At 65.3% G+C, this 57,671-nt stretch carries 23 protein-coding genes and 1 tRNA gene (2 of these 24 cut by a window edge); 11 read left to right on the forward strand and 13 right to left on the reverse strand.

All coding sequences use genetic code 11. The features are described from left to right. From CR152_RS24790 to udk, 4 genes are all read right to left on the reverse strand, one after another. Positions 1-16,023: the 5' portion of a non-ribosomal peptide synthetase gene (locus CR152_RS24790; protein ID WP_099879431.1), read on the reverse strand. The gene continues 5,007 nt to the left of window position 1, outside the view; 16,023 of the gene's 21,030 nt are visible here — the first part of the coding sequence; it begins with the start codon at positions 16,021-16,023; its stop codon lies beyond the left edge, outside the window. Between the two features lie 3 nt (positions 16,024-16,026). Next, a complete protein-coding gene (locus tag CR152_RS24795) occupies positions 16,027-28,803 on the reverse strand; it encodes a non-ribosomal peptide synthetase (protein ID WP_099879433.1) in 12,777 nt (4,258 codons plus the stop codon). A 1,047-nt stretch (positions 28,804-29,850) separates the two neighbouring features. Further along, the gene (locus tag CR152_RS24800) at positions 29,851-31,488 is read right to left on the reverse strand and encodes a WD40/YVTN/BNR-like repeat-containing protein (RefSeq protein ID WP_157778720.1); all 1,638 of its coding nucleotides are present in this window, start codon (positions 31,486-31,488) and stop codon (positions 29,851-29,853) included. 683 nt (positions 31,489-32,171) lie between these two features. Further along, the gene (gene udk, locus CR152_RS24805; protein ID WP_099879437.1) at positions 32,172-32,813 is read right to left on the reverse strand and encodes a uridine kinase; all 642 of its coding nucleotides are present in this window, start codon (positions 32,811-32,813) and stop codon (positions 32,172-32,174) included. Between the two features lie 374 nt (positions 32,814-33,187). On the opposite strand from udk, the gene CR152_RS24810 reads away from it, so the two are divergent. From CR152_RS24810 to CR152_RS24820, 3 genes are all read left to right on the forward strand, one after another. After that, the gene (locus CR152_RS24810) at positions 33,188-33,556 is read left to right on the forward strand and encodes a hypothetical protein (RefSeq protein ID WP_099879439.1); all 369 of its coding nucleotides are present in this window, start codon (positions 33,188-33,190) and stop codon (positions 33,554-33,556) included. A gap of 75 nt (positions 33,557-33,631) precedes the next feature. Further along, positions 33,632-34,186 carry a TetR/AcrR family transcriptional regulator gene (locus CR152_RS24815; protein WP_157778721.1) on the forward strand — a complete coding sequence of 185 codons (555 nt, stop codon included), beginning with the start codon at positions 33,632-33,634 and terminating at the stop codon, positions 34,184-34,186. Between the two features lie 112 nt (positions 34,187-34,298). After that, the gene (locus CR152_RS24820) at positions 34,299-35,642 is read left to right on the forward strand and encodes a glycosyltransferase (protein ID WP_229413572.1); all 1,344 of its coding nucleotides are present in this window, start codon (positions 34,299-34,301) and stop codon (positions 35,640-35,642) included. A gap of 221 nt (positions 35,643-35,863) precedes the next feature. Here the strand turns inward: CR152_RS24820 and CR152_RS24825 are convergent. The 4 genes from CR152_RS24825 to CR152_RS24840 form a co-directional block, all read right to left on the reverse strand. Continuing rightward, positions 35,864-35,938 (reverse strand) — tRNA-Val (locus CR152_RS24825). Between the two features lie 37 nt (positions 35,939-35,975). Then, complete coding sequence (dnaQ, locus tag CR152_RS24830) at positions 35,976-36,680, reverse strand: DNA polymerase III subunit epsilon (RefSeq protein WP_099879443.1); 705 nt, start codon at positions 36,678-36,680, stop codon at positions 35,976-35,978. Positions 36,681-36,750: 70 nt separating this feature from the next. Further along, positions 36,751-37,188 (reverse strand): ribonuclease HI, encoded by a 438-nt coding sequence (gene rnhA / locus CR152_RS24835; protein ID WP_099879445.1) that lies wholly within the window; start codon positions 37,186-37,188, stop codon positions 36,751-36,753. Positions 37,189-37,214: 26 nt separating this feature from the next. Continuing rightward, a complete protein-coding gene (locus CR152_RS24840; protein WP_099879446.1) occupies positions 37,215-37,988 on the reverse strand; it encodes a class I SAM-dependent methyltransferase in 774 nt (257 codons plus the stop codon). A 27-nt stretch (positions 37,989-38,015) separates the two neighbouring features. Here CR152_RS24840 and gloB point away from each other — a divergent pair, with 27 nt between their 5' ends. The 4 genes from gloB (at position 38,016) to CR152_RS24860 (ending at position 45,690) form a co-directional block, all read left to right on the forward strand. Beyond that, positions 38,016-38,813: a hydroxyacylglutathione hydrolase gene (gloB, locus tag CR152_RS24845; protein ID WP_099879448.1), complete on the forward strand. Its 798-nt coding sequence runs from the start codon at positions 38,016-38,018 to the stop codon at positions 38,811-38,813. Between the two features lie 151 nt (positions 38,814-38,964). Next, positions 38,965-39,996 (forward strand): ABC transporter substrate-binding protein, encoded by a 1,032-nt coding sequence (locus tag CR152_RS24850; RefSeq protein WP_229413573.1) that lies wholly within the window; start codon positions 38,965-38,967, stop codon positions 39,994-39,996. 131 nt (positions 39,997-40,127) lie between these two features. Next, on the forward strand, positions 40,128-41,249 hold the full coding sequence (locus CR152_RS24855) for an ABC transporter substrate binding protein (protein WP_099879450.1): 1,122 nt from the start codon (positions 40,128-40,130) through the stop codon (positions 41,247-41,249). 4 nt (positions 41,250-41,253) lie between these two features. Continuing rightward, a complete protein-coding gene (locus tag CR152_RS24860) occupies positions 41,254-45,690 on the forward strand; it encodes an EAL domain-containing protein (protein WP_099879452.1) in 4,437 nt (1,478 codons plus the stop codon). 138 nt (positions 45,691-45,828) lie between these two features. Here the strand turns inward: CR152_RS24860 and aceB are convergent, their stop codons facing one another. Further along, complete coding sequence (gene aceB / locus CR152_RS24865) at positions 45,829-47,418, reverse strand: malate synthase A (RefSeq protein ID WP_099879454.1); 1,590 nt, start codon at positions 47,416-47,418, stop codon at positions 45,829-45,831. 163 nt (positions 47,419-47,581) lie between these two features. Here aceB and CR152_RS24870 point away from each other — a divergent pair, with 163 nt between their 5' ends. Continuing rightward, entirely contained in the window at positions 47,582-48,484 is a 903-nt protein-coding gene (locus CR152_RS24870; protein WP_099879456.1) for a LysR family transcriptional regulator, read from the forward strand. A 101-nt stretch (positions 48,485-48,585) separates the two neighbouring features. On the opposite strand, the gene CR152_RS24875 is transcribed toward CR152_RS24870, so the two are convergent. The 4 genes from CR152_RS24875 to CR152_RS24890 all read right to left on the reverse strand — a co-directional run bounded on the left by CR152_RS24875 (position 48,586) and on the right by CR152_RS24890 (position 52,062). Beyond that, on the reverse strand, positions 48,586-48,789 hold the full coding sequence (locus CR152_RS24875) for a cold-shock protein (protein ID WP_010398811.1): 204 nt from the start codon (positions 48,787-48,789) through the stop codon (positions 48,586-48,588). 462 nt (positions 48,790-49,251) lie between these two features. Then, positions 49,252-49,623: an Hpt domain-containing protein gene (locus tag CR152_RS24880; protein ID WP_099879457.1), complete on the reverse strand. Its 372-nt coding sequence runs from the start codon at positions 49,621-49,623 to the stop codon at positions 49,252-49,254. A gap of 10 nt (positions 49,624-49,633) precedes the next feature. After that, the gene (gene upp / locus CR152_RS24885; protein WP_054267939.1) at positions 49,634-50,284 is read right to left on the reverse strand and encodes a uracil phosphoribosyltransferase; all 651 of its coding nucleotides are present in this window, start codon (positions 50,282-50,284) and stop codon (positions 49,634-49,636) included. Positions 50,285-50,382: 98 nt separating this feature from the next. Then, the gene (locus tag CR152_RS24890) at positions 50,383-52,062 is read right to left on the reverse strand and encodes an isovaleryl-CoA dehydrogenase (RefSeq protein ID WP_099879459.1); all 1,680 of its coding nucleotides are present in this window, start codon (positions 52,060-52,062) and stop codon (positions 50,383-50,385) included. A gap of 358 nt (positions 52,063-52,420) precedes the next feature. Here CR152_RS24890 and CR152_RS24895 point away from each other — a divergent pair, with 358 nt between their 5' ends. The 3 genes from CR152_RS24895 to CR152_RS33885 all read left to right on the forward strand — a co-directional run. Next, a complete protein-coding gene (locus CR152_RS24895) occupies positions 52,421-54,145 on the forward strand; it encodes a putative bifunctional diguanylate cyclase/phosphodiesterase (RefSeq protein ID WP_229413574.1) in 1,725 nt (574 codons plus the stop codon). Beyond that, the gene (locus CR152_RS24900; protein ID WP_229413576.1) at positions 54,142-55,656 is read left to right on the forward strand and encodes an HDOD domain-containing protein; all 1,515 of its coding nucleotides are present in this window, start codon (positions 54,142-54,144) and stop codon (positions 55,654-55,656) included. The genes CR152_RS24895 and CR152_RS24900 overlap by 4 nt, the downstream gene beginning before the upstream one ends. 263 nt (positions 55,657-55,919) lie before the next feature. Further along, positions 55,920-57,671: the 5' portion of a right-handed parallel beta-helix repeat-containing protein gene (locus tag CR152_RS33885; protein ID WP_208640196.1), read on the forward strand. 141 nt of this gene lie beyond the right edge of the window; 1,752 of the gene's 1,893 nt are visible here — the first part of the coding sequence; the start codon lies at positions 55,920-55,922; its stop codon lies beyond the right edge, outside the window.

Here is a 57,671-nt window from a genome sequence, read left to right on the forward strand (position 1 = left end):
GGTGCGGATGTCGACCGGCATCTGGCTGCGGCGCATGCGTTCCATCAGCTGCACGGCCAGCAGCGAGTGGCCGCCGAGTTCAAAGAAATTGTCGTCGCGGCCGACGCGCTCGACGTGCAGCAGTTCGGCCCAGATCCGCGCGAGCGCGTTTTCCGCCTCTCCCTGCGGTGCGCAATAGGCACGCTGCGCATAAGCCGATCCTTCCGGCGCGGGCAAGGCATGGCGATCGAGCTTGCCGTTCGGCGTGAGCGGCAAGGCATCGAGCGTGACGAAGGCGGCCGGCACCATGTAGTCGGGCAGTACCTGCGCCAGGGCAGCGCGCAGCGCCCCGGCATCGGCCGCGCCAACGACGTAGGCCACCAGGCGCTTGTCGCCGGGATTATCCTCGCGTGCCAGCACCACGGCTTGGCGCACGCCGCTCTGCCTGGCCAGTTGCGCCTCGATTTCGCCCAGCTCGATGCGAAAGCCCCTCAGTTTCACCTGATGGTCGTTGCGCCCGAGGTATTCGAGCGATCCGTCGGACAGCCAGCGCCCCAGGTCGCCGCTCTTGTACATACGCGCCCCGGCGTCGGATGCGAACGGATCGGGCACGAAGCGCTCCTGCGTCAGCTGCGGCAGGTTCAGGTAACCGCGCGCCACGCCCACACCGCCGATGTGGATTTCGCCGGCGACGCCAGGGGGCACCGCTTGGCCATGGCGGTCCAGCAGGTAGACCGGCGTGTTTGCCACCGGGCTGCCGATCGAACGCGGATTGGTGCCGCGTTGGCAGGTCAGTATGCTGGCGTTGATGGTCGCTTCGGTCGGACCGTACGCATTGACCAGCACCGGACGGTGGCCGGGCCGGGCCCACCATGCGTCGAGCGCGGCGGCGGCTACGCCTTCGCCGCCGATGCTGATCTGGCGTAGCGATGCCGGCAGCGCCACGTGCGGCGCCTGGGCGATCTGCTGCCAGAACATGGTCGGCAGGTTGGCAACCGTCAGCGCATTCGCCTCAGCCAGTTCGCACCAGCGCTGGGCGTCGGCAATCCACGCTGGCGAGCCCAGTACCAGGGTAGCGCCGCTCACCAGGGCGCCGAAGATCTCCTCGACCGACATGTCGAAGCTCGGCGCGGCAAATTGCAGCACGCGGTCGGCGGGTCCGAGCGCGTACAGGCGTTGGAGCGCCGTGATCTGGTTGCACAGGCCACGGTGCTCGATCATCACGCCTTTCGGCGCACCGGTGGAGCCGGAGGTGTAGATCACGTACGCCAGGTGCGACGCAGTCAGGCCGATTGCCGCCGGTTCCGGATTACCGGTCGGCTGGTGAAGCCAGGATGGCGCTTCCAGCTCGCTCTGCGTGAGCAGCGCCACCGGTGCGCTGTCGCGCAGCATGTAATCGATCCGCTCCTGCGGATAGGCCGGGTCCAGCGGTACATACGCGGCGCCGGCTTTCAGGACGCCCAGAATGGCGACCAGCATGTCCAGGCTGCGCGGCGCGCAGATGGCCACGCGCTGGTCCGGCTGCACGCCGAGCTGGCGCAAGTGATGCGCCAGCTGATTGGCACGCGCATTGAGTTCGCCGTAGCTCAGTGCCCTGCCCTCCTGCTCGGCCGCGGTCGCGTGCGGGGTGCGCTCCACTTGCTGTTCGAACAGCTGGTGGATGCAGGCGTTGTCCGGATACGGCTGGCGCACATGCCGCCATGCCGCCTCCAGTTGCTGGCGTTCGCCCGCGTCCAGCAGGTCGATGCGGTCGAACGCCTGGCTGTCGTCGCGCACCATGCCTTCCAGGACCGTGCGCAGGCGCGCCAGGTGCCGTTCGATGGTGGCGCGGTCGTACAGCGCGGCCGCATATTCCATCGTGCCGACAATGTGCTCGCCGCTTTCCTGCAGGGTCAGCGACAGGTCGAAAGCGGTGCTGCGGTCACTGCGCTCCGGCAGTTCTTCCAGGCGCAGGTCGCCCAGTTGCACGGCGTCGTGCGGCATGTTCTGCCACGCGAACATCAACTGGAAGATGCTGCTGTAGTTCAGCGCCCGCTCCGGATTGAGAACCTCGACCACCTGCTCGAACGGCACGTCCTGGTTGCTTTGCGCTTCCAGCACGCGCTGCTTGGCCTGGGCCAGCAGGTCGGCCACCGTGGGGCTGTCGCTGACATCGAGCCGCAGCGCCACAGTGTTGACGAAGAAGCCGATCATGGGTTCGAGTTCGACCCGGCCGCGATTGGCGACGGGCGAGCCGATGACGACTTCGTCCTGGCCCGCCAGGCGCGCGGCCAGCGCGGCCCATGCCGCCAGCAAGGTCATATACAAGGTGGTGCCGTGCTTGCGCGACAATGCCTTCAGACCGGCGCACAGGGCGGGATCGATGGTGAAGGACAGGCTCTGGCCCGTATAGTCCTGCATCGCGGGCCGCGGGCGGTCGCTCGGCAGGGTAATCAAGGCAGGAGCGCCCGCCAGTTGCCGCTTCCAGTAGGCCAGCTGCTCCTGGGCCGGCGCCGCGCCCAGCCAGCCACGCTGCCACAGGGCGTAGTCGGCATATTGCACCGGCAACGGCGGCAGAGGGTCAAGATCATGCGCCGGCCCATCGGCCGCGTAGGCGTTGTACAAGGCGGTCAGTTCACGCGCCAGCACACCCATGGACCAGCCGTCCGACACCACATGGTGCACCGTCAGCAGCAAAATGTGTTCCTGCTCGCCCAGGCGCAGCAGGCGGGCACGGATCAGCGGACCTTGGCCCAGGTCGAGCGGGGTACTCGCTTCCACCCGGCTCCAATGTTCAACACCCGCCTGCGGCTGCGCGTCGGCGCTCAGGTCATGGCGCACCAGGGTCAGGCCGGTGCTGGCGGCGATGCGCTGCACCGGAGCGCCGTCGACCAGCTCGAAATGGGTGCGCAGCGCTTCGTGGCGGTGCACGATGCGGTCCAGGGCGCAGCGCAGCGCGCGCTCGTCGAGCCGGCCATGCAGGCGCATGCCGCCGCTGATATGGTAGGCGGCGCTGGCGGCCTCGCCCATCTGGGCGATGAACCACAGGCGCTGCTGCGCGAACGAGACCGGAATGTCAAGCGGGCGCGGGCCGGCCACCAATGGCGGCAAGCCTTGCGCCGGCGCCTTGTGCGCCAGGGTTGCTAATGCATGCAGCACCGGCTGGGCAAACAGGTCCGACAGCGCTACCTCAAGGCCGAGACGCTGGTGCAGGCGCGAGATCATCTGCACCGCCAGCAGCGAATGGCCACCGAGTTCAAAGAAGTGGTCGCGCCGGCCGACCTGCTCCACCTGCAGCAGTTCGCTCCAGAGCGCGGCCAGAGCCGATTCCACCGGGCCTTGCGGCGCCTCGTAGACGCGGGTGCTGAAAGCGCCATCCTCTGGCGCCGGCAAGGCGCGCCGATCAAGTTTGCCGTTCGGTGTGAGCGGCAAGGCGTCCAGGCAGACGTAGGCCGCCGGCACCATGTACTCCGGCAGACGGCCGGCCAGGTGCAGGCGCAGCGACTCCGGCGTGCACAGTTCCGGTTCCGGGGTGCTGAAGTACGCCACCAGCCGCCGCTGGCCGGGCTGGTCCTCGCGCGCCAGCACCACGCAATCGCGCACGCCGGGAGCGGCCAGCAGCACCGTTTCGATTTCGCCCAGTTCGATGCGGAAGCCCCGCACCTTGACCTGCTTGTCGACCCGGCCGACGAATTCGATGTTGCCGTCCGCGCGCCGCCGTCCGAGGTCGCCGCTGCGGTACATGCGCGCCCCCGGGGTACCGGCAAACGGATCGGGGATGAAGCGTTCCTCGCTCAATTCGCGGCGGTTCAGGTAGCCGCGCGCAATCCCGGCGCCGCCGATATGGATTTCGCCGGCCACGCCCAGCGGCACCGGCGCATCGTGGGCGTCGAGCAGGTAAATACGCTTGTTGGCGATCGGCTGGCCAATCGGCGGGTCGCCAGCCTGCTGTGCATCACAACGGAAAACCGTGGCGCACACCGCGGTTTCGGTCGGACCGTAACCGTTGATCAGGGTGCGGCCGGCAGCCCAGCGCCGCACCAGTGCCTGGCCCGACGCTTCGCCAGCCATGACCAGGGTCGTGATCGAATCCATGCGCGCGCTGTCGGGCAAGGCCGCCAGCACGGCCGGCGGCAGGATCGCGTGGCTGATGCCATGCTTGTCGGCGACGGCGAGCAGGCTGTCGCCGGCCAGCGGCACATCGGACGCCACCATGTACAAGGCCGCGCCATGGCACAGCGCCAGGACAACCTCGAAAATGCAGCCGTCGAAACTGAACGAGGAAAACTGCAGGATGCGGCTGCGGGAGGTAACGCCGAAACTGTCGATCTGCGCCTGCGCCAGGTTGCACAGGGCGGCGTGCTCCATCATCACGCCCTTCGGCGTGCCGGTCGAACCGGAGGTGTAGATCACGTAGGCCAGATGCGCGTCGGTGAGGCCCAGCGAGGCCGGATCGGGATTGGTGGCCGGTTTATCCTGCCATGGCGCGGCCAGGTCGTCCAGTTCCAGCACGGTGGCGGTGAGCAGCGCGCGGCTGGCCGGCAGCCGTTCCTGCAGGTCGGCGTGGGTCAGCACGACGCGCGGGCGGCTGTCGTCGAGCATGAAGGCCAGGCGCTCGGCGGGATACCCTGGGTCGAGCGGAACGTAGGCCGCGCCGGCCTTGAGCGTGGCCAGCAAGGCGACGATCATGTCGGCCCCGCGCGGCAGCGCAATAGCGACGCGCATGTCGGGCCGCAGGCCCAGCTTGATCAGGTGATGCGCAAGCTGGTTGGCGCGCGCATTGAGTTCGGCGTAGCTGAGCGGTGCGCTGCCGTCCACCACCAGCGCGGCGGCATCGGGCGAACTGGCCGCGTGCAGCTCGAACAGTTGATGGATGCAGCGGCCAGCGTCGATCGCTGCAAAGGTATCGTTCCAGCCCTCGAGCAGTTGGCTGCGTTCGTCGGCGGGCAGGATTTCCAGATCCCGGCTGGTGGTGGCCGGCGCATTGTCGAGCGCATCGGCCAGATGGTCGAGCGCCGCGTGCATGTAGCGGCACACGCGCATCGGGTCGATCGGACGCTGGGCGTTGGCTGTGAGCGAAAATGCTTCCCCATGGTCGTCCACCTTCAACACCAGCGGGAAGTTACTCAATTCCTCGCCGTGCAGCACCTCCATCCCTTCCCATACCTGCTGCGCCGGTGGGCTGTGACGGTAATTGAATCCTGCCGAGAACAGCGGCACCGAGGCCGCCATGCCGCTGCAGCGCTGGGCCAGCGACAGTGGCGCGTGCTCGTGATGCAGCAGTTGCGCCAGGCGTTCATGGGTATCGCGCACGGCCGCTTCGACCGGAGTGTCGTCAAGGCGAATGCGCACCGGCAGCGTGTTCATGAACAGGCCCAGGACCCGGTCGGCGCCGCTGCCGCCATGCATGCGCCCGAACAGCGCGGTACCGAAGACGACATCATCGCGCCCGCTGGTGCGCGCCAGTACCTGCGCCCATGCGAGGTGAAACAGGCTGGTGGCACTGACGCCAAGGCGGCGCGCATGCTGGCGCAGGCGGAGGGCCAGCGCCGCGTCGAGCGGCAGACGCGCCTCGTCGACGTTGGAACCGTCGCCCTGCATGTCCAGCAGGCCAAATGGCGCGGTCGGTTCGTCGACGTCGCCCAGCATCTGGCGGAAGAACTGCTCGTGTTCCTGCACGCTCACGCCGAGGCGCGCCTGCGCCACGAAATTGCGGAAAGGGACAGGCAGCGGCAATTCCTGCGCGCGGCCGGCCTGGATCAGCGCCATTTCCTCGAACAGCACGTCGAGCGTGGTGTGGTCTGTCACCACGTGGTGCAGCAGCAGTTGCAGCAGCCAGCAGCCGGTCTTGTCGTCGAAAGCGGCAAAGCCGTGCATCAGCGGCGCGCGCCGCAGGTCGATGCGGAAGTGGCGCGGGTCGGCATGGGCGCGCAGCTCGGCCGGTGTATCCACGCCGGGCAGGGCCAGTGTTTCGACGTTGAACGTCGCTTCGCGCCAGACCACTTGCACCGGCTCCGGCAAGCCTTCCCACAGCAGCGCGGTACGCAGCGCATCGTGACGCATGACCACCTGCTGCAAGGCGCCTGTAAAAGCATCGAGCCGCTCGCGCGAGTCGAACGACAAGGTGGCCGACAGCAGGTAGGCATCGCCCTTGTTCTGCAGCAGGTGATGGAACAGGATGCCTTCCTGCAGGGGCGCGAGCGGATAGATGTCCTGCACATTGGCGGCGCCGCCGGGGACGGTGGCGACAATGCGTGCGATCTGTTCGGCGTCCAATGCGACCAGCGGCAGCATGGCCGGCGTGATCGTGGTGCAGCCGGCCGGAATGCTGTTGGGCGGCACCACCACGTCGCGCCGGCCGGCTTGCCCGGCCTGGTCCACCGCTTGTGCCAACGCGGCCAGGGTCGGTTGCGAGAACAGGGTGCGGATGTCGGCGAACAGCTCCTGGCGGCGCATGCGCTCCATCAGCTGCACGGCCAGCAGCGAGTGGCCGCCCAGTTCGAAGAAGTGGTCGTTGCGCCCTACCCGCTCCACTTGCAGCAGGGCGGCCCAGATGGCGGCCAACGCGGTTTCGGTCGGGCCTTGCGGCGCCTCCCAGGTGCGCTGCGCATACGCCGAGCCTTCCGGCGCCGGCAGTGCCTTGCGATCGAGCTTGCCGTTCGCGCTCAGGGGCAAGGAATCGAGCACGACGCAGGCGGCGGGCACCATGTACTCGAGCAGCTCGCGCGCCAGCGCCGCGCGCACTAACTGCGTGTCGACCTGGCCAACCAGATAGGCGACCAGGCGCTTGTCGCCCGGACTGTCCTCGCGTGCCAGTACCACGGCTTCGCGCACGCCCTCCTGGCGCACGAGGTGCGCTTCGATTTCGCCAAGTTCGATGCGCAGGCCGCGGATCTTGACCTGGTGATCGTTCCGGCCGAGGAATTCGACGCTGCCGTCGGCCAGCCATTGGCCCAGGTCACCGGTCTTGTACATGCGCGCGCCCGGCTTGCCGGCGAACGGATCGGCCACGAAGCGCTGGCGCGTCAGTTCGTCGCGGTTCTGGTAACCGCGCGCCACCTGCACGCCGCCGATGTGGATTTCGCCAGGCACGCCGACCGGCGCCGGCTGGCCGTGTCGATCGAGCAGGTAGATGGCGGTGTTGGCAACCGGCCGGCCGAGCGGGATATTGTCAGGCAAATCGACGCCGGCGCAGTGCCAGGCGGTGACATCGACGGCAGCTTCGGTCGGGCCGTACAGGTTGTACAGCTGCGCGTCTGGCGCGCATTGCCGGAAGCGCCGGGCCAGGGCGCCGGGCAAGGCTTCGCCGCTGCACATGACCCGTTTCAGGCCGGTGCAGCGCTCGGCCGCGCCGCCATCGATGAACGCCTGGAGCATCGACGGCACGAAGTGCACGGTGGTGATGCCGTGTCGCTCGATGGTATCGGCCAGATAGGCCGGGTCTTTATGTCCATCCGGGCGTGCCATCACCAGGCGCGCGCCATTCATCAGCGGCCAGAAAAACTCCCATACCGACACGTCGAAGCTGAACGGCGTCTTTTGCAGCACCGCGTCGCCCGCATCCAGGCAGTAAGCTTCCTGCATCCACAGCAGGCGGTTGACCACGCCCAGATGCTCGTTCATCACACCCTTGGGCTGGCCAGTGGAGCCGGAGGTGTAGATCACGTACGCCAGGTTCGATGGGCTCAGGCCCAGTGCCGCAGCGTCGGGATTCTTGCCCGGGAGCGCATGCCATGGCGGATTGGTGGCGTCGAGCTGCAGCACGGGCAGGTCCGACGGTACGGTGAGGTGGCGCGCCAGACCGGCCTGAGTCAGCAGGACGAGCGGAGCGCTGTCCTTGAGCATGAAGGCCAGGCGTTCCTCCGGATAGGCCGGGTCGAGCGGCACATAGGCGCCGCCGGCCTTGAGCACGGCCAGCAGCCCGACCACCATTGCGACGCCGCGCTCAAGGCACAGCGCGACGCGCTGGTCCGGCCCCACGCCGAGCATGCGCAGATAGGCGGCCAGGCGGTTGGCCTGCTCGTTCAATTCGCCGTAGGTCAGGCGCGTGTCGTCGACCTCCAGCGCGACGGCGAGCGGGTTACTCCGCACCTGCGCTTCGATCAGTTCGTGGATGCACAGGTCCTGGCGGTAGTCGCGTGCGGTGTCGTTCCAACCGCGCAGGACCTGCTCGCGCTCGGCCGCGTCGAGCAAGCCGGCGAACAGATGCGCGCCGTCCGGCTCGCGCGCCATCGTCACCAGGGCCGCCTGGTAGGCCGCGGCGATGCGTGCCGCCTGGCGCGCCGATAGCCGCGCCGGGTCGCGTTGCAGCGACAAGGTCAGCTTGTTTCCTTCCTGGGCCGCGTTGAAGGTCAGCGCGTGGTTGGTGGCTTCAAACGCCTGGCCTTCCAGGAATTGGAGTGACTCCACATTGCGCAAGCCGTCGTAGACATAGAAATTGACGAAGTTGAAGGCCGACTCGAACAGCGCGCGGCGCCCGTTTTCCTGCATGATGCGGGCGTACGGGTAGGCGCGGTACGGCATCACCGCCAGTTCCGACTTGAAGGTGGCCACGATCAGGTCCTTCCAGCTGCCTGGTTCGATCGCCTGGCGCAGGGGCAGCGTGTTCAGGTACAGGCCAAGCACCTTGTCGCCATCCTGTTCGGCCGGACGCGAATGCGAGACCATCCCTGTCAGTACGTCACTCTCGCCCGAGAACAGTGCCATCACGCGCACGTGCGCGGCCAGTAGCAGTGTACGCAAAGGCACGTGCAGCTCGCGCGCCAGGGCTTCCAGCTGCGCTGTCACGCCTTCCGGCAGCGTGATGGCGGCTGTGCGCGACGCGTCGACGTCGTTGTCCGCATCGCGCGGCGGCAGGCTGGCGACCGTGTGGCCAGCCAGGTAACCGGTCCAGAACGCGGTGGCTGACGATGAGGCGAGGATAACCTGTTCGGCGGCGACGGCCTGCCTGAAGCTGCACGCAAGCGCCGGGGCGTCGATACGCTCGCCTGCCCGCAAGGCTTGATATACCTGGAACAGTTCGGTGACGAACGATGCCACGCTCCAGCCGTCCAGGATCGCATGGTGGAAGCTGAGCGTGAGCTGGAAGCTGTCGTGGCCACGTTGATGGATGAAGATCCGGAACATCGGCGCTTCGCCCGGCGCAAAGCCGTTGCCGCGCTCCTGGCGCAGAAAGTCGCTGATCAGGTGTTCCTGCCGCGCCGCGTCGAACGCGCTGATGTCGCTGATGTCGACGGCGATGCGTGCGCCCCTGTGCACCAGTTGCAGGGCGACGCTGTAGGTACGCAGGTCGAACGACGTACGCAGGACCGGGTGGCGCGCCACGACCGTGTCCAGCGCCTGTTGAAACACCTCGGCATTCCAACCCTCGATGCGCAGGTGATGGCTGAAGACATCGTGATACACGCTGCCGTCGGCCGACATCTGGTTGTGGAATACCATGCCCAGTTGCAGGCAGGTCAGTTCGTAGGCGTCTTCGACGTCGCCTGGCAGCAGCGCGGCGTCGGCGGGCGAGAGCGCCATCGCGGTTGCGGCGGGCGCGCTGGCGGCGGCGTCGGGCTGGGCGCGCGCCAGTGCGGCGGCGACACCGGCTACCGTCAGGTGGCTGAAAATGTGCTCGATGGCGAGCGCTAGCCCTCGCTCGCGCGCTTTCGAAACGATTGAAATGGTGCGCATCGAGTCGCCGCCCAGGGCGAAGAAGTTATCGTGCACGCCGACCCGGTCGATCCCGAGCACGTCGGCCCAGATCGACGCGATGCATTCTTCGGCAGGGTTGCGCGGCGCGCAATAACCCGCGTCGCTGCGCGCCACATCCGCCGCCGGAAGCGCCGCATGGTCGAGTTTCCCGTGCACGGTCAGCGGCAGGCTGTCCAGGCAGACGATGTAGGCCGGTACCATATAGTCCGGCAGGATCTGCGCCAGCTCCTCGCGGATTGCCATGCCGTCGCCATGGGCCGCTCCGTCGCGCGGCACGACGTAGGCGGCCAGGCGCTTTTCGCCCTGGGCGTCGTCGATTGCCAGCACCACCGCCTCGCGCACGGCGGGCAGGTGCAGCAGGCGCGCCTCGATTTCGCCCAGCTCGATGCGAAAGCCTCGCACCTTGACCTGGGCATCGTTACGGCCCATGAATTCGATCGATCCGTCGCGCAGACGCCGGCCAAGGTCGCCGGTGCGGTACAGGCGCTGGCCGCCGCCGGGCTGGAACGGGTCGTCGATGAAGCGTTCGGCGGTCAGCTCTAGCCGGTTCAGGTAGCCGCGCGCCACGCCCGCGCCGCCGACATGCATTTCGCCGACCATGCCGATTGGCGCGGGGCGGCCCTGCGTATCGAGGATGTGCACGGCCAGGTCGGGAATCGGCATGCCGATCGGGCTGCCGCTGCCCTGCGCGTCCGCCGGGGTGAGCTCGCGGTAAGTCACGTGCACGGTCGTTTCGGTGATGCCATACATATTGATCAGGCGCGTGCGTTCGCCATTGCGGGCGTACCACGGCTTGAGCATGGCCGGTTGCAGCGCCTCGCCGCCGAAGACGACGTAGCGCAGGCTGTGGGCGGCGTCGCTCGCCCCCTGGCTGGCGATGAAGCGGCGAAAGGCGCCGGGTGTCTGGTTCAGAACTGTCACGCCCTCCGCGCACACCAGCTGGTAAAAGTCGTCCGGCGAGCGCGCGGTGGCCTGCGGCACCACGACCACGCGGCCGCCATGGAGCAAGGCGCCCCACATCTCCCATACCGAAAAGTCGAAGGCGTAGGAGTGAAACATGGTCCAGACATCGTTCGGGCCGAAGCCGAACCAGTGGGCGGTGGCGGCAAACAGGCGCCCGACGTTGGCGTGTTCCACCATCACGCCTTTCGGCAGGCCGGTCGAACCCGAGGTGTAGATGATGTAGGCCATGTGGTGCGGCAGCAGCCCGACGGCGTCCGCGCGCGGGTTGGTCGTGGCGTTGTGCGCCCAGGCAGGCTGGCTTTGCGAGAGGTCGAGCACCGGCACGGCGTGTTCCACTCCCTGCAGCGCGCCCTCATGGGTAATGAGCACCTTCGGTGCGCTGTCGTGCAGCATGTGCGTCAGGCGCGCGGCCGGATAGGCCGGGTCGAGCGGCACATACGCGCCGCCGGCCTTGAGCACGGCCAGGATGGCGACCAGCATGGTGTGGTCGCGCTGCACGCAGATGGCGACCCGGTCGTCCGGCCCCACGCCCAGCGTACGCAGGTGATGCGCGAGCTGGTTGGCCAGCGCGTTCAGGTCACGGTAACTCAGGTCCGTATCGCCATGGCGCACGGCGATGGCATCCGGCGTACGCTCGACCTGCTGTTCGAACTGTTCGTGAACGCAGAATGGCTGCGCGAAGCTGCACACGGCATCGCTCCACGGCGCCGCGCCGTTTGCGGCGGCGACAGGGGTGCGTTCGCCCTTTTCGAGCGCGCCGGCCAGTGCTTCCAGTTCGCGCAATACGTCGTCGCAGATCTGGCGCGCTTCGACCGGCAATGCCACCTGTACGGTCAGCAGGAAATCCTGGCCCAGGTCATCGACCGACAGGCCGAATGGGTAGTTGGTGCGCTCCTGGGAGGACAGCACCTCGATGCCTTCGTCCCAGCCGCCTTCGGCCTGTTCGTCGCGGCCGGCGCTGTGGCGGAAGTTCAGCAGCGCCGAGAACAGCGGTTTGCCGGCCGGCAGAGCGCTGCAGCGCTGCGCCAGCGACAGTGGCGCGTGCTCGTGGCGCACCAGTTGCAGCAAGGTCTCGTGAATGGCGCGCAGTTCTTCCTGCACGCTGGCTGCGCCTAGGCGCACTCGCAGTGGCAAGGTGTTGATGAACAGGCCCATGGCGCGGTCGGCGCCGGCGCCGCCCTGCATGCGGCCGAACAGCACCGTGCCGAAGATGACATCGTCAACCCCGCTGCCCTGGGAGACGACCCTGGCCCAGGCCCAGTGAAACAGAGTGGCCGCACTGACGCCGGCGGCGCGCGCCTGGCGGCGGATGCGCTGCGACAGCACGGGCGTGAGGCGGCGCTGGACTTCCTCGACGTTGCTGCCATCGCCCTTGACGTCGGCAAGGCCGTAGGGCACGGTCGCTTCGTCGACGTCGCCCAGCATCTGGCGGAAGAACGCTTCGTGCTCCTGCGCCCTGCCCTCCAGGCGCGCCTGGGCCACGAAATTGCGGAACGGGACCGGCTCGGGCAGTTCGTCGGCCCGGCCGCCCTGGATCGCTGCGATCTCCTGGAACATGACGTCCAGGGTCGTGTGGTCGAGGATCATATGGTGCAGCAGCAGTTGCAGCAGCCAGCGCCCGCTCTTGTCGTCAAACGCGCTGAAGCCGTGCAGCAGCGGCGCCGTGCGCACGTCCAGGCGCACGTGGCGCGGATCGGCCAGGGCGCACAGTTGGGCGACCGTATCCCCCGCTGGCAGTGCCGGGGTGTCGACCGTAAAGCGCGCCTGGCGCCAGACCACTTGCACCGGTTCGCTCAAGCCTTCCCACAGGATGGCGCTGCGAAGCACGTCATGGCGGTCGATCACCTGCTGCAGCGCCGCGACAAAACCATCCATGCGCGCGCGCGAGTCGAAGGCCAGGGTAGCCGACGACAGGTAAGGGTCACCCTCGGCCTGCAGCAGATGGTGGAACAGGATGCCTTCCTGGAGCGGCGCGACCGGGTAGATATCCTGGATCGCTTGCATCCCTCCCGGCACGGTGCTGGCGATGCGCGCGATCTGGCGCTCGTCCAGCGTCACCAGCGGCAGCATGGCGGGGGTAATCTCGGCGCAGCCGGCGGGAATGGCATTGGGCGGCGCGGCCACTTCGCCGCCGCCAGTGCCGGCGGCCTGGTCCACCGCATGCGCCAGCGCGGCCAGCGTCGGTTGCGAGAACAGGGTGCGGATGTCGGCGCCCAGGTGCACGCGGCGCATGCGTTCCATCAGCTGCACGGCCAGCAGCGAGTGGCCACCGAGTTCGAAGAAGTGGTCGTGGCGGCCGACTTGATCGAGTTGAAGCAGCTCGGCCCAGATGGCGGCCAGCGCCGTTTCGGTGGCGCCTTGCGGCGCCTCGTACGAACGCTGGGCGTAGGCCGAACCTTCCGGCGCCGGCAGCGCCGTGCGGTCCAGCTTTCCATTGGCGGTGAGCGGCATGGCACCGAGCACAACGCAGGCGGCGGGCACCATGTAGTCGGGCAGTTCGCGCGCAAGGGCCTCGCGCACGGCGCCGGTGTCGACGTCGCCAACCAGGTAGGCGACCAGGCGCTGATCGCCGGGACTGTCCTCGCGCGCCAGCACGACCGCTTCGCGCACGCCGTTCTGGCGGCTCAGATGCGCTTCGATCTCGCCCAGCTCGATGCGCAGGCCTCGGATCTTGACCTGGTGATCGTTTCGGCCCAAGAACTCGATGGTGCCGTCGGCCAGCCAGCGCGCCAGGTCGCCGCTCCTGTACATGCGCGCGTCCGGGAGCTGCGAAAACGGATCCGGAAGGAAGCGTTCCTGCGTCAATTGCGGCTGGTTCAGGTAGCCGCGCGCCACGCTGGCGCCGCCGATGTGGATTTCGCCCGCCACGCCCACCGGGACCGGCTGGCCGTATCGATCGAGCAGATAGATGCTGGTGTTGGCAATCGGACGGCCGATGTGGACCACGGCGTCGCCGGCACCAATGCGTCCCGATGTCGCCACCACCGTCGCTTCGGTCGGTCCGTAGTTGTTGACAACCTCGAACCCAAGGCCGGCCGCTGGTGGTTTGCCCAGGCGGTCGCCGCCGACCAGCAGGGTCCTGAGAGGCTTTTTGGCGCCGGCCTCGCGCTGGAAGGCGATGTCGGCAAGCGCCGTCACCAGGAAGCTGCTGTGCAGCTCCTGCTTCTCCCACCAGTCCAGTAGTGCCACCGGATCGCCCGCGGCGTCGGCCGGCGCCAGGGCCAGCGCAGCGCCCATGCACAGCGGCGGCCAGACTTCCCAGGTGCAGGCGTCAAAGGCGATCCCCGCGGTGCTCGATGCGCGTTCGCCCGCGATCAGCGGAAAGGCGTCGGCGTGCCAGCCGACCAGGTTGGCCAGATTGCGGTGTTCGACCATCACGCCCTTCGGCTTGCCGGTCGATCCGGAGGTGTAGATCACATACGCCAGGTTCGATGGCGCCAGGCCGGTCGACGCGCGTTCCGGATTGCTGGCCGGCTGATTGGTCCATGGCGCGAACGGGGCATCGAGTTCCAGCACCGCGGCCGTCATCAGTGCGCGGCAGGCCGGCAGGCGCTCCTGCACCGACGCTTGCGTGAGCACCACCTTCGGACGGCTGTCGTCGAGCATGAAGGCAAGGCGGTCGGACGGGTATTGCGGGTCGAGCGGCACGTAGGCGCCGCCGGCCTTCAGCGTGGCGAGCATGGCCAGTACCAGTGGCGTACCGCGTTCGAGCGCGATGGCCACGCGCGTATCGGGGCGTACGCCGAGTGAGATCAGATGGTGCGCCAGCTGGTTGGCGCGCTCGTTGAGAGCCTGGTAGGTGAGCGATTCGCCGTCCGCTTCCAGGGCGGTCGCGCCGGGCGCCTGCGCGGCCCGCCGCTCGAACAGTTCATGGGCGAAGGCGTCGCTGTACTCGCGCGGGGTATCGTTCCAGTCCACCAGCACCTGGCGCCGCTCGGCCTGGCCGAGGATGGCGATCGACGCCACCGGCTGGCTGTCGTCACGTACCATGCCTTCGAGCAGGGCCTTGAAGTACGCGGCGTGGCGTTCCATCGTGGCGCGCTCGAACAGCGCGGTGGCAAAGCCCAGGCGGCCCATGATGCGTCCGCCCGCTTCCTGCATGTCCAGCGCGAGGTCGAACTTGGCGCTGTGATGGTCGAATTCGAGTTCGCGCAACTCGATCTGGCCAAGCTCCAGCGCTTCGCGCGGCGTGTTCTGCCAGGCGAACATCAATTGAAAGATCGGGCTGTGCGCGAGTGTACGCTGCGGATTGACCGCTTCGACCACCTGCTCGAACGGTACATCCTGGTGGCTTTGCGCCTGAAGCACGCATTCGCGCACCTGGGCCAGCAAGTCGCTCACGCTCGGATTGGCGCTCACGTCGATGCGCAGCGACAGTGTATTGACAAAGAAGCCGATCAGCGGTTCCAGCTCGACCCGGGTGCGGTTGGCAACCGGCGAGCCGATGACCACCTCGTCCTGGCCGGCCAGGCGCGCGCACAGGGCGCTCCATGCCGCCAGCAAGGTCATGTACAAGGTGGTGCCGTGTTTGTGTGATAGCGCTTTGAGCCCGGTGCTCAGATTCGCATCGAGCTCGAAGCCGATGCTTTGGCCGGTGTAATCCTGCACCGCGGGGCGCGGCCGATCGGTCGGCAGCGTGAGCAGTTCGGGGGCCCCGGCCAGTTGCCCGCGCCAGTAGCCCAGTTGCTGCTTCTGCACGGCGCCATCGAGCCACTGGCGCTGCCACAGGGTGTAGTCGGCGTACTGCACGGGCAGCGGCGGCAGCGGGTCGTCCCAATGCGCCACGCCTTCGTCGGCATAGGCGCGATACAGCTCGCCCAGTTCGCGCATCAACACGCCCATCGACCAGCCATCGGAGACGATGTGGTGCAAGGTAAGCAGAAGGATGTGTTCCCGCTCGCCGAGGCGAAGCAGGCGGGCGCGGATCAGCGGCGCGCGTCCCAGGTCGAACGGTTCGGCCGCTTCGTGGCGGCTCCAGTGGGCAATGGCCGCCTGGCGCGCATGCGGGTCGTCCGCGCTGATGTCGTGCCGCACCACGGCGAAGCGTCCGTGCGGCTCGATGCATTGCTGCGCGCGGCCATCGACCAGCGCGAAGCGGGTGCGCAGCGCTTCGTGGCGCTGCACGATGCGGTCCAGCGCGGCATTGAGCGCGTCTTCGTCGAGGTGCCCGTCGAGCGCCAGGGCACCCGGAATATGGTAAGCCACGCTGGCTTCCTGCCCCATCTGGGCGATGAACCACAGGCGCTGCTGGGCAAACGACAGCGGCCACGAGCCGCCAGGCGTTGCGCGCACGTCGATCGGCTCGCGCTGGGTGGAACCCTTGCGCTGGAGTTTGGCGGCCCGCGCGCGGGCCAGCAAAGCTTCCCTCTCGGATGGATCCAGGTTTTCCAATGATGCGTTAGTCATTTTTCAAGCCTTATGTTGAGAGATCACAAATTCAAGTTCATCGGCGTCGAATGCCAGCAACTCGTAATCGAGGATGACGCTGGCGAGCGCGCACAGGGTTGGGTTGGCAAAAACGTCCATGAGCGGCACGTCGACATCCCAGGTTTGCCGGATGCGGGCGATCAGCTGCATCACCAGCAGGGAATGGCCACCGAGTTCGAAGAAGTGGTCATGCCGCCCTACCCGCTCCAGCCGCAACAGATCGACCCAGATGCGGGCCAATGCCGCTTCGGTCTCGCCCTTGGGCGCGGCGTAGGCGCGTTGGGCGAAGGCCGCGCCTTCCGGCGCCGGCAGCGCCTTGCGATCGAGCTTGCCGTTCGCGCTCAGGGGCAAGGCGTCGAGCACGACGCAGGCCGCCGGCACCATGTAGTCGGGCAGTTCGCGCGCCAGCGCCGCGCGCAGCGCCTGCGGATCGGCTGCGCCAACCACGTAGGCCACCAGGCGCTGGTCGCCCGGACTGTCTTCGCGCGCCAGAACCACCACTTCGCGCACGCCGTCCTGGCGCGCAAGGTGCGCTTCGATTTCGCCCAGTTCGATGCGCTGGCCACGGATCTTGACCTGATGGTCGGTGCGGCCCAGGAATTCGACAGTGCCGTCGGCCAGCCAGCGTCCCAGGTCGCCGGTCTTGTACATGCGCGCCCCCGGCTTGCCCGCAAACGGGTCGGCCACGAAACGCTGGGCGGTCAGTTCGTCGCGATTGAGGTAGCCGCGCGCCACCTGAACGCCGCCGATATGGATTTCGCCCGCCACCCCGGCCGGCACCGGCTTTCCATGGCGGTCAAGCAGGTAGATCGTGGTGTTGGCGATCGGCCGGCCGATAGGAATGATATCGGGCAGGTCGCTCCCCTTGCAGTGCCAGGCGGTGACGTCGACCGCCGCTTCGGTCGGGCCGTACAGGTTATGCAGTTCCGTCCGCGGCAGGCATTGCACGAAGCGCCGCGCCAGGGCGCCGGGCAAGGCTTCTCCGCTGCACATGACGCGCCGAAGCTGCGCGCAGCCTTCGGCGGCGCCGCTGTCGACGAACGCCTGCAGCATCGACGGCACGAAGTGCGCCGTGGTGATGGCGTGACGCCTGATGGTGTCGGCCAGGTAGGCCGGATCCTTGTGACCGCCGGGACGGGCCATCACCAGGCGCGCGCCCTGCATCAGCGGCCAGAAAAACTCCCAGACCGACACATCGAAACTGAACGGGGTCTTTTGCAGCACCGCGTCGGCGGCATCGATGCGGTAGGCGTCCTGCATCCAGAGCAGCCGGTTGACCACCGCGGCATGCTCGTTCATGACGCCCTTGGGCTGGCCGGTGGAACCGGAGGTGTAGATCACATAAGCCAGGTGCGCGGGTGTGGGGCCCAACTGGGCCGGGGCCAGGTCCGTCGTCGGCATCGATTGCCACGGGCGCTCGGCGCAATCGAGCAGCACGGTCGGTACCTCGGCAGGCAGATCGATGCCGGCCTGCGTCAGCAGCACGCACGGTGCGCTGTCGGCCAGCATGAAGGCCAGGCGCGCGGCTGGGTACGCCGGGTCGAGCGGCACGTAGGCGGCGCCCGCCTTGAGCACCGCCAGGATGGCAACGACCATCTCCAGGCTGCGTTCCAGGCACAGGGCCACGCGCTGCTCAGGACCGGCGCCGTGCGTGCTCAGGTAATGCGCCAGCTGGTTGGCCTGTTCGTTCAGTTCACGGTACGTCAGGCGGCTCTCGTCCAGTTCCACGGCAACCGCGTGCGGCGTTGCCTGCGCTTGTTCTTCGATGATCTCGTGGATGCACAGGTCTTGCCGGTAGTCGCGCCGGGTGCGGTTCCAGCCGCGCAGTACCTGTGCGCGTTCCGTGTCCGACAGGATGTCGATGCGGTCGATGGCGCAGGTGTCGTCGTTCGCCATCCCGGCGAGCAGCAGGCTGAAACAGCCCAGGTGGCGCTCGATGGTGGCACGGTCGAACAGCGCGCTGGCAAACGTCATCCAGCCAACGATGGCACCATCGCACTCTTCCAGGTCGAGCGACAGGTCGACCGTGGCGCTAGGGTGCTCCAAGATGATTTCCTCCGTATCCACGCCATCGAGCGACGCTGCCGCCTGCGGCGTGTTCTGCCACGCGAACATCAGCTGGAAAATCGGGCTGTGCGACAGGGTGCGCTGCGGTTTTAGCGCTTCGACCACCTGCTCGAACGGCACGTCCTGGTGGCTTTGCCCCTCCAGGACGCACTCGCGCGCCTGGGCCAGCAAGGCGCCGACACTTGGGCCGCCGCTCAGGTCCAGGCGCAGCGCCAGGGTGTTGGCGAAAAAGCCGATCAGCGGCTCTAGTTCGACGCGGCCGCGATTGGCGACCGGTGAGCCGATCACCACCTCGTCCTGCCCCGCCAGGCGGGCGCTCAGGGCGCCCCATGCCGCCAGCAGGGTCATGAACAGAGTGGTACCGTGCTTTTGCGACAAGGCTTTAAGGGCGCTGGCCAGCTCGCGCTCGATCCGTACGGGCACGCTCTGGCCCGCATAGTCTTGTACGGTGGGGCGCGGCCGGTCGGTCGGCAGGGTGATGAGACCTGGCGCACCAGCCAGTTGCTGCTGCCAGTAGGCCAGCTGGATGCGTTGCACCGCCCCGTCCAGCCACTGGCGCTGCCAGAGCGCGTAGTCGGCATACTGCAGCGACAGTGCAGGCAACTCATCGCCGCAGTACAGCGCACGCAATTCGGCGGCCAGCACGCCCATTGACCAGCCGTCGGCGGCCATGTGGTGCATGGTCAGCAGCAGACAGTGGTCGTGTTCCCCCAGCCGCAGCAGGCGGCCGCGGATCGGGGAACCATGGGCCAGGTCGAACGGCGCCTGCGCTTCGTGCCGGCTCCAGCGCGCGATCGCTTCGTCACCGGATTCCCCGGCTTCGCGCAGGTCGTGGCAAACGAGCGCGAAGGCGGCGGCGGGCGCGATGTCCTGCACCGGGTGGCCGTCGACCATGCCGACACGGGTGCGCAGCACTTCGTGGCGCCGGATGATGGCGTCGAGCGCAGCCTGCAAGGCAGCCGTGTCGAGCGCGCCGCGCAGGCGCAGGCCGCGCAGCATGTGGTAGGCGGCAGCGGCGCGCTCGCTCATCTGCGAGATGAACCACAGGCGCTGCTGCGCAAACGACAGCGGCGCCACGGCAGGCCGCTGGCCGGCCACGATGGCCGGCAAGGTACTGGCGGCCGATGCGCTGACCAGCATGGCGAAGGAGCGCAGCACAGGTTTGGCGAACAGCGCGGCCAGCGGCACCTCGAGGCCGAGGCGCTGGCGCAGGCGCGACGTCATCTGCACGGCCAGCAGCGAGTGCCCTCCCAGGTCGAAAAAGTGATCGTTGCGCCCCACCCGTTCGACCTGCAGCAGTTCGGACCACAGTTCGGCGAGCGCGCCCTCGACCGGTCCTTGCGGCGCGGCGTACTCGCTGTGCGCGAACGCGGCGCCCTGCGGTGCCGGCAGGGCCTTGCGATCGAGTTTGCCGTTGGGCGTGAGCGGCAGGGACGCGAGCGGTACGTACGCCGCCGGTACCATGTGCTCGGGCAGAACGCCGGCGAGCGCGTGATGCAGGGCGCCCGCGTCGAACCCCACGCCAGTGGCGACCACATAGGCGACCAGGCGCTTGTCGCCGCGCCCGTCATCGCGTGCCAGTACCACAGCCTCGCGCACGCCGGGAAGACGCCCGAGCTGCGCTTCGATTTCGCCCAGCTCGATGCGAAAGCCACGGATTTTCACTTGCTGGTCGTTGCGGCCCAAGAATTCCATTGCGCCGTCGGGCAGCCGACAGCCCATGTCGCCGGTCTTGTACAGGCGCGCGCCGGGACCGCCGCCGAAGGGGTCCGGCACGAAACGCTGCGCGGTCAGGTCGGGGCGATTGAGGTAGCCGCGTGCCACGCCAGCGCCGCCGACGTGAATTTCGCCGGGCACGCCGGCAATCACTGGCTCGCCATGAGCGTCGAGCAGATACAGTTGCAGGTCGGGGATTGCGTGTCCGATCGGGCTGGCCTCGCGCCGGCCGGCCAGATCGGCCGCCACGATGGGCCGGTACGTCACGTGGACCGTGGTTTCGGTGATGTCGTACATATTGACCAGCTGCGTGGCGGCGGCATCGCTGCGCGCGAACCAGCGCGCCAGGCTTCCCACTTCCAGCGCTTCGCCGCCGAAGATGACGTGGCGCAGGCGGTGCGGTTGCGCTCCCTGCTGGTCCATCACTTGCAGGAAAGCGCTCGGGGTCTGGTTGAGGACCGTGACGCCGCGTTCGCACAGCAAGGCGTAAAACGCTTGCGGGTTACGCGTGGTGAGGTAGGGCACGACCACCAGGTGGCCGCCATGCAGCAGCGCGCCCCACAGCTCCCACACCGAAAAATCGAAAGCAAAGGAGTGAAACAGGGTCCACACGTCGGATGGGCCGAAGCCGAACCACGGCTGGGTGGCGCTGAACAGGCGCGCGACGTTGCCGTGTTCGACCATCACGCCCTTGGGCTGGCCGGTGGAGCCGGACGTGTAGATGACGTAGGCCAGGCTGCGCGTCGTGGCGCCCGTGTGCTCCGGATTGAGCGGGGAAAGCGACTGCCATGGCTGCGCGTCGCCATCGATGGCGAGCACGCTGACCCCGTCCGGAGCGGGAGCGGCGCCGCCGGCTTGGGTCAGCATCAGCAGGGGCGCGCTGTCACGCAGCATGTAGGCCAGCCGCTCGGCCGGATAGGCCGGGTCCATCGGAACGTAGGCGGCACCGGCCTTGAGCACGGCGAGAATGGCGACAACCATGTCCAGGCCGCGCTCCATGCAGATGGCGATGCGCTGCTCCGGGCCAGCTCCCAGGGTACGAAGATGGTGCGCCAGGCGGTTGGCCTGTTCGTTCAAGGCCGCGTAGGTGAGACAGTGATCCTCGTACGTCACCGCCACCGACTGCGGCGTGCGCGCGGCCTGCCGCTCGAACAGGTGGTCGATGCAGTGCTCCTGGGCGGGCGCCAGCGTGATCTGGCCATGCTCCTGGCGGCGCTCTTCGCGGTCGGCGATGGCGATGCGCCATGCAGGCGTTTGCGGCGCCTGTTCGAGGGCGTCGACCATGCCTTCGAGCGCGCGCTGGAGGTAGCGGCAGATGCGGGCGGCATCGACCGGGCGCGCGATCTGCACGCTCAGGTCGAAGTTTTCGCCAAGGTCGTCCACCGACAAGCCAAACGGATAGTTGGTGCGCTCGTGCGCCGACAGCATTTCGATGCCGCTGCGCCAGCCGGAATCGTCGTTGCGGTCGATCCGCTCGTTGGCGCTGTGGCGGTAGTTGAGCAAGGCGGTAAACAGGGGCACGCTATTGGGCAGCGCGCTGCATCGCTGGGCCAGGGCCAGGGGCGCGTGCTCGTGCTCCATCAATCCGGCCAGCAGCGCGTGGGTCTGGCGTACGCCATCGTGCACGCTCACCTCGCCCAGCATGACGCGCAGGGGCAGCGTGTTGATGAACAGGCCCATGGCGCGGTCGGCGCCGGCGCCACCTTGCATGCGGCCGAACAGCACAGTGCCGAAAACCGCCTCGTCGCGCCCCGTGATCTTGGCCAGCACCTGGGCCCAGGCCCAGTGAAACAGGCTGGCCGCGCTGACGCCGGCCGCCCTGGCCTGGCGGCGCAAGCGCTGCGCCAGGGCCGGGGGCAGCTGCGCCCGGACTTCCTCGATGTTGCCACCGTCGCCCTTGATGTCGGTCAGGCCGAACGGCGCGGTCGGCTCGTCCACATCGCCGAGCATCTTGCGGAAGAACGCTTCGTGGTCGCGCGCCCTGCCCTCACGGCGCGCCTCGGCGACGAAATCGCGGAACGGGACCGGTTCGGACAGCGCGTCCGCGCGCCCGGCCTGGATCAGTCCCATTTCCTGGAACATGATGTCGAGGGTGGTGTGATCGAGGATCATGTGATGCATCAGCAGTTGCAGCATCCAGCTTTGCGATGCCTCGTCGAAGGCGGCAAAGCCGTGCAGCAGCGGTGCCTGGCGCACGTCGAGGCGGAAATGCAGCGGATCGGCGACGGCGCGCAGTTGCGCGGCGGTGTCGCCCGGCCCCAGGGCCGGCGTATCGACGGTGAAGCGCGCATGGCGCCACACCACCTGTACCGGTTCGTCCAGCCCTTCCCACAGCACGGCGGTACGCAGCACGTCGTGGCGCTCGATGACCTGCTCAAGCGCGGCCACGAAGCCGTCCATGCGCGCGCGCGAGTCGAACGCCATCGTCGCCGACGACAGATAAGGATCGCCCTCGGTCTGCAGCAGATGGTGGAACAGGATGCCTTCCTGCAGTGGCGCGACCGGATAGATGTCCTGGATATTGGCCATTCCGCCCGGTACCGTGCGGGCGATGCGCTCGACCTGGCCGGCGTCGAGCTTCACCAGCGGCAGCATGGCGGGCGTGATCGCGGTGCAGCCGGCCGGAATGGCATTCGCAGGCACCGCGGCGATGACGCTCCCATGGCCGGCAGCATCGACCGCGCGCGCCAGCGCGGCCAGCGTCGGCTGCGAGAACAGGGTACGGATGTCGGCGGCCAGGTCCTGGCGGCGCATGCGCTCCATCAGCTGCACGGCCAGCAGCGAGTGGCCGCCGAGTTCGAAGAAATGGTCGTGGCGGCCGACCCGGTCGAGCTGCAGCAGCTCGGCCCAGATCGCGGCGAGCGCCGTTTCGGTCGCCCCTTGCGGCGCCTCATAGGCACGCTGGGCATACGCCGAGCCTTCCGGCGCGGGCAGCGCCTTGCGGTCCAGTTTTCCGTTAGGGGTGAGCGGCATGGCTACCAGCAGCACATAGGCTGCCGGCACCATATAGATGGGCAGCTGGCGCGCCAGGGCGTCGCGCACGGCCTGCGGGTCGACATCGCCGACCAGGTAGGCGACCAGGCGCTGCTCGCCCGGGCTGTCTTCGCGCGCCAGCACCACCGCTTCGCGCACGCCGTCGTGGCGACTGATGTGCGTTTCGATTTCACCCAGTTCGATGCGCAGGCCGCGAATCTTGACCTGGTGGTCGTTACGGCCCAAGAATTCGATGGTGCCGCCGTCGAGCCAGCGCGCCATGTCGCCGGTCCGGTACATGCGCGCATCGGGCGTCCCCGCGAACGGGTCGGCCAGGAAGCGTTCTTCGGTCAGCTGCGGCTGGTTCAGATAGCCACGCGCCACGCTGGCGCCGCCGACGTACATTTCGCCGGCCACGCCCGGCGGCACCGGCCGTCCATGCCGGTCGAGCAGATAGATGCTGGTGTTGGCGATCGGACGGCCGATATGGATCACCGGGTCCCCCGGAACAAGGCGGCCCGACGTGGCCACCACGGTCGATTCGGTCGGACCGTAATTGTTGACGACCTCGAAAGGCAGATCGGCAGCGGGGGCCTTGAGCAGGCGGTCGCCGCCGATCAGCAGGGTTCTCAAGCGCTCGTTGCCCTTGCGCTCGCGGCGCAATGCCACATCGGCCAGCGCGGTGACGAGGAAGCTGTTGTGCAGGTCCTGCCGCTCCCACCAGTCGAGCAGCGCGACCGGATCGCCTGCGGCGTCGGCCGGCGCCAAGGTCAGCACGGCGCCCATGCACAGGGGCGGCCAGACTTCCCAGGTGCAGGCGTCGAAGGCGATGCCCGCACTGCTCGAGGCCCGCTCGCCGGCGGCCAGCGGAAAGCTGTCGGTATGCCAGCCAACCAGGTTTGCCACGTTGCGGTGTTCGACCATGACGCCTTTCGGCTTGCCGGTCGAGCCGGACGTATAGATCACGTAAGCGAGATGCGTCGATGCCAGGCCGTTCGCGGCGCGCCCGGGATTGGCCGCGTCAGCGTCGGCCCACGGCACGAACGCCGCATCGAGTTCGAGTACCGTGGCCGTCATGAGAGCGCGGCAGGCCGGCAGCCGTTCCTGCACCGATGCCTGGGTGAGCACCACCTTCGGACGGCAATCGTCGAGCATGAAAGCAAGGCGCTCGGATGGATAGTGCGGGTCGAGCGGCACGTAGGCGCCGCCCGCCTTGAGCGTGGCGAGCATGCCGACCACCAGCGCCACGCCGCGCTCCAGGGCCAGCGCAACGCGCGTGTCCGGCCGCACGCCGAGGCGCAGTAGGTGATGGGCCAGGCGGTTGGCACGCTCGTTCAGGTCGCGGTAGCTGAGCGTTTCTCCGTCCGCCTCCAGGGCGATCGCCGCGGGCGATTGCGCCGCGCGCAGCTCGAGCAGTTCATGCACGAACGACGCGCCGACTTCGCGCCGGGTGTCGTTCCAGGTGCGCAGCACTTCATGGCGCTGGGCGGCGTTCATTACATCGATGCGCGATGCCGGCGTTTGCGGTGCGTGTTCCAGCGCTTCGGCGATCTGCTCGAGCGCCGTATGCATATAGTCGCAAATCCGGTCCGCCGGCACCGGCAGCGCGATCAGGGTACTGAGCCGGAAATCGTGTTCCAGGTCGTCGACGCGCAAGCTGAATGGGTAGTTGCTCAGCTCCTGCACCGGCTCCATTGCAATGCCCTCGCCCCAGCGAACCGTGTCGAGCCCGACGCCGTGGCGGTAATTCAGCAGCGAAGAGAACAAGGGCGTGCCGTTCGGAAGCGCGCTGCAGCGCTGGGCCAGTGCCAGCGACGCATCTTCATGCATGACCAGACGGGCCAGGGCCGCGTGGGTGTCGCGCACGCTCTCCACAACGCTGGTGTCGCCCAGGCGGATGCGCAGCGGCAGCGTATTGACGAACAGGCCCATGGCGCGGCCGGCGTCGGCCCCGCCTTGCATGCGCCCATACAGGACCGTGCCGAAGACGATGTCGTCGCGCCCCGTTCCGCGCGCCAGTACCTGTGCCCATGCCGCGTGAAACAGGCTGGCCGGGCTGACACCGAGCGCCCTGGCTTGCCGCCGCAAGCGTTGCGACAGGCTTGCGCCGAGCATGCGTTCGGCTTCGCGGATGGTGCTGCCGTCGCCGCGTACGTCGGCCAGGCCGAAAGGCGTGGTCGGCTCGTCGACGTCGCCGAGCATGTCGCGGTAAAAGGCTTCGTGCGCGGCCGCCCTACCCGTCTGGCGCGAACGCGCGATGAAATCGCGGAACGGGACCGGCGGCGGCAGGGATTGCGCGCCGCCAGCCTGGATGGTGGCCACCTCGCGCAACAGGAGGGCCAGCGTGGCGTGATCGACCACCATGTGATGCAGCAGCAGCTGCAGCAGCCAGCACTGCCGGTCGGCGTCGAAGGCGGCAAAGGCCCGCATCAGCGGCGCCTGGCGCAGGTCGAGGCGCAAGCGCCGCGGGTCGGTATGTTCGGCCAGGCCGGCTGCCGCCTCGCCATGCGCAAACGTGAGTACCTGCACGTCGAGCGGTGCGCTGCGCCAGACCACCTGCACCGGTTCCTTCAAGCCTTCCCACACGACGGCGGTGCGCAGCGCGTCATGGCGATCGATGACCTGCTGCAGCGCCTGCACGAAACCGTCCATGCGCTGGCGCGAATCGAAGGACCAGGCGGCAAGCAGCAGATAGGGATCGCCTTCGGTCTGCATCAGGTGGTGAAACAGGATCCCTTCCTGCAGCGGCGCCAGCGGGTAGATATCCTGGATGTTGGCCGCGCCGCCGGGTACTACCGCGGCGATCCGATCGATCTGTAGCGCGTCAAGTTCGATCAGCGGGAGCATGGCGGGGGTGATGCTGGCGCAGCCAGTGGGAATAGCGTTCGGCGCGACCGGAGCGTCGGCGCGGCACGGTTCCCCATGTTCCACCGCCAGGGCCAGGGCGGCGATGGTCGGCTGGGCGAACAAGGTGCGGATATCGGCGGCGAGCGATGCGCCACGCATGCGTTCCATCAGTTCGACCGCCAGCAGCGAGTGGCCACCGAGTTCGAAGAAGTGGTCGTCACGTCCCACCGGCCCGCATTGCAGCAGGTCGGCCCAGATGGCGGCCAGTGCCTGTTCGAGCGGGCCTTGCGGCGCCGCGTACGGGCGCTGCGCAAAGGCGGACGCCCCGGGAGCCGGCAGCAGCTTGCGGTCGATTTTCCCGTTGGGGGTGAGCGGCAGCGCGTCGAGCGGCACGCACGCGGCGGGAACCATGTAGGCCGGCAGAGAGAGAGAGAGCGCAGCGCGCACCGCGCGCGCGTCGGCGGTCCCGGTGATATAGGCCACCAGGCGCGGATCGCCCGGGATATCTTCGCGCGCCAGCACCACCGCTTCGCGCACGCCGGGCTGGCACGCCAGTTGCGCTTCGATTTCGCCCAGTTCGATCCGCAGCCCGCGGATCTTGACCTGCTGGTCGTTGCGGCCCAAAAATTCGATGGTGCCGTCGTCCAGCCAGCGCGCCAGGTCACCCGTCCTGTACATCCGCGCATCGGGCGCGCCGGCGAACGGGTCGGCCAGGAAGCGCTCCCCGGTCAAGCGCGGCTGGTTCAGGTAGCCGCGCGCCACGCCGGCGCCGCCGATGTACATTTCGCCCGCTACCCCCACGGGAACCGGCTGGCCATGGCGGTCGAGCAGATAGATACTGGTGTTGGCAATGGGACGGCCGATGTGGATGACCGCGTCGCCCGGAAGAATGCGGCCGGACGTGGCGACCACGGTGGTTTCGGTCGGTCCGTAGTTGTTGACGAGTTCGAAGTCGACATCGGCGGCGGGCGCCCTGGCCAGTCGGTCGCCGCCAACCAGCAAGGTGCGCAGCGGCCTGGCGGCGCGCGCATCGCGCTTCATGGCGATATCGGCCAGCGCGGTCACCAGGAAGCTGGTGTGCAGATCCTGCTGGTTCCACCAGTCCAGCAATGCAACGGGGTCGCCCGCGGCATCGGCCGGCGCCAGCGCCAGTACGGCGCCCATGCACAATGGCGGCCAGACTTCCCAGGTACAGGCGTCGAAGGCGATGCCGGCGGTACTCGAAGCGCGTTCGCCGGGGGCCAGCGGAAAGGTTTCGCAGTGCCAGCCGATCAGATTGACCAGGTTGCGGTGTTCGACCATCACGCCTTTCGGCTGCCCGGTGGAGCCGGACGTGTAGATGACGTAGGCCAGGTGCGATGAAGCCAGGCCATTCATGGCGCGCGACAGGTCGCCGCAGGGCTGTTGCTGCCATGGCGGCAGCGGCGAGTCGAGTGCGAGTACGGTCATTCCGGCCGCCGGCTCGATGCCGTCCACCAGGCGCGACTGGGTCAGCAACACCGCTGCGCCGCTGTCGGCGAGCATCCAGGCGACGCGCACTGGCGGATAAGCCGGGTCGAGCGGCACATAGGCGCCGCCGGCCTTGAGCACGGCGAGCATGGCGATGACCATGTCCGCACCGCGTTCCAGGTAGAGGGCAACGGTCGCATCGGGCGCCACTCCCACGGTGCGCAGGTGATGCGCCAGCTGGTTGGCGCGCGCGTTGAGGGCGCCGTAGCTCAAGGCGCCGGCGCCGGACTCGATCGCGATGGCATCGGGCGCGCTCTGCGCCTGCCGTTCGACCAGCTGGTGGACGCAAACGTCTTGCGGGTAGTGGCGCGCGGTGGCGTTAAAGCCGGCGAGCACGCGTCGCCGTTCCGCAGCGCCCAGCAGCGGCAATGCGGACAATGCCGATGGGGCGCCGGCTGCCACTGCCTCGATCACGACGGCAAGCGCGCGTTGCAGCGCCGCGACATACGGGTAGGCCAGTACCTGCCTGTTCCAGTGAAAATCGAGTCGCGTGTGGGCTGCGTCACCGTGGACGAGCACTGCCAGCGCGGCATGTTCCAGGCCGTGGCCGAAGAACGCCGGGCCGTCTCCGCCAGCCTCGGACGCAGCATCGTCCACGCACAGGACCACGTCGGCCAGGCGCTGCGCCGCATCTGCGCGCCAGGCAAGACGCGACAGCGGGTAGCGTTCATGCGCCACACATAGCCCCACTTCGTCGGCTACGCGCCGCATGTTGTGGGCGAAGGTGTCGTCATCGCGCAAGCGGATGGTTACCGGAACGACCGTCGAGAAGCGCCCAAGCGCGCGCTGGTGTTGCCGTTCGAGGCCGATGACGACCGTGCCGCCGGCCGCCTGCATGCGGTCGAACCAGGTGGCGAGCGCCGTCAATAACACATCGGTCAGCGTGCAGGCATGCTCGCTTGCGGTTGCTTCAAGCCGCGCACGCAGCGCCGGCACGATGTGCCACGACACTGTGTTTGCCGCGCTGTTGTCGGGCGCACGGGCGTGTGGCGCGAACAGAGGGGCCGGTGGTACGGGAAAACGCTCTTGCCAGAAGGCCTGGTCGCGCGCGCAGGCGGCCGAGGCCAGATAGGCATCGTCCGCGCGCGACTGGTCGAGCAAGGGGTGCGCGGCCGGTGCGAGGACCTGTCCGGCATCGACAATGGCGCGATGGAGCAGCCGGAGGGCTGCGCTGTCGCAGACAAGAGGATGGCAGCGACATACCCACGTGCCGTCCTGCGGGCCGGAGCGGACCAGCAGCAACTCCCAGAGCAGGCTGCCGTCGAGGGCGAAAGGCGCACTTTTCGCCTCTTCTATATAGCGCGCCGCGCGTTGCGCGCTGTCGGCGTGGCCCGACAGATCGACAATGCGTAGTGGCGCTTCGGCCGCCGCCAGGATATGCGGAACGGGAATGTTGTCGACCACGCCGCCCGCCTGGACCAGCACCATGCGCAAGACATCGTGCGCATCGACCAGGCGCTGGAGAACGGCGCGCAAGTCCGACGGATCGCATGGCCGCGTTACCGGACAAACCCATCCGGCGCTGCAGGAACAGCGATTGGCCAGATGCGCCAGGTTGGACCAGACTGCTTCCTGTGCGATCGAAAACCGTGCGGCCAACATGGCTGCGGGATAATCGGTATGCTTGTCTCCACTCGTCCGTTCCATTCCACTCCTCCGAAGTTGATGCTCAGCAGCAAACTGTCTGCCTTTACAATGTCGTTAGTAACTTGGGCAAGGCTGAGCACGGGCACCATTCATATCGGATAAGTGGTCGGCGATAATCATGGCAGGCGTGCGAAACGATTATCGAGAGAACATTCTGCCGCGACCTCGGCGTTTATAACCGATGCCATTTCCCGTAATCGCATTATGTTTATTTTTATTAACTAAAATTCCGGCTTTATGATCGCCGCCACTGCTCCGGTGGCTTGCTGGCGTGTCTTTCCCCACCCGCGCGCGGTGTGGCTCCCTGCATGCGCAAGGGTGATAGTCAGATTAAAAAATGTTCTGGCTAGGTGGGCCCGGCGAGGGAATCGCAGCGGCTACACGCGTGACTGGCCAGGGAAAGAGGCAGATCGGGAAGACGGGAATCTCTGGATGTTCGATATTGTAGAAGGCACGACATAAACTCATATCCTATGCAGGTGCATTGAAAAGCGTAAATATTCGTATTTCCCGGCGGCATAGCTATCAGCTCGCACAGCCAGAACAGTAAAGCAATTATCACGGTTTGTCATTTTCTTTTTTTAATATGCGAATTGCATAAAAATTAATTTAATGAAATGAATATAGCGATAAAAAAGAATTATTTGCCGAATATTAAGTGACATTATCTTTTTACTGAGCAGCATCGATTAAATGCAGGAAATTTTTCTTGTGTCCATGGAGATGGGGAATATGGCAGCCGCTCTGAATTGGCTGTGACCAAGTGCGAGCCAGCGTCGCGCGGGGGCGGTACACGTATGCCGGCTATTCGCCAGCCGGACTTGCTGCGCGATGAAGGGCATGTGGATGTGCGGATGGCGCCAGCCGCATTCGACGATCCGGTCGACCGGGCGGCCGCGGGGGTGAGAGGGCACCCGGCTGCTTCACCTGGACGAGTTGCTGCAAGTTGCAGGCAGCCATCCGTCAATCAGGTACAACGTGGCCCGCGCGAGGCCGATGGAGCGCAATATCGTGCCTGCCGCGCGTCACCTGCGCGTCATGCGGCGGTTATTTCGGCTGGCGATTCAAGGTGTCGTCCCCGGAGGCGGGCGCGACATCAGGAAGTTTTCTTATGTCTCGCATCCAGGTACGCCCGCCATCGGCACTCGAGAATATGCGAACGTCCCGATCGATATAAAGCAGTACGGATTTTTTCACGACCATCCTGGTACTTTTCAACGGAGTTTCCGCTAGCAAATCTGTCCAGGTACGCCCCCCGTCCTTCGAATGCCTGATACGTGAGCTGGTGACAAATGCCCCGCCGACATGACAGAGCGACCATGCTTCATTCTTGTTAAGCATCGCGAAGTCGTGCACGATGGACACAAAGCCGCCGCAGGCATAATCAAGTTTGCTCCAGCTTGCTCCCTCATCGTGAGAAAGGTGGGGCTTCTGAAAAAAGCCGGTGGAATATACTGACTCACCGTTGCTGCCAATCTCTTGAATCTCCTGCGGCACACGGGACACTGTCCATGTCCGTGTCGCCAAATCGAGGGAATGTATTTCCTTGCCCGGAAGGATCAAAAGATACTTTCCATTGTGAATCGCGGCTCGGCTTGGCATGTTTACATGCGGTAAAATGCCCATCCCCTGCAGATTTGCAAGTTCACCCCATCGGCTACCGGGAGTGTTCATTCGACTGTGCAAAGAGATTTTGCCCTGAGCAATACTCATCACGAACAGTTCCCCATTGACTTCGGCCACATGCGCTATCAGGCCGTTTTCAATCGGGATGTCCAAATCCACCCAAGTAAGACCGCCATCCGTCGACTGCTTGAGCATGCCCTCTTCCCCGCCCACCGTGATGTGCATGCGGCTTCTCGCATACAGGGCAGTGATCTCGCGAGGGTCATCCAAATCGATATTCCTCCACTCACCCGACCTGCTACGCAACAGTAATTGCCCCAGATTGCTACCGGCGAGTAGCTCACCGTCCGGCAATTCTTGGGCTGCATTCAAAGAGTAAGTGCTCGTTTTAGACAGCATGACCCGAAGCGCGGGATCCTTCGCACCTTCCCAGGCAATGCGTTTTTCGGTCTCGGCCATCTTCTTGACCATGCCGCCAATCAGCGCTCCGGTTATACCGTACTGCAACGACATCGGGATTGCCTGACCGGACGCACCCACGCCTGGCGTAGCCACTTTGCGCCATCCGATCACTGCGGTGTCGCTGAGGTCTTTCGCCAGCGCTGGAAATTCCTTTGACAGGGTACGGGCGAGATCGACCTGTTTATCATAAATAACGAAAGTCGCCTTTCCTTCGCCGATCGGCTGGTAGATCAGCGTTCCCAGGTTGGTCAATGCCCCCGGCCGTACCGCGAAGTCGAACCCCGCCCCTATCTCGGGCGTACTTTGCAGGCCAACGATGCGTTGCAAGCGATAATTTCCTTCAGGAAGATAGCCGGCGAAGATCTTCGATGTATGCCGGCTATGCGACACTTTCAGTTCCAGCTTAAATTCCTTGTCCATACCAGAAATTACATTGAGGTGTGTCCAGCTATGAGGTTGCGTATCTGGCGTGTTGGCAAACACACGGATCGCCACGAAACCTTGATGCTGAGAGACATTATTTCCCCCTTCCGTTGCGGCGGCAGAAGCCGAGGCGCAACAAGCGGCCAACCACAGCAAAGCGATCAGTTGTTTCATTTTGTTCTTTCTTTCAGTAGTCGTCGCTGACAAACCCAAGACCAACACGTGCGGCCAGGTCAAGAATACTCCTGGCTATCGGTGGCGCATTTACCGATAAAACTCGACTCGCGCTCATTGTTTCCGTGACGAAAGTAAAGCTGCCTCGATTTGATGACCGCGACATGCATCCAACCTCCGGCTCGCCCAGAAATGTTTTCCGTACTTTTTCCGTACCCAATGAAAAAGGGGCTGGCGATCTATCGCAAGCCCTTGATTTCATTAGCATCGTTGATTGGCAAGGGAAGTTTCGAATGTACCATCCCGGTAAGAATAGAACATCCCACAATGCTCCGCCAGAGGAACGGGTAGTCGCTTCAAGCGCTCATGGTTACTGCAGAGCACGCTATCATCACATACGGATGCCGCAATTTCCCCCAAATTGTGAGGCTCCACGTCCACACGTGGGCTGATAGTCTCGCAGGAAACATGCGGCGACGCCGATCGATATCCTTGTCGACATCGTGATGTTGCGCGGGCTGCGCGCCACTATTTTCAAAGCGCGACCCAAGCGCTAACCTGAGTGCGGTATGTATACGACACCCTGAGAGATTGGGGCGGATGACATGGCCACAGCAGCGTGCGCGGGTGCGTTACATCGTGGCTCGACAGCAGCAGATGCCGAGGCAATCGAGGAGGTCAGGTCAGGGCCGCTTCAACTGGCCGATGACGCTCGCCACTTTCGTCGTGATCACATCGATTGCCGGGCCATTAGCACCGTGAGGCAAAATGACGTCGGCGTGACGCTTGGTCGGCTCGATGAACTGCTTGTGCATCGGCCGCACTGTTTCCAGGTACTGGCCGACAACGCTTTCAACCGTACGCCCGCGTTCGGTAATATCCCTTTCCATGCGGCGGATGAAGCGGACATCGGGAGCGGTGTCGACAAAGATCTTCAGCGACATCATTTTGCGCAGGTCTGCGTCATACAAGGCAAACAGGCCTTCGATCACGATGACCGGGGCAGGTTTGACTGGAATGGTTTTGTCGGAGCGGTTGTCGATCGTGAAATCGTACTCTGGCATCTCGATCGGCTCGCCGTTACGCAAGGCCTGGATATGCTGTACCAGCAGCGGCCAGTCGAATGCCTGCGGATGGTCGTAATTCTGCTTGCGGCGGACTTCGGGAGTGAGATCGGTTTGGTCGCAGTAGTAATCGTCCTGCATCACGACCGACACCATATCGGCACCAAACGAAGCTAGTACTTGCTGAGTCACCGTTGACTTGCCACTGCCGCTTCCGCCAGCGACACCAATGACAAACGGAGGGGAAGAAATCTTATTCATCCCCGCATGATACCGGAGCGGCGCTGGAACTGACAGGGTAAAGGCGCTGAAGCCGGCTCTTTATGTTTCGAAAGACCGCCTTTTACAGCAGGTCGAGGAGCAAAGCTGTTGGGGCAGCGGGAGGTCGCTAAACCTCAGGAATTTTGCCGTTGCGTGTCCGTTTGGGGTGGGGATTGAATCAGTCAATGCAACACACCGTTCACAATCGTCGACCAGGAAACAGGCTGTGTATGTTGGCGCTGCATTCGCTAGAGTTCGTGCATGAAAAACAAATCGATTGATCTCGTGCGCGGGCACAGCACAAGTCGGCCGTGCCGCGCCCGCCCCGTCAAAACCCGTTCAACCTGTCTGGCCCGCCCATTGGAGACCATATCGTGAATCCGTGGTTTCTTTCCGGCAGCATACTGATGATCATCGTGGGCGTGGTGCACTCGGTGTTTGGCGAGCGCCTGATTTTCAGCCGATTGCGAGCCGGGGGCCTGATTCCGACCGATGGCGGCAGTCATTTGCTCGAGCGCCATGTGCGCATCCTGTGGGCTACCTGGCATCTCTCCAGCGTATTGGGCTGGGCAGCGGCGTTCATCCTGCTTTACGCGTCCAATGCGGCGGTGCCGGCGTTGGTCATCGACGCGCTCGTGGTGGCTGCGGCAGCGGGCGGCATGTTGGTGCTGGTGGGGACCCATGGCAAGCATCCGGGCTGGATCGCACTGCTGATAGTGGCGCTGCTGGTGTGGTACGGGTGAAAGCCTGGAGCGGAAAACCATGATGATCGGCAAGTTTATAATAGCGCGCTCATCGTTCACTTTCGTGAGACCAATGTGAAAATCAGGCTGACGCGGGATTCCTGGCTGCAGGCGGGCTTCCATGCTCTGGACAAGTACGGCTACGAGGCGGTGTCGGCACAGGCCCTGGCGCGGCGTTTGAACGTGACCCGCGGTTCCTTCTACCATCACTTCGCGAGCAGGCAGGATTTCATCGCTCAGCTGCTGGGCCGCTGGGAGGTGGAGTACACGGTCGACGTGATCAGCGAGGCGCACAGCGCCGCCGATCCGCTGGCCATGCTGCAGCGCTACATTGCTGTGGTGGCGAAACTCAAGCCCGGACGTGAAGTTGCCATTCGTGCCTGGGCGGGCAAGGACAAGCGGGTGAACGAGCTGTTGCAGCGGGTGGACGGGCTACGGCTGGAGTTCGCGCGTGAATCCGCGCGCGCCCTGCTTCCCCCTTCCGCCAAGGGCGCCGATGTCGAAGCGCTTGCGCAGCTGGCATTCCTGGCACTGATCGGCCTGGTGCACACAGGCGGTCAAGGCGACGGGCGATTCCACCAGTTATTCGCCTACCTGACAGACTTTGGTACACGCTTGCGCAACGATTGACCTCGCAACAATAGCAAACGGCCGCCGCCGCTCGAGGGCAGTTCGCTTTCCGGTGAGTGACTGCCATCGGCCAACATCGGAATGCAGCGATCACCAAACAATAAGGGCAAAAATGGAAGCCGTGACAACCGAAAGCAATTCTGATTTGGCAGCAGTACGCACGACGGCGCACGGTATGTTCAATCAGTCCCAGAAACCGCTCGTCATCATTACCACCAGCGGAACAGCTGGCGACTTGCTTCCGTTCGTCAGGTTAGGCCAGTGCTTGCTTGAACGCGGACATCGCGTAATGATGCTCATACCAGGCTTCCATGATGCGACCGTCCAGGCATCAGGCCTTCCTTTTCAAACCTTCGGCACCCATGAGGAGTTTCAGGCCCAACTAAACGACCCCGACCTTTGGGATGAACGCAAGGGTTGGGGGGTGGTCTGGAAGGGATTGGTACCTCACCTCAATGCCATGTGCCAGCTCATTGAGCGGCTTCCAGCCGAGCAATCGTGCGTGGTGTTATGCCACCCAATTCTCGTTCCGATGGCTGCGCTTGCAAGGGCGGCTCGACCGGATTTGCGGATTGTTTGCCCATATCTGGCCCCGTCGAACCTGTGCAGCAGTCATGACATGCTCACAGCGGGGTCGTTGCGTATTCCATCCTGGATTCCGATCAGTTGGCGACAGGCGCTGTGGAGACTGATTCACAAGGGCTGGATCGATCCCCTCACCTTGCCGAGCCTTAACGCAGCACGAGGCCAACACAAGCTGCCACCAGTGCGGCATTTCTTCGAGCATATGCTGACAGTGCCTGATGCGTCGCTGGGCTTGTTCCCAAGCTGGTTCGCCACCGTTCAGCTTGATTGGCCTCAGCCTTTCACGGAAGGTGATTTTGTGAGTGCTCGCATAAGCAGCCCGGCCGCGTTGTCACCCGAACTGGAGCGATTTCTGTCCGATGGAACCGCACCGATTGTTTTCACTCCAGGGACAGGACACCAGCATGCTGCACGCTATTTTAATGTTGCAGCGAATGCATTGAAGCAGCTCGGGCGACGCGGACTCTTCATTACTCCACATGCGGCACAACTGCCTGATTCATTACCGTCTGACATCATGTGGCAACCCCATGCACCTTTCGATGCACTGCTGCCACGAGTGGCAGCAATTGTGCACCACGGTGGCATAGGGACCACTGCGGAGGCCTTTCGTGCAGGAATACCTCAACTCATTGTGCCATTTGCCTACGACCAGTTCGATAACGGTCTTCGTGCCAAGCGATTAGGTGTTGCTAAAGTCTTGCTTGCAAAGCGCCTGACGACCACCCGAATGCAAAAGCGACTCGCCTATTTACTCACATCGCGCGATGTAGCGCGGGCATGCAGCACTCTTGGAAAGAAATGCACGCCGAAACCGGGGTTGCCTTGGCTGTTAGATTGCATTGAAGAAGCGCTGTTCCAAACATCCTGAACCTGCGCGAACGCCTCGGCGTTATCAGGCGCAGAATGTGTGGGGCATGCAGGTAGCGCGAGCTCCGTGCCCGCCTGGATATAGTTGAGTTTGACCAGGTAGTTCTAGCGCTTACGAAAGGCGCAGGTTCCGCCATGACGGATAGTTTTCCGTAATGTTTCCGTGCCCAATAAAAAAGGGCCTGACGATTTTTCGCAAGCCCTTGATTTCATTAGTATTCTTGGTGGGAAGTGCAAGTTTCGAACTTGCGACCCCTGCAGTGTGAATGCAGTGCTCTACCCCTGAGCTAACCTCCCGAAGCGGGGCGTATTATGACATACGTTTCGCGAAACGTCACGCTTCTGCGTAATTTCTCCAAATACAGTTTCCCTTCACCGCCTTGTCCAGCCCGCCAAGCACGCTTTCATGCTCGGCCAGCTCGTCCGCGCTGGCGGCCAGCACGATCACCTCGGCCAGCGCCACCGCTTCCAGCATTCCGCCGCTGCCGGCCGACTCATCCTCCACATCCATCGACAGGCTGTTCTGCCCGCGCGTCATCGACAAATACACATCGGCCAGCAACTCGGCATCGAGGAGCGCGCCGTGCAGCTTGCGGTGCGCGTTCGACACGCCATAGCGGTCGCACAGTGCATCGAGCGAGTTGCGCTTACCGGGATGCATTTCCTTGGCGTTGACCAGGGTATCGATCACCCCGCTGCAATGCTCGGTAAACGTCGGCAGCCCGAGCAGCTTGAACTCGTTATTCAAAAACCCCAGATCGAACGGCGCGTTATGGATGATGACTTCGGCGCCCTGGATGTACTCGCGTAACTCCTGGGCAATCTCGGCGAATTTCGGCTTATCGCGCAAAAACTCCGTGGTCAGGCCGTGCACCGCCAGTGCGCCCTCTTCCGAATCGCGCTCCGGATTGATGTAACGGTGGAAGTTATTCCCCGTCAGCATACGGTTATGCAGTTCGACGCAGCCGACCTCGATGACACGGTCGCCCGTGCGGGGATTCAGGCCGGTGGTTTCGGTATCGAGGACAATTTGGCGCATGGTAATCTGGGTGATGAGTGAAACAAGGCGCGCAGTATAACAAACCAGGCGCGCGGCCAGCGACGTCCGCTCAGCGGCGGACGGTCTCGACCCCGCGGTTGGCGAGTACGTCGGCCCGCTCGTTGCCCGGATGGCCATTGTGGCCGCGCACCCATTTCCATTCCACCGCGTGCTGCGCCTGCGCCAGATCGAGCGCCTTCCACAAGTCTTCATTCTTGACCGGTTCTTTCGCCGCGGTTTTCCAGCCACGCGCCTTCCAGCCGTGGATCCATTCCGAAATGCCCTTCTGCACATACTGGCTGTCGGTATGCAGCACCACTTCGCACGGACGCGTGAGAATGCTCAGCGCCTCGATCACCGCGCGCAGCTCCATGCGGTTGTTGGTGGTATTGAGTTCGCCGCCACAGATTTCCTTCTCGTGGCCGTCGGCCACCAGCAAGGCACCCCAGCCGCCGGTGCCGGGATTGCCCTTGCACGCACCGTCGGTAAAAATCTCTACTTTGCTCATCCTGGCTTTCTCTGCTTTCGCTGTCTTTACTTCCGATTAGTGGCGGGCACCGCTTGCGGCGCCGTCGCCGATTTTTTATTCCAGGCAGGACCGATCATGGTCATGCCCTTGACGCGCTTGATCGCATGCACCATGTACACCGCGCCCAGATACGGCCACCAGCGCTGTCCGGCCGGCTCCATGAAGGCATAGCGCTCGATCCACTGCGCCGTACGGCAAGGCGGCGCATAGCAGCCGAAATGGCTGCGGCTCACGCCCAGATTGAGCAATTTTAACCAGTCTTTCATACGTGGCATAGAAATGAATTCACCCGCCACCGGCAAATAGGCAGAGCGCGTCACGCGTCTGAGCCCCTGGCGCAAGCCCCACAAACTGGCCGGATTGAAGCCGCAGATGATCAGCTGGCCCTCGGGAATGAGCACCCGCTCGACCTCGCGCAGCACCTGATGCGGCTCGGCCGCAAATTCGAGCACATGCGGCATGACCACCAGGTCCAGGCTTTGCGACGCGAACGGCAGCTCGGCGAAATCGAGCGCCACGGCAATCTGACGCTTGCCCGCGCCCAGCGCCACCTGCTCGTGCGACGAGGTGCGCATGGCCGCCTGCCACTTGTTCGGCATGCGGCTGGCGGCCAGCGCATCGATCTGCGGCAAGCCGATCTGCACCGCGTTGTAGCCGAAGATATCGGCCGTCAGCTCGTCGAGGCAAGCCTGTTCCCACGCGCGCACGTAAGCGCCTGCCGGCGTCTGCAGCCAGTCATCGAGCGCTATAATGGATTTTTCGGATGCCGCGCTATCCATGCCTACCCCTTTGCCGACACCTTCACTATGACGTATCCGACGCCCCGCCCCTTGAGCGTGCTCGCCGTCCCCGCGTTCAAGGACAATTACCTGTGGCTGATCCACGATGGCGTGCACGCCGCCGTGGTCGACCCCGGCGACGCCGCGCCCGTCATCGCGGCCCTGGCCGCGCATCATCTCACGCTCACCGCCATTTTACTCACCCATCATCATGCTGACCACATTGGCGGCGTACCGGGACTGCTCGCGCACGCGCAGGTCCCAGTGTACGGCCCGCGCGCCGAAAGCATCGCCACGGTCAGCGTGCCGCTCGGCGAGGGCGACCTGGTCGAGGTCCCCGGCCTGGGGCTGGCCCTGCGCGTACTGGAGGTACCCGGACACACCCTGGGCCACATCGCCTACCTGCGCGAGGGAACCGGCGAACACTGGCTGTTCTGCGGCGACACGCTGTTTGCCGGCGGCTGCGGGCGCCTGTTCGAAGGCACGCCCGGGCAGATGCGCGCGTCCCTCGCGCGTTTTCTCGCGCTGCCGGACGACACGGCCGTTTATTGCGCCCACGAATACACTCTGTCCAACCTGCGCTTCGCCGCCGCGGCCGAACCCGCCAACGCGCTGATCGCGCAGCGCATCGTGACGGAAACGGCCAAACGCGAGCGCGGCATCCCGACCGTGCCCTCGACCATCGGCCTGGAAAAAGCCACCAACCCTTTCCTGCGCGACCGCCACCCCGATATTGTCGCCAACCTGGTGGCCCTGGGAAAACTGGACCCGCGGACGCCGCAAGCCGCCTTTGCCGCCCTGCGCACCTGGAAAAACACGTTCTGATAAACATCAAACGTCTGTTAAATGCCACGCCAGCACAGTTGATGTAAAGACAGCACACTCAAGGCGCCAGAACTCGGCTAAGATATTCTACAAAGAAACAGTGTGAATAATCACATGCCGAGACGATACCCAAGCGCGGCCCACCAGCCCGATGCAGCGATGGCGCAACCGCGTCGTCGCGTCCATGGCCGGGCGCCGCGCCATCGATAAGCTTGCGCCGCCCGCTCCGGACAGGCGCGCGCTGCTGCTGCGCCTGTGCGCCGCGCTGGCCGCGCCGCACGCGCCACTGTACGCGCAGACCATCTTTACGAACGAGACTGCCGCGCCGGGTCCGGTCGCGGTGCTTTTTCCCGACCTCCCCGACCCCGTGCGCAAAGTGTTCACCGACATCATCGGCGGCATCGAAGAACAGTTGCACCAGCGCGTACAAGCATGGCCGCTCGCTCCCGCACACGACCCGGCCGACCTGGGCGCGGCGCTCAAACGTCAGGGCGTGCGCGTGGTCATCGCCCTCGGCCGCCAGGGCCTCAAGGCCGCCGAGACCCTCGACCCCGGGCTCGGTCTGGTGGTCAGCGGCATTTCCTCTTTGCCCGAGCGCGACAGGCACACCGGCATCTGCCTCAGTCCCGACCCGGCCCTGCTGTTTGCCCGCCTGCGCAGCCTGGCGCCAGGCGTGCGCCGCGTCATCGTCGTCTACAACCCGCAGCACAACGAGTGGCTGCTGCGGCTGGCGCGCGACGCGGCCCGCCTGCACGGCGTCGAACTGGCGCCGCTCGAAGCGCCCGACCTGGCCGGCGCCGCGCGCCTCTACCAGCGCGCCTTCGCCACCGCCGACAACCGGCGCGATGCCTTCTGGCTGCCCACCGACGCCACCACGGTCGACGAAACCACCATCCTGCCGCTGGTGCTGCGCGAAGCGTGGAACCGCGGCTTGCCGGTCTTTTCCAGCAGCTTCCTGCATGTGAGGAAAGGCGCCCTGTTCGCGCTCTACCCGAACAACATCGAACTTGGACGCAACCTTGGCAATCTTGCCACGGCCGTGATGGCGGGCGAGCCGCCGCGCGGCCTCTTGCCTCTGCGCGACGTGTACGCCGCCCTGAACCTGCGCACCGCCAGCCATCTGGGCATCGCGGCCGGCCCGACTGTGCAGCGCGGCTTTCAGTTCCTGTATCCGGAGCTCTGAGAGTGGTTTTTTGTTAGTTTTTCAAAATTCTTTCTTTCGGGCTACTTCAGTGACGTATACTGCAGCCTGGTGTGTGCCCACATGCGTGGCTGCTTACAAATTAACCGGACCACGCGTCCCCGCTGTACGCAATGACTACACTTCTTTTCAACGCTCGCCGACGGCCGCGCGCGCCGCGTGGCGCACCCGCGCTGCTGTTGCTGCTGCTGGCCGGACCGGCGCCGCGTGCCATCGCTAACGCCATCGCCGACGATCTGGCACCGGCCACGGCCCAGGCGCCTGGACTGCTGGAACGCTACGACAGCGGCGGGCAATACGGCATGCTGCCGATCACCGTCTCCCAGCTCGAAGACCAGTTGCGCAGCCCCGATCTGCAAGCGTCGGTCGGCAAGGGCGCCATCGCGGTGCTCTATCCGAACGTGTCGGAACCGTTTCGCGGTGCCTTCATCGGCATGATCCAGGGGATCGAAGAGCGCACCCGCGTGCGCGTGCGCAGCTATGCGGTCGATACGCGCTTCGACGCGGCCGACCTCAATGCGCAGCTCAAGCGCAACGGCACCCGTGTCGTCATCGCGCTCGGACGCCAGGGCCTGAACGTGGCCGCGGCGCTCGACAGCGATATCGAGGTGCTGGTGGGCGGCGCCCTGCTGCTGTCGGACGCCGAAATCGCCAACCTGAACGGCATCAGCCTCACCCCCGATCCGGCGCTACTGTTTGCGCGCCTGCGCGCGCTGCTGCCCGAGACCCGGCGCGTGATCGTGGTGTACGACCCCAAAAAAACCGAATGGCTGCTGCGCATCGCGCGCGAGGCGGCGCGCGGGCAGGGCCTGGAACTGGTGTCGCATGAAGCGCGCGACCTGGGCCAGGCCGCCCAGCTTTACGCCACCCTGTTCGGCAGCGCCGACAGCCGCCGCGACGCCGTCTGGCTCCCGCACGACACCACCACGGTCGAAGAAGGCACCCTGCTCCCGCTGATCCTCAAGCAAGCGTGGAACAGCGGCGTGCCTATCTTTTCCAGCAATGTGCTGCACGTGAAAAAAGGCGCGCTGTTCGCCATGAGTCCCAACAACGTGGAACTGGGCCGCTCGCTGGCCAGTTCCGCCGAAGGCGCCATCGCCGGGGAACGCAAGAAAGGCGTGCAGCCGCTGCGCGAACTGCACACCGCCATCAACCTGCGTACCGCCAGCCATATGGGCCTGAACATAGGCTACCAGCAGCAGCGTACCTTCGACCTTATTTATCCGGAGCCCTGAGTAGATGTTCCATGACTTCCTTCGCCGCACGGGGTTTCGCCGCCAACTGACAGTCATCGTCTCCGCCGCCATTCTTGGCCTGGCGCTGTTTTCCTCGCTGATGAATTCCTGGGAAGCGCGTACCCGCATGCGCGACTACTTCCTCGAACAGGGCGAGCGCATCGCCGAGAACCTGGCGCGCCAGAGTACCCTGGCACTGCTGTATCACTCGCCCGAAAACGCCCAGGACGTCGTCGCCACCACCCTCACCTTCCCCGATGTGCTCAGCGTGCAGATCAGCGACACGCGGCGCCAGGTGCTGCTCTCGAAAAGCCAGAGCGGCGCCGCGCCGGCCGGGCCGCTGGCGCCCGTGTCGCCCATACCCCAGGCGCGGCTGGCCGATGAAACCTCGCACGCCTGGCACTTCACCGCGCCGGTGTTCGGCGGCCAGGGACTGGCCTCGCCGTTCGACCTGCAAGAGCCGCCCAAACAGCTGCTCGGCCACGTCCATGTGGCCATCGCCAAGGATACGCTGACCCGCCTCACGCTGTCGCTACTGGTGGGTAACATGGTCGTCACGCTGTCGTTTGCCGCCATCCTGCTGGCCATCGTGCGCCTGCTCACGCGCCATATGATCAACCCGCTCCATGCGCTCTCGCGCCTGATGCAGCGTGCCGAAGCGGGCGAATCGGGCATGCGCGCCGCCCCGGCCGGCCCACGCGACCTGATCGACATGGCGCTCGCCTTCAACAAGATGATGAACGTGCTCGAACAGCGCGAAGCGGAACTGAAGGACTCGCGCGATGCCGCCGTCAGCATGGCGCTGGTCAAGGCGCAGTTTGCCGCCACCGTCAGCCATGAAGTGCGCACCCCGCTCAATGGCGTGGTCGGCATGCTCGACATGCTCAAGGAAATGAACCTGAACAAGCGCCAGGCCGAATGCGTGGACGTGGCCTGGAATTCCTCGCGCACCCTGATCGAACTGATTAACAATATCCTCGACTTCTCCAAAATGGAAGCGGGCAAGCTCTCGCTCGAAGAAGTCGATTTCGACCTGCGCAAGCTGCTCGAGGAAGTCATCGAACTGGTCGCCAAACAGGCGCAGGTGCGCGATGTCGAACTGGGCTACCTGCTCGGCGCGGGCGTGCCGCAATGCGTCAACGGCGACTCGCTGCGCCTGCGCCAGGTGCTCATCAACCTGCTCGGCAACGCCGTCAAATTCACCGAGCATGGCGAAGTGGCGGTCAGTATCGCGCTGGCCGATGGGCCCGGGTACGGACTGCGCTTCGAGGTGCGCGACACCGGTATCGGCATGAGCGCCGACCAGCAGCAGCACCTGTTCCAGTCCTTCGCCCAGGCCGACCCGTCGACCACCCGCAAATACGGCGGCACCGGCCTTGGCCTGGCCATCTGCAAGCAGCTGGTCGAACTGATGGGAGGCGCCATCACGGTCGACAGCGCGCTCGGCGAAGGTACCGCCTTTACCTTCAACATCGTCTGCAAGGCCGCGCTGCAGGAGCCGCCGGAACCGGCCCACACGGAGTTGGCCGGCCTGCGCACGATCGTGGTCGACGACAGCCAGATCGTGCGCAGCTTCGTGGCCCAGACCATGCAGCGCCACGGCATCGACTGCCACGTCACGCGCTGGGGCGGCGAAGCGCTGCTGCAGCTGAAGGTCGGCGCCATGGAGGCGCGTCCGTACGCGATCGTCATGATGGACATCGGCGCCCTGGACGATGACGGCAACGACCTGGCGGGACGAATCGCCGCCGACTCGCCCGGCACGCTGGTGCTGATCCTCGACCGCTTCGGCACGCCCTCGGGCGGCACCCTGGTCGACGGCCATCCCTCGCTCGGCAAGCCGCTGCGCGAAGACCGCCTGCTGCAGGCGCTCAAGGACTTGCTGGCCGGCGCCAGGGCGCCCGCGCTGGCCATGGCCAGCCAGCTGGCGGCGCCGCCGCGCACCTCGTTCCGCATCCTGGTGGCCGAAGACAACCGCACCAACCAGATGGTCGCCGCCGGCATGCTCGCCATGAACGGCTGCGCCTGCGAATTTGCCGCCAACGGGCGCGAAGCGCTGGAAGCGGCCCGCAATGGCAGCTTCGACCTGATCCTGATGGATTGCAGCATGCCGGAGATGGATGGCTACGAAGCGACCGCGCATATTCGCGCCTTCGAACAAGGCAGCGGCCGGCGCACGCCGCTGGTCGCCATGACCGCCAACACCCAGCGCGGCGACGCCGAAAAGTGTCTCGCCGCCGGCATGGACGATTACCTCGCCAAGCCGATCACCCTGTTCGAGCTGCGCCAGAAGCTCGATCGCTGGCTGCCGCGCGGCGATGCGTCGCCCGGTGAAGAACCGCGCAGCGCGCCCGCGCCGGGCGAACACGCCGGCGACAGCGAGAGCCCGATCGACCAGGCCATCTTCGTCAAACTGCGCGAGATCATGGGAGCATCGCTGGCCCAGGCCATCAGCCCCTTCCTCGAAGACACGCCGCAATACCTGCTCGACCTGGAGGCGGCGGCGCACCGCGGCGACTGCGACACCGCGCGCGCCAAGGCGCATGCGATCAAAGGGTCCTCCGGCAATCTGGGCGCCACCCACCTGGCGCAACTGGCCAAGGAAGCCGAAGACCATGGCATCGCCGGCCGCCCCGAACTGATCGTGCCGCTGCTGCCACGCCTGCGCGTGGCCTACAACGCGGTGGCCAGCGCGCTCGCGCTCGAAGTGACCGGCGACGACAGCGCCGGCCAGGGTAGCGGCGACGACGTGCCGCAAGTGCTCATCGTCGACGACGACCGCAGCACCCGCAGCACCTTGCGCTACACCTTGCAGCGCGACGGCTTCAAGGTCGAAGAAGCGGCCGACGGCGCCCAGGCCCTGACGATGCTCAAGCGCTTCCAGCCCGACGTGGTGCTGATGGACGCGGTCATGCCCGTGATGGACGGCTTCACCGCCTGCGCGCGCATGCAGGAACTGCCCGGCGGCAGCAGCATTCCGGTGCTGATGATCACCGCGCTGGAAGACAATTCCTCGGTCGAGCGGGCCTTCGCGGCCGGCGCCAGCGACTATATTCCGAAGCCGATTCACTACGCGGTGCTGTCGCAGCGCGTGCGCCGCATCATCGAAGCGAACCGCGCCGAGAAGCGCATCCGCCACCTGGCGTTCAACGACTTGCTGACCGGGCTGCCGAACCGCACCCTGTTCTTCGACCTGCTCGGCCAAGCGGTCGACCAGGCGCGCGTGAACAAGACCTCGCTGGCGGTGCTGTTCCTGGACCTGGACCGCTTCAAGTACGTCAACGACAACCTCGGGCACGACATCGGCGACCGCCTGCTGGTGGCGGTGGCGCAGCGCGTGCGGCGCGCGGTGCGCAGCATTGACATGGTGGCGCGGTTAGGCGGCGACGAATTCACGATCGTCCTGGGCGACGTTGACGGACCGGCGCCGGCGGCCGCTGCGGCGCAGACCATCTGCCGCGTGCTGGCAGCGCCGTTCCAGATCGACGGCCACGATATTTTTGTCACCAGCAGCGTCGGCATCGCCATGTATCCGTTCGACGGACTCGATGTCCCGACCCTGGTCAAGCGTGCCGACAGCGCCATGTACCGCGCCAAGAAGACCAATACCGGCTTCCAGTTCTACGAAGCGTCGATGGAACAGGCCATTTCGGAGCATGTGCGCCTGGAGAGCGACTTGCGGCGCGCGCTGGAGCGCAACGAGCTTGAAGTGTTTTACCAGCCGCAGGCCCGCTTCGACAACCAGCGCATCGTCGGCATGGAAGCGCTGGTGCGCTGGAAGCACCCGACCCGCGGCATGGTGCCGCCGGTCGAATTCATCCCGCTGGCGGAAGAAACTGGGTTGATCAATCCGCTGGGCGAGTTCGTGCTGCGCACGGCGTGCGCGCAGCTCAAGGCCTGGATCGACCAGGGCTTGCCGCCGATGCGGGTGGCGGTCAACCTGTCGGTGCGCCAGCTGCTGCAAAAGAATTTCGCCGACACGGTGGAAGCGGTGCTGCTTGCCTCGGGCTTAGCGCCGGACCTGCTGGAGCTGGAGATCACCGAGAGCACCCTGATGGAACACGCGCAGGATACGCTCAAGGCCCTGCACCGCCTTCGCGCTCTGGGAGTGCGGCTGTCGATCGACGATTTCGGCACGGGTTATTCATCGCTGTCGTATCTGAAGCGCTTCCCGGTCGACATCATCAAGATCGACCGTTCGTTCGTGGCCGACGTGCCGCACGACGCCGACGACGCGGCTATCATCGCGGGCATCATCGCGCTGGCGCACAGCCTGAGGCTGGAAGTGGTGGCCGAAGGGGTGGAGACGGAAGCGCAGCTCGACTACCTGCGCGCGCAGCGTTGCGATCTGCTGCAAGGGTGGTACCTGGCGCCGGCGATGCCGGCGGAGCAGTTTGCGGAGTTGATCATCAAGCGCGAAGCGATGGCGCTGCGGGCTTGACTCACGTCGTTCCCGCCGCCCACCGTCGTTGCCGCCGCCCCCTCCGACGTTCCCGCGCAGGCGGGAACCCAAGTTCGTAGCGTAGTCCCTAGCGGCTCAAAAAAACTTGGGTTCCCGCCTGCGCGGGACTGACGGCTCTTAGATCTCTTCGTACAGCGGCAACGTCAAAAACTCCGCAAACGATTCCGACGTCGACATCTCTTCAAAAATCACCGCCGCGCGCACATAGGTCGGGTTGTCGCCATTCGGCGCGACTTCCTTCACCTTGGCCAGCTCCTCCGGAATCATCGCGCGCACCATGTCGGCGGTGACCTTGCGGCCATCATCGAGCACACCCTTGGTCGAACGAATCCACTGCCACACCTGCGAGCGGCTGATCTCCGCCGTCGCCGCGTCTTCCATCAGGTTATGAATCGGCACGCAGCCATTCCCGGCCAGCCAGCTGCCCAGGTAATGAATACCCACGTTGATGTTATAGCGCAGGCCCGCTTCCGTGATCGGCGCTTCCGGCTTGAAGTCCAGCAGTTCGGCCGCCGTCACCTCGATATCGGGACGCTGCTTGTCGATCTGGTTTGGTTTGTCGCCCAGGACCTTCTTGAATTCGCCCATCGCCAGTTCCACCAGGCCCGGATGCGCAACCCAGCCGCCGTCGTAGCCGTCGGTCGCGTCGCGCGCCTTGTCGTTGCGCACGCCGCCCATGGCGATCTCGTTCTTCTCCGGATCGTTCTTGATCGGGATCAGCGCCGCCATGCCGCCGATCGCCGGTGCGCCGCGCTTGTGGCAGGTTTTCAGCAGCAGCAAGGCATACGCGCGCATGAACGGCGACGTCATCGTCACTTTCGGACGGTCGGCCAGGCAGAAGTCCTTATCGAGCTTGAATTTTTTGATGCACGAGAAGATGTAATCCCAGCGGCCCGCATTCAGACCGGCGCTGTGTTCGCGCAGCTCGTACAGGATTTCGTCCATCTCGAAGGCTGCCAGGATTGTTTCGATCAGCACGGTCGCCTTGATGGTACCCTGCGGCAGGCCGAGTTCCTGCTGCGTCATGACGAAAATATCGTTCCACAGGCGCGCTTCGAGGTGCGATTCCATCTTCGGCAGGTAGAAATATGGACCGGCGCCGCGCGCCAGCTGCTCTTTGGCGTTGTGGATCATGAACAGCGCGAAGTCGAAAATGCCCCCGGAGACGCGCTTGCCGTCGACCAGCACGTGCTTTTCATCGAGGTGCCAGCCGCGCGGACGCACGACCAGGGTCGCGATCTTGTCATTGAGCTTGTACACCTTGCCGTTCTGTTCGAGCGAAATCGTGCGGCGCACGGCGTCGCGCATATTGATCTGGCCCGTGATCTGGTTGTCCCAGTTCGGCGTGTTCGAGTCTTCGAAGTCGGTCATGTAGCTGTCGGCGCCCGAATTGAAGGCGTTGATGACCATCTTGCGCTCGACCGGACCGGTGATTTCGACGCGGCGGCATTCGAGTGCCGGCGGAATCGGTGCGATTTTCCAGTCGCCGGCGCGAATCTGCGCGGTTTCAGGCAAAAAGTCGGGACGCTCGCCGGCGTCGAGTCGCTTGGCGCGCGCCACGCGCGCAGCGAGCAGTTCCTGGCGGCGTGGCTCGAACGCGCGCGTCAGGCGCGCCACCAGGGCCAGCGCCTCGGAAGTCAAAATCTGCTCGTAGCCAGGCTTGATCTCGGCGGTGATTTCCATGCCGGCGGGGATGTTGATAGTCATGCGTGCTCCTGTAGAAGTAAAGAATGCAAAAAATCGTCTTCGGCCAGTATAGGCGACCGTTGGCGTTTCATCTGCCATCCAGTATATTCACTAACTGGTAGCTAAACGAGACAAAAAATACATTCATCTGTGCGTTTTTGTCACAGATAAAAGGGAGTAGCACGTGGGGCAGTTCCGCCAGATTTCCACTTTCGTCGAGGTTGTCGCGCGCGGCAGCCTGTCGGCGGCGGCGCGCGCCGAGGGCATCGCACCGGCCATGATCGGGCGCCGCCTCGACGCGCTCGAAGCGCGCCTGGGCGTCAAGCTCCTGCAGCGCACCACGCGCAAACTGGCGCTCACCGACGAAGGCGCGGCCTTTCTGGAGGACTGCCAGCGCATCCTGGGCGAACTCGAAGTAGCCGAATCGGCCGTCGCCGAACGCAGCGCGCGCGCCAGCGGCCACCTGCTGGTGTCGGCGCCGGCCGGCTTCGGGCGCCAGCACGTCGCGCCCCTGCTGCCCTCGTTCCTGGCCGAGCACCAGGATGTCACGGTCAACCTCAATCTGAACGACAGGGTAGTCGATGTGGTCGGCGAAGGGGTGGATGTGGCGATCCGCATCGCCAGCCTGTCCGATTCGAGCCTGATCGGCGTCAAGCTGGCCGACAACCAGCGCGTGCTGGTGGCCTCCCCCGCCTACCTGAAACGCCACGGCATCCCGGAAACGCTGGCCGACCTGGCGCGCCACAACTGCCTGGCGATCAGCAGCGAAGGCAGCCAGCGTGGCTGGACCTTCCGCGACAACGGCAAGCTGGTGACCCTGAAAGTGGCGGGGAACATGGTCTGCAACGACGGCGAAGTGCTGCACGACTGGGCACTGGCCGGCAAAGGCCTGGCGTGGCGCTCGATGTGGGAAGTGGGAACGGAGATCGAAGCGGGCACTTTGTGCACGGTACTGGACCGCTTTGCGGCGCCCGGCAACGACATTTACGCAGTGTTCGCGCAGCGCCGCCACCTGCCCTTGCGCATCCGCGCCTTCGTGGACTTCCTGCGCCGCACCTACGCGCAGCCCGATTACTGGCGCGCCTAGGCACCCCCAGGAACGCCATCGGCCCGCGCGAGGCGGGCCGACGAAAAGCCAGACAAAAAAAATCCCCGGAAACCGAGGATTTTTTGTCGTTGACTCAGCGATTAGATTGGCTGAATGTTCGAAGCTTGCTTGCCTTTAGGGCCAGCGGTTACTTCGAAAGAGACGCGTTGGTTCTCTTGCAAAGATTTGAAGCCGTTCGACTGAATCGCCGAGAAGTGAGCGAACAGATCTTCGCCGCCTTCATCAGGAGTGATAAAGCCAAAACCCTTCGAATCATTGAACCATTTTACGATGCCAGTTGCCATTACAATTTCCTATTTCAGTTAAGTTGGGCTTACGCCCGTTTTAGATCGTTTGACGAAGCAAGAAAGAAATGACAGACAGACTGCACAACTACCTCGAATCACAACGATCCCGCATTATACCGAATAAAACACAAAAAACACGTCCCCTGCAAAATAAACTTCCGGAAGCCGTAAAAATTCAGAATATCAACTTTTACAGCACCGGATTTGCAGCGGCAGTACGACGAATATAGAACATCGACACTGCCGAAGTTTGCGTTAGATCAAACGATACGCCCACTTGACCTTGCATGCGCGCACAATTGGTAAAAAAGTACGTGCGCTGTCGTTTTCTTGCGGTTTCAGGGGAATGTCGACAAGCGGTAGCTATGCGGGCCAGTGCCGTCGCCAAACGCAGCCGGACGCCGCCATAGTGGCATCGCAGCGCAACAGCGCCGCGTGGCACCTTGCCGGTGTTCGCCTTTACTCGGGCTGGCCCGGGTAAACAGACGCCTTGGGGTCAAGGCGCGCCCACGCGATGTATTCGTCGAGCGCGTGCAGCCAGTCGTTCCAGTCCTTGGGCGCGATCAGCTCGAAGGCCATCAGCACGCGCAGGCGCTGCTCCAGCTGGCGCGCCTGCGCGCCGAACGCGCGGAACCCGAACGTCGCCGCCGAGCCGGCGATGGTATGCAGGCTCTGATGCAGCTCCTTGACCAGGGCCGCATCGGCGGCGGCCGGGTCGAACCTGGCGCGCAGCTCCTCCAGGCGCGCCAGCGTGGCCGGCACGCTGGCCGCGAACTTCTCGTTGAGTGCGTGCAGGCGTGCGAAGAACTCCTGGTCGATCAGCGTGGCCATCGCGCGCGGCTTACTTGGTGCCGAAGATACGGTCGCCCGCGTCGCCCAGGCCCGGCACGATGTAGGCATGCTCGTTCAGGTGCGAATCGAGCGAAGCCACATACAGCTTCACGTTCGGATGCGCGTCCTGCACCACCTGCACGCCTTCCGGCGCGGCCACCAGGGCCAGGAAGATGATCTGTTCGTCGGTCACGCCGCGCTTTTTCAGCACGTCGATCGCGTGCACCGCCGAATTGCCGGTGGCAACCATCGGGTCGCACAGGATGAAAATGCGGTCCGTGGTGTCGGGCAGGCGCACTAGGTACTCGACCGGCTTGTGCGTTTCCGGGTCGCGGAACACGCCCACATGGCCCACGCGCGCCGACGGCACCAGTTCCAGCAGGCCGTCGCTCATGCCGATACCGGCGCGCAGGATCGGCACGATCGCCAGTTTTTTACCGGCGATGACGGGCGCGTCGATGGTTACCAGCGGGGTTTCGATCTGGCGCGTGGTCAGTGGCAGGTCGCGCGTGATTTCGTAACCCATCAGCAGCGTGATTTCCTTGAGCAGCTCGCGGAACGTGCGCGTGGACGTGTCGCGTTCGCGCATGTGACTGAGCTTGTGCTGGATCAGCGGGTGGTTGAGGATGAACAGGTTGGGAAAGCGTGGATCTTGTTTCATGGAGTTCGATTCAGTTATCGTTGTTGTGGCTTGTACCCGTATTATCCCGCAAACCGAGCGCTTGTCCGCATTTCGCGGGAATATTCTCGGGTCAGGTGTCAGGCCGGCAGTGCGCGCGCCAGGATCGCCGCGCAATCGACGCCTTGCGGCAGGCGCCCGAAAGCCCCGCCCACATCGACCGCCACGCGCGAGGCGATGAAGGCCTCGCTCACAAAAACCGGCGCGTGGCGCAGCAGCAGCGCGGCCTGCACCGCGATCACGATGCGCTCGGCCAGCCGGCGCCCACCGTATTCGTCGCCCTGGGCGCCATCGAGGTCGGCCAGCAGGCGTTCGGCGCACGCGTTGAATGCCGCGTTGCCGCTGCCGGCCAGCGCCAGCTCCCCCGCCAGCGCCTCGCGCGCCGCCGGCGTCTTGCCGAAGGCGCGCAGCAGGTCCAGGCACATCACGTTGCCGGAGCCTTCCCAGATCGAATTGACGGGAAATTCGCGGTACAGGCGCGCCAGCGGACCGTCTTCCACGTAGCCGTTGCCGCCCATGACTTCCATCGCCTCGGCGCCGAATGCCGGGCCGCGCTTGCACAGCCAGTATTTGCCGGCCGGGGTCAGGATGCGGCCCAGCAGCGCTTCGGCCGGATCGGCGGCGTTGTCGAAACAGCGCGCCAGGCGCAGCGCGAACGCGGTGGCCGCTTCCGATTCGAGCGCCAGATCGGCCAGCACGTTCTGCATCAGCGGCTGCCCGGCCAGCGGGCGTCCGAAGGCGGCGCGTTCGCGCGCGTGATGCAGCGCGTGCGTGAGAGCCGCGCGCATGATGCCGGCGCTGCCGATCACGCAATCGAGCCGGGTGTGCCCGCCCATTTCCAGAATCCTCGCAATGCCGCGTCCCACCTTCCCCACCGGCCAGCCCACGGCGTCGCAGAATTCGACTTCGGACGAGGCATTCGAGCGGTTGCCCAGCTTGTCCTTGAGGCGCTGCACCCGGATCGCATTGCGGCTGCCGTCGGGCAGGTAGCGCGGGACAAAGAAGCAGGTCAGGCCGGCGCTGCCCGCATCGTCGGTCTGGGCCAGGATCAGGTGGGCGTCCGACTGCGGCGCCGAAAAGAACCATTTGTGGCCGACGATGCGCCAGGCATCCACGCCCTCCTCCCCGAAACGCGCGCGCGCCTCGCCCGCATCGAGCATGGTGGCGCGGGTGGTATTGGCACGCACGTCGGTGCCGCCCTGCTTTTCGGTCATGCCCATGCCGATCAGGGCGCCGCTCTTTTGTTCGATCGGCAGCGAGCGCGGATCGTACTGGCGCGACAGGATCTTGGGCAGCCATTTGGCGCCGATGGCGCCGGCCTGGCGCAGCGCCGGCACCGAGGCGTAGGTCATCGTGACCGGGCACTGGGCGCCGTTTTCGACCTGCCCGAACAGCATATACTGGGCCGCGCGCGCCACCTGCGCACCGGGCCGCGCCGCCTCCCACGGCGTGGCGTGCACGCCGGCCCCGATCATCAGTGCCATCAACTGGTGCCAGGACGGATGGAACTCGACTTCATCGATCCTGCGCCCGCTACGGTCAACATTATGCAGCACGGGTTTATTCACATTGGCCTGGCGCGCCAGGTCGAGCACCTCGGCCCGCCCCAGCTGTGCGCCCAGCGCGTGCAGGGTGTCGCCCGCCCACCCCGCTCCTTCGCGCGCGACCGCTTCCTGCAGCGCCGGATCGCAGCCGTACAGGTTAATATTTTCGAATGCGCTTGCCTGATTGAAAATTTCGTGGGTATCGTAGGGGTTCATGGTCTGGACGGGTGCGGACCCCGAAAATATTGCGCAAAAGCAGCATCATCCAAGTGCGCGCACCCCCGAAAAGCGCAGGGTGAGCGACAATAGCAATCCGGGCCGGAAAAACGGCGGCATGTCGCGCTACAGCCTAGCCCAAAGGCGAAAACGGGGCAAGAGTTGCTTTCCCGCCCGTCTGGCGCACTGGAATTTGCGTTCGCTCAAGCAACATTAAATGACACACCGCACCGGCGATTTTTGATGCATCCTAGAATCGTTCCGTGCCACATTGGATAGCGATTTGCTAAACTAGACCAGGCCGGCCGGGCACCCGGCCACCTGCGGCAAGCCACACTACGAAGGTAACGATTTCACAATGCGCTCCAGTGCCCCATCAGTTCTCCACGGCGATACGGCCACCGAGCTTGACCAGTTCATGGAAGCGGCGGGCGACATCGTGTTCCGGCTCGACGCGGCGGGCCGGATCGTCTCGGCCAGCGAGCGCACCCGGTCCCTGTTCGCGCTCCAGGGCGCCGATGCCACGCTGGTGGCGCTGGCGCCGGAAGCCGACCGGGCCGCGCTGCGCGCCGCATTGCTCGATGCCGGCGCCGCCGCCCAGCCCACCCGGCTCGACGTGCGCCTGCACACCGGCAGCAAGGATGTCTGGTTCGACCTGCGCCTGGGCCGCCTGCAACGTTCCGGCGACGCCGCACTGCTGGTGGTCGGGCGCGATATCTCGGCCCAGCGCGACACCGAGGAACGCCTGCGCCACCTGGCCACCCACGACTCCCTGACCGAACTGCCCAACCGCCTGCTGCTGTCGGACCGGATCCGCATGGTGATCGCCCACGCGCGCCGCTCGGGCCAGAATTTTTCGGTCGCCACCATCGGCCTCGATGGCTTCAAGAAGGTCAACGATGGCCTGGGCCACCCGGTCGGCGACGCCGTGCTGCGCATCGCCGCGGCGCGCCTGCGCACGACCCTGCGCGACAGCGACACCCTGGCGCGCATCGGCGGCGACGAGTTTGTCGCGGTCCTGCCGGGCACCTGCACCGAGGCCCAGATCAAGCTGGTCACCGGGCGCCTGCTGGCCACCCTGCAGGCGCCGTTCGAGGTCGACAAGCACACCATCTACATCGGCGCCTCGATCGGCCTGGCGCTGTTTCCCGAGCACGCCGAAGATGAAGTGCAGCTGGTCGCGCTGGCCGACGCCGCCATGTCGCGCGCCAAGGAAACCGGCAAGGCGCGCTGCCTGGTCTACAGCCCGCGCACAAGCAGCCCGCCGGAACACGACATTTCGCTCGAAGCAGCCATGTTCCACGCCGTGCGCGAAGGCGAATTCCTGCTCTACTACCAGCCGATCGTCGACGCCCCCACGCGCCGCATCCAGGGCTTCGAGACCCTGATGCGCTGGAAGCATCCAACCCTGGGCATGGTGCCGCCGGTGCGCTTCATCCCCATCGCCGAGACCAATGGCCTGATCAATCTGCTCGGCGCCTGGGCCCTGAAGGCGGCCTGCGTGCAGCTCAGGCAGTTCGAGGAAGTGGCCAAGCGATCGCTGTACATCTCGGTCAACATCAGTCCGCGCCAGTTTCGCAACGATAAATTCCTCGAGGTGCTGGACCATGCGCTCGCCTTTTCCGGCATGAGCGGCAGCCAGCTGGTCCTCGAAATCACCGAAGGAACCCTGATGATCGACCCCGTGCACGCAGAATCCATCCTCGTCAAGATGGCCGAGCGACAGGCGCGCATCGCCATCGACGATTTCGGCACCGGCTATTCCTCGCTGGCGTACCTGAAGCGCTTCCCGATCTCGGTGCTGAAAATCGACCGCGCCTTCGTCAAGGACTTGCCCGACGCGCCCAAGGATGGCGCGATCTGCAACGCGGTGCTCGACCTGGCCAAGCACCTGGGGCTGTCGGTGGTGGCCGAAGGCGTGGAAACCGAGGCGCAGCTCGATTACCTCGACCAGCGCGGCTGCCAGTACATCCAGGGCTACCTGACCGGCAAACCGATGCCGGCCCACGCGGCCATGGCCGCCCTCAGGGAAGACCTGTACGCGTCCCTGATGCCGCTCGAACCGCAGGCGGGGATACGATGATTGCCGGCGCACTGCTCCATCCCGCTCCGCCCGGCCCGGCCAGCGCCGACGCCACCCTGAACCAGTTGTGGGAACGGGTGCGCCGGCGCGGCGACATGCCCGGCTTCGCCAAAGCCATCAGTTCCATTCTCGGCGCCATGCGCGGCGAGGACGAGCATCAGTTCAGCATGACGCAAACCGTCCTGTCGGACCCGGTCCTGACCCAGAAGGTTCTGCGCCTGGCCAACAGCGGCATGTATTCGGCCTTCGGCCAGCGCATCAACACCGTCACCAAGGCGGTGCTGGTGCTCGGCACCGAAGCGATCGGCCACCTGGCGCTGGGCCTGAAGCTGATCGAGGAACTGACGCGCGCCTCGCCCGATTCGGCCATCGCCCACGTGGAGATGGAAAAAGCGGTGCTGGCCGGGATGGTGGCGCAGCAGGTCGCCGCCAGCGCCGCCGCGCGCGACTCCGAAGAAGCGGTGGTGTGCTCGATGCTGCACACGCTCGGTCGCATGATGATCACCTTTTACATGCCCGAACGCTGGACCGCGCTGCAGGCGGTCGGCGGCACCGGTGGCGAAGACGCCGCCGCGCCGCCGGTGCTCGGCCTGACGATGGAAGAAATCGGGCGCGCCGCCGCCGAACACTGGGGCTTGCCGAAAAATCTGATCAACGGCATGCGCCGGGTCGAGCCGGCCGAGCGCGGCGACGCGTTCACGCACGAAGACTGGCTGGCCGCGGTGTCGACCATGTCGTCGCAATGCGCCAGCTCCCTGTGGAACGACGACGAAGAGGGCGCCGCCAACGTGCGCGCGCTGGCCAGCAGTTTCTCGTCGATGCTGGGGGTCGAGCCGGACCATCTCATGAGCGCCATCGAAAAAGCCAAGGAGACGGCGGCGGCCGACCTGTCGATCGCGCCGCTGGCCAAGCCGGCCGAGAAGCGCGAAGCCGACATCGCCACGCGCCGCATGCGCGCCGAGGGCAACAAGGTGCTCCTGTCCGGCGTGTCCGACATGCGCGACGTCGTCGCCACGGCCAACCCGGGCCAGATGATGTCGATGGCGCTGGAGACGGTGTACCAGGGCCTGACCTTTTCGCGCGCCGTGGCCTTCCTGCGCAACCGCCGCGAGAACAAGTACATCGCCAAGATGGGACTGGGCGACGGCGTCAAGGACCTGATCGGCGGCCTCAGTTTTGACGACACCTACAGCGCCAACGTGTTCCATGCCTCGCTCGGCAGCGACCGCGTGATTTTTGTCGAAAACGCGCACGACACCAGGTTCGCGGCCAAGCTGCCGCAGTGGTGGAAGGATTCGCTGTCGGGCGGGCGCAGTTTCGTGATCCTGCCGCTGTCGTCGAATGGCCAGCCGGTCGGCTTTATCTACGGCGACTGGGACGACAGCTTCCCGGCCATCCACCTGAGCCAGACCGAATTCGCCTTGCTCAACGACCTGCGGGCGCTGATCGTCAAGACCGTGGTCCGCCGCCAGCAGGTGGAAACGGCCGCCGCGGCAGCCAAGCCACGCTGACCGCACGGGCCGGGAAACCGGCCCGCCTCACCTCGCACGCGCCGCTCGACGCCGTCGCAGCGCCGTCCGCGCGCAACAAAAAGTTGAAATAATCACAATCTGTAATCTATTTGTAATTGACTTATATGCATCATGGCATCCTCGCTGGCCTGGCTGGCGCGTCTCGCCGCAGCCCACCGCGAGCAGCTTGGGTACCGCTGGTTTTCGGCACAACCTGGCTGATTCCGTGCATGTCATTTCAATCACATAAGCAGAAAGATTTCATGAATAATTTAACATTCTCGCGATTGGCCCAGGTCGGGCTGATGATGGTGGCGGCGCCAGCCTTTTCGGCCACCGTCACGGTCAGCCTCAGCGGCGGCGTGGCGCCCTACCCCCTGGGTTCCTCGGTCTGGGCGACCGGCAAACTCGACGGCGTTGGCCGCTCCATGAAAATGTCGGTCAACGGCATCCCTGGCGGCAACGCGACCTACGGTTACATCAATTCGCAAAATGGCCACTACATCGCCCCATTGACCACGCCACCAAGCAACCCGGTGATCATTACCGCGACCATGGACACGGGCCTGTCCGGTTCCACGCCGCTGCTGCTGGCCGGTCCGGTGACGCCTACGCCTACACCAACTCCGACGCCGACTCCGACACCGACACCGACACCAACCCCGACTCCGACTCCGACTCCAACGCCGACTCCTACACCGACACCGCCCCCACCGTCCGCACTCGGCCTGGCGCCGTGCGAACACACCGGCCCCGGGCGCGACTTGCAGGTCGGCGACGGCAAGCAGTACAGCTCGCTCGAGATGGTGCCGTGGGAATCGCTTGCCGCTGGCGACACCGTGCGCATCTTTTACCGCGCCGCCCCCTACGCCGGCAAATTCATGGTGTCGGCCAAAGGCACGGCCCAGGCCCCGCTGCGCGTCTGCGGCGTGCGCGGCCCGAACGGCGAACGTCCCGTCATCGACGGCCATAACGCCCGCACCCGCGGCGCGCTGGCAGCCGGCTACGGCGGCACCTCGTCGCGCGAAATCCACGAGGGTCGCGCCATCATCCTGATCAAGCAGAAGGCAACCGACGCCTACACCGCGTTCCCGAGCCACATCCAGATCGATGGCCTGGCCGTGCGCCGCTCGCACCCGAACTACAGCTACTACAACTCGGCCGGCGCGCAAAAAACCTATCCGGAATTCGGCAGCTGCATCCGGGTCGAACGCGGCCAGCACATCATGATCGCCGACAACGATATCAGCGATTGCCAGCAAGCCCTGTATACCAAGTCCACCGACGAGGGCGACTTTGCGGTCAGCAAGCAGATCCGCATCGCCGGTAACCACATGTGGAACAACGGTATCGTCGGCAGCGATCGCCTGCATACCAGCTACACCGCCAGCGCGGGCATCGTGTTCGAGTTCAACCACTACGGTCCGGTGCGTGCCGGCGCAAGAGGCAACTCGATCAAGGACCGCTCGACCGGCACCGTGGTGCGCTACAACCGCATCGAAACGGGCGCGCGCGCCATCGACCTGGTTGAGGCGGAAGACTTCCCCGTCACCGCGACGCGCGATCCGGCTTACCGGTCGACCTTCGTCTACGGCAACGTGATCGTGAAAAACGGCGACCACGGCAGCTTCATCCACTACGGCGGCGACCACTTCTACAGCGCTGCGGGCAATACCTGGGGCGAGCCGATTTTCCGCAAAGGCACCTTGTACTTCTTCAATAACACCGTGCACATGACGGGCGCGAATGTGTCGATGTTCCAGTTGTCGACCACCGAAGAGACGGCCGAAGTGTGGAATAACGTGTTCGTGGCCGCGCCAAGCGTCACGGCCTTCAAGATGCGTTCGAATTCGGGCGTGGGTCCGGGCTGGACCGCGGGCGGCATCGTCAACCTCGGTAAGAACTGGGCGACGACGGGCTGGCGCGACGGCGCCGTGCCTGGCCAGCTCAATGGTCAGAGCAACATGATCTCCGGCAGCACGTCGCCGGTCGATGTGGCGAGCTCGATTCCACTG

It is taken from the genome of Massilia violaceinigra, assembly GCF_002752675.1.
Classification (GTDB): Bacteria; Pseudomonadota; Gammaproteobacteria; order Burkholderiales; family Burkholderiaceae_D; genus Telluria_A; species Telluria_A violaceinigra.

Excerpts from the sequence above, each read along its gene's own strand:
- upp (WP_054267939.1), bottom strand. The coding sequence starts at position 50,284 with ATGAAACAAGATCCACGCTTTCCCAACCTGTTCATCCTCAACCACCCG.
- rnhA (WP_099879445.1), bottom strand. The coding sequence starts at position 37,188 with ATGAGCAAAGTAGAGATTTTTACCGACGGTGCGTGCAAGGGCAATCCC.
- CR152_RS24855 (WP_099879450.1), top strand. The coding sequence starts at position 40,128 with ATGACTACACTTCTTTTCAACGCTCGCCGACGGCCGCGCGCGCCGCGT.
- aceB (WP_099879454.1), bottom strand. The coding sequence starts at position 47,418 with ATGACTATCAACATCCCCGCCGGCATGGAAATCACCGCCGAGATCAAG.
- CR152_RS24850 (WP_229413573.1), top strand. The coding sequence starts at position 38,965 with ATGCAGCGATGGCGCAACCGCGTCGTCGCGTCCATGGCCGGGCGCCGC.
- CR152_RS24890 (WP_099879459.1), bottom strand. The coding sequence starts at position 52,062 with ATGAACCCCTACGATACCCACGAAATTTTCAATCAGGCAAGCGCATTC.
- CR152_RS24895 (WP_229413574.1), top strand. The coding sequence starts at position 52,421 with ATGCGCTCCAGTGCCCCATCAGTTCTCCACGGCGATACGGCCACCGAG.
- CR152_RS24795 (WP_099879433.1), bottom strand. The coding sequence starts at position 28,803 with ATGGAACGGACGAGTGGAGACAAGCATACCGATTATCCCGCAGCCATG.
- CR152_RS24860 (WP_099879452.1), top strand. The coding sequence starts at position 41,254 with ATGTTCCATGACTTCCTTCGCCGCACGGGGTTTCGCCGCCAACTGACA.
- CR152_RS24900 (WP_229413576.1), top strand. The coding sequence starts at position 54,142 with ATGATTGCCGGCGCACTGCTCCATCCCGCTCCGCCCGGCCCGGCCAGC.
- dnaQ (WP_099879443.1), bottom strand. The coding sequence starts at position 36,680 with ATGCGCCAAATTGTCCTCGATACCGAAACCACCGGCCTGAATCCCCGC.
- CR152_RS24820 (WP_229413572.1), top strand. The coding sequence starts at position 34,299 with ATGGAAGCCGTGACAACCGAAAGCAATTCTGATTTGGCAGCAGTACGC.
- gloB (WP_099879448.1), top strand. The coding sequence starts at position 38,016 with ATGACGTATCCGACGCCCCGCCCCTTGAGCGTGCTCGCCGTCCCCGCG.
- udk (WP_099879437.1), bottom strand. The coding sequence starts at position 32,813 with ATGAATAAGATTTCTTCCCCTCCGTTTGTCATTGGTGTCGCTGGCGGA.
- CR152_RS24800 (WP_157778720.1), bottom strand. The coding sequence starts at position 31,488 with ATGAAACAACTGATCGCTTTGCTGTGGTTGGCCGCTTGTTGCGCCTCG.
- CR152_RS24875 (WP_010398811.1), bottom strand. The coding sequence starts at position 48,789 with ATGGCAACTGGCATCGTAAAATGGTTCAATGATTCGAAGGGTTTTGGC.
- CR152_RS24880 (WP_099879457.1), bottom strand. The coding sequence starts at position 49,623 with ATGGCCACGCTGATCGACCAGGAGTTCTTCGCACGCCTGCACGCACTC.
- CR152_RS24840 (WP_099879446.1), bottom strand. The coding sequence starts at position 37,988 with ATGGATAGCGCGGCATCCGAAAAATCCATTATAGCGCTCGATGACTGG.